Here is a 55784-nt window from a genome sequence, read left to right as displayed (position 1 = left end):
GGATTGCCGATGAAAGCGCCATGCAGGCCGCGATGCGCTGGGTCGGCATGGGCGGCGACACGGATGACGCTGAACCCTCGCACAGCGATGCCGGCATCGCCCGCTATCTGGACGCCCATGACATTGACGCGCTGCATGATGCCGCGCTGGTGACGACCCTGTCGGTCGAGCTGCGGCAGGCCTATGCCCTGGCGAGCGATGTGGATGCCGCGGCCCAGGCCCTGGTCGCCGTGCAGAGCGGAGCCTCTCGCAATGCGCTGAGCCGCAGCCTGGGACATGCCGAAACCGCCCTGACGCAGACCCGCGACACTCTGGCCCTGTTCGACACCGTGATTGCCGCCTTGCCGGCGGATACGGATGGCGACCAGCTGGCGGCGCTGAATGTGGATCGCGACCTTCTGGCGGGACGGGCCGATGCTTTGCGCCAGCGGGCCGATGAATTGGCGCAATTGCGCCGGGATTTCCAGGCGCCGGCCGGACTGTCCTGATGCTCCATCCCGATGAAGTGAAAGGCTTCCTCGATCCCGTGGAAGGCGAGGCGCTGGCGCGCTATGCCCGCGAGGCGGCCCGGCTGGGCCCGGTGCTGGAGATCGGCACCTATTGCGGCAAGTCGGCCCTCTATCTGGGACCGGCGGTCCGTGAGGCGGGCCGGGTCCTGTTCACGCTGGACCATCATCGCGGATCCGAGGAACACCAGCCCGGCGAGGGCTATCATGATCCCGAGCTCTACAATGCCGACCTGGGCGTGGTGGAGACGCTGCCGGCCCTGCGCGAGACCCTGTTCAAGGCCGGACTGGAAGATTGCGTCATCCCGGTGATCGGCACGTCCAAGACGGTCGCCGCGCACTGGACGACGCCGCTGGGCATGGTCTTCATCGATGGCGGACATTCCATGGATGCTGCCCTGGCCGACTATCGCGGCTGGGCGTCCAAGGTCATGCCGGGCGGCCTGCTGGCCATCCATGACGTCTTCCCCAATCCGGAAGATGGTGGCCGTCCGCCCTATGAAATCTGGAAACTGGCCGTGGCCTCCGGCCTGTTCGAACAGGTCAGCCGGACAGGAACGCTGGAAGTGCTTCGCCGCCTGCCTTAGCCGGCGCTTCGGAGACCCAGTTGCGGATCAGCAGATCCGAGCCCGGGCTGAGCCCGTCCAGGGCATCCGCGGCCATGATCAGGGCGCCGGACGTCCAGCTGGGACGTTCGAAGGGCCAGACAATGCTTTCCTCGAATTGCCAGCCCATCCAGTAACCGCCCTGTTTCGCGCGCAGCGGGGACAGGTTGGCGATCAGCTCGCGCGCCTGGTCCGGCTTGCCCGCCGCGAGGCAGGCGAGGGCGAGTTCGGCGGTTTCTGCAGCGGTGACCCAGGGCTGGTCGGAGACGCAGCGGCAACCCAGACCCGGCTCCACGAAGTCGTTCCAGCGGGCATAGAGGCGGGCGCGGGCGGCCTCGCCGCGGATCACGCCGGCCAGGACGGGATAATACCAGTCCATGGCATAGCGGCGCCGGTCCGTGCCGGTCCGGTCGAACCGGGCATCATTTTCGCGCAGGACATCGCCGATGCGGCGGCGCGCCTCGATCCAGACGCTGACATCCTCGCCCATCAGGCGTCCCATCAGGATGGCGCATTCGAGCGCCTTGTAGAGGCTGGCATTTCCGGCGCGCAGACTGTCGGTGCCATTGAGGTCCGTGCCGGGCTCGACCCCGCTCCAGACAATGTCGCCATGGCGGGTCTGGTGGGCGAGGATGAAACCCATCGCGGCTTGCACCATCGGCCAGTAGCGCGGCAGTTCCGACAGGGCTTCCAGGGCCAGAAGGCTGCGCAGGACCGTGACCGCGGCATAGCCGGTGAAGTTGGTGTCGCGAGCCTGTTCGGGGTGATCGGGCGCCAGGCGCTTATTGGCCGCGTCCAGCGGGACGGAGGCGCCGAGATCACCCAGCCAGCTGCCATCGGCGGCCTGGCGTTCAACCAGACAACCCAGCGCCTTGAGTGTCGCACTCCGCCGGCCGGCAATGGCCAGGCCCATGACCGCCTCGCCATGGTTCCAGGCATCCCAGATCCCCGCCTCGATCCAGGGAATGGACCCGTCCGCCTGTTGCAGGCTTTCGATGTGGCGGGCGCAGGCCTGGATATCGACGAGCTTGGCCATCAGGCCGTCTTCCGGAAATACATGACGACGGATTTGCCCATGATCGGGTTGAGCACGGCTTCCAGCGTGCGGGTCAGCCAGGGCTGCTTCATCAGATCCCATTCCAGGAATTTGCGGTATTGGCGGACCAGGAAACTGGTCTCCCGCGTGTCCCACAGGGCGCATTGCAGCCACCAATAGGGGCTGTGCAGGCCGTGCGCCCAATGGCGCAGATAGCGGCGGAAACCGTGTTTCTCGACGGCGGCCTTGAGCGCGTTGGGACGGAAGATGCGGACATGCCCGCCCGGTTCGCGCGGATAGGCGGGGGCCAGGTACCAGCAGATTTTTTCCGGCCAGTAGCGCGGCACGGAAGCGACGAAAATGCCGCCGGGCTTCAGGATGCGGCTGATCTCGGCCAGGACGAGGTCCGGGTCGGGGACATGCTCGAGGACCTCGGAGCAGATGATCCGGTCGAACGTGTTGTCTTCAAAGGGCAAAGTCTCGGCATTGCCGGCCGACAGGACGGCCCCGCGCAGGTCGGATTCGGGTTCCGGCGGCGGCAGTTCGAAGAATTTGTCCAGCGCGATGACGCAGTTTTCATGGCCCAGATCGACCCCGACCGCGAGGACGGGCGTGCGGTCCCAGTAGACCGCATGCAGATGCCGGCCATGACCGCAGCCCAGATCCAGCACGCGCTGGCCCGGCTCGAGTTGCATCGGGTCGAGGCGGATCGTCATCATGAGGCGGTATTCCGTTCGGCAAGGGCTTCGGCATAGAGGCGGGAGGCGGCCAGGGCGTGGGCGGACCAGTTGAATTCGGCGCGGGCCCGGGCGGCGGCCTGCTCGCCCAGGCGGGCGGCTTCAGCGGGCGTGTCGAGCAGGCGTCCCAAATGGTCGGCCATCGCGCCGGCATCGCCGACAGGCGCGACAAGGCCAGCCTTTCCAACGACTTCCGGCAGAGCCCCACCATCGCTGGAGACAACAGCTGCACCGCAGGCCATGGCTTCGGCGGCCGGGAAGCCAAAGCCTTCGAAGCGGGCCGGGCAGGCCACGATATGGGCGCGTCGATAGAGATCGGCGACGTCTTCGCGGGACAAATTGTGCGAGGTGGTGATGCGACCGGCCAGGCCATGGGCCTCGATCTGGCGCTTGGCGGGCCCGTCGCGCAGCTGGCCGACAATGTGCAGGCGCGCCTTCGGACGAGCGGCGGCGACGCGGGCGAGGGCGTCGATCAGGACGTCGAGGCCCTTGATCGGGACGTCGGCGCTGGCGGTCGTGACGATCAGTCCGGTTTCGCGTTCGACGGCACTGTCCGGGTAGAAAACATCGTGATCAATGCCGTTCCAAGCGACCCTGACGCGTGCGGGATCGACTCCATAATGGTCCGAATGGGTATCACGGGCGGCCTGCGACACGGCCAGAAGGCGATCAAGACGGGTCGCTGTACGCGCCTGCATGCCGACAAAATGGTACCAGCGCCGTGTCATCAGCGGTTCCCACCATTTGCGGCCCGCTGCGACGGCATATTCCCGGTCGATCGAGATCGGGTGGTGGATCGTGGTCACGACCGGCAGGCGTTTCTGGATCCGAAGGAAGGGCGTCGAGAGGGTTTGGTTGTCGTGGACCACATCAAACCGGTGGCCTTCGCGCGCCAAGAAATTGTCGAGGCGGCGGCCAAAGGCGTAGAGTTCGCCGAAAGCGCCGGAATTGTGCGACAGCCATTCGGACAGATCAGCCCAGGATTTCAGATGGCGGGGTCGCAGGGCGAGGAAGGCGTTTTTCTCGGCGAACAGGTCGAGCGAGGGCAGCTTGATCAGCTCCACGGCCGGGTCGAGTTCGGGATAGGGCGGACCGGAGGCGACGGAGACCTGGTGGCCGAGGGCCAGAAGCCCGTTGGTGAGCTCGCGGATATAGACGCCCTGACCGCCGACATGGGGGTGGGAACGATAGCCGGTGACCAGAACCCGCAAGGGCCGGACCGGCGCGGCATCGGCTTTCTCTTCCGGCCTTGTGGAAACAAGGGTATCTGGGCCCATGACGCGTGATTCCGGCTGTGTCATTCAATGCCGGGCGAACCTATACAAGTGAACAGTGTTCGCCAAGCAGTACGACCCGCGCAGCCGCAGACCCGCTTTTCGAGGTACAGGTTCGACATGATCCGCACACCCGCCTTCCGTTTCGCCGGCTATTACGGGGCCTTTTACCTGCTGCTGGGCTGTTTCCTGCCCTATTTCCCTCAATGGCTGGACGGGCAGGGCCTGTCACCGGAATGGATCGGCTGGATCGTTGCGGCGGGCATGGCCGGTCGGACCCTGGTCTCGCCCATTGGCGCGCGCTGGTCGGATACGGCCATCCGGCGCCGGGACCCGATCCTGGCCTTTGCCATTGGCTGTGTTGTCGTGTTCGGCCTGCACGGGGCGTCCTCTCTGCCCTGGGTGCTGCTGGTCCTGTCCTTCCTGTCCGGTGCCCTCGTTTTCGGCCAGATCCCGGTCATCGACGCCTTCGCCATCCGCTCGGCGCGGGGCGGCGCCTTCTCGTTCGGACCGGTCCGCGCCTTCGGCTCGGCCATGTTCATCGTCGCCAATTTCACGGCCGGTTTCCTGATCGACCGTCTGGGCACACAGAGCATCCTCGCCTGGCTGATCCTGGCGGCCGGCCTGCTGGCGCTGGCGGCGGCCTGGCTGCCGGAAGGCCGGCGCGAGGAAGCCCAGGCGCCGGGCAAGGGGGATATCGGCCGTCTTCTGGTCATGCTGGCCGGCCCGCTGGGTCTGGCCCTGCTGGCCTCGGCCATGGTCCAGGCCGGGCACGGTTTCTACTACGCCTTTTCGGCCAAGGCCTGGAGCGAGCAAGGATTCTCCGGCACGGCGATCGGGGCGCTCTGGGCGTCCGGCGTGGTCGTGGAAATCGCTTTCCTCTGGCTGTCCGGCAAGGGATTGCTGGGACGGGCGAGCCCGGCCGTCCTGCTGGGCGTGGGAGCCATTGGGTCGGTGGTGCGCTGGGGGCTGACCGCCCTGTCGCCGCCGCTCTGGGCGCTGTTCATCCTGCAGAGCCTGCACGCCCTGACCTTTGCCGCGACCTATGTCGGCTTCCTGCGATTTGCGGCGGATCATGTCCCCGATGAGCACGCAGCCCTGGCCCAGGCGCTCAACTCGGCCCTGTCGGGCGGTCTGGTGATGGCCGCGGCTTCGGCTGCGTCCGGCTATTTCTATGCCCAGCTGGGCGCGGGCGGGTTCGCGATCATGATCATTCCGGCCCTGTGTGGCCTTGTTGCCGCAGTGTTTCTTTACCGACAACAGGCTCTCCCCGGGCCTGAAAAAATCGACTAGGCTCAACATCATGAGGGGTCACTCCATCCAGACAGCCGAGCCTGCCGGACTGGTCGTGCGCGAAGAGGGGCGCAAGACGGTGCTGGAAGCGCATGGCGACTGGCTGGTGGAGACGATCGGGCCCCAGGATGCACCGCTGAAGCGCATCGCTCGGTCCGCCGACGCCGAAAACGTGATCCTGGACCTGTCCCATCTCGGCCGGATCGACACGGCGGGCGCCTATATTCTCGGCCGGATCCTGCGGCCCTGCCATGATCCCGATGCCGATTTCCATTTCGCCGGCGACCACCCGGTCGCCCGGCGGCTGATCCATGAAGTCCGGGTCCGCTCGACCATCAGCGAACAGCCCAAGGCGCCTGTTTCCGGCTTCATGAGTGCCATGGCCCGGATCGGGGCCGGTCTGGAAGCCGCCTATCTGGAAGCGGTCGCCACCTTTGCCTTTTTCGGGCGGACCGTGACCACAGCCATTTCGACGGCGGCCCAGCCCTGGCGGTTCCGCCTGACACCGACCGTTTGGGCGATGGAAGAGGTGGGCGTGAACGCCCTGCCCATCGTGGCCGTCCTGTCCTTCTTCATCGGGGCCGTGGTGGCCTTCATGGGCGCCAACCTGCTGGGTCAGCTGGGCTTCAACGTGTTCACGGTGGAACTGGTCGGGATCGCGGTCCTGCGCGAGTTTGGCGTGCTGATCACGGCGATCATGCTGGCCGGGCGCTCCGACAGTGCCTTCACCGCCTCCATCGGCGCGATGAAGATGCAGCAGGAAGTCGACGCCATGCGGGTGCTGGGGCTGGACCCCTATGAGGCTCTGGTCCTGCCGCGCGTCGTGGCCTGTGTATTGATGGCGCCGCTCCTGACCTTCGGGGCGATGATCTCGGGCATTTTCGGCGGCATGCTGGTCGCCTGGTCGGCGCAGGACATCTCGCCGGCGCTGTTCATCACGCGCTTCCACTCCGAACTGCCCTGGAGCCATTTCTGGGTCGGGATGTCCAAGGCCCCGGTCTTCGGACTGGTCGTGGCCGTGATCGGCTGCCGTCAGGGCATGGAAGTGAAGGGCGATGTGAACTCGCTGGGCCGCCGTGTGACGGCCTCCGTGGTGCAGTCCATCTTCGCCGTGATCGTGCTCGAGGCCCTGTTCGCCATGATGTATCTGGAGCTGGGCATATGAGTGAGGACATTCTCATCTCCGTGCGCGGTCTCCGCTCGGCCTTCGGCCCGCATGTCGTGCACGAGAATCTCGATCTGGATGTGCGGCGCGGGGAAATCCTCGGCATTGTCGGCGGATCGGGTACCGGCAAGACGGTGCTGCTCAATTCCATTCTGGGCCTGAAACAGCCCGATGGCGGGGAAATCCTGCTCGACGGGATGCGCCTGTCGGAAATGAATTCGGCCCAGCGCCGCAAGGTCGACAGCCGCTGGGGTGTGCTGTTCCAGAACGGCGCGCTGTTCACGTCGCTGAACGTGCTGGAAAACGTGATGGCGCCGCTTCGCGAGCATGTCGACATGCCGATTTCGCTGATGGAAGAGATCGCGGCGATGAAGATCGGCCTGTCCGGACTGGAACCGGGCGCGTGTTCGCGCTTTCCCTCCGAACTGTCAGGCGGGATGCGCAAGCGGGCGGCCCTTGCCCGGGCGCTGGCCCTGGATCCGGACATCCTGTTCCTGGACGAACCGACGGCCGGCCTTGACCCGATCGGGGCGGCGGCCTTTGACAGTCTGATCCTGGAATTGTCGCGCGCGCTCGGCTTGACCGTGGTGATGATCACCCACGATCTGGACAGCCTCTACGAGATTTGTGATCGCGTCGCGGTGCTGGCCGACAAGAAGGTCGAGGCTGTCGCCCCGATCCGGGAGTTGTTAAATCACCCGCATCCCTGGATACATGAATACTTCCAGGGGCCGCGGGGCCGCGCCGCACTGGCAGGCAAGGAGAATTAGGCATGGAAACCAAAGCGCACCACGCCCTGGTCGGTCTGTTCACCGTCCTGCTGGCCGCCGCGATGGGCTTTTTCGCCCTCTGGCTGGGCAAGGTCTCCTTTGACGCGGACTATGCGTTCTACGACATCGTCTTCGACGGTCCCGTCCGGGGCCTGCGCGAAAGCGGTGAAGTGCGGTTCAACGGTATCCAGGTGGGTGAGGTCACGCAGCTGGAACTGGACGAGCAGAGCCGGGTGATTGCCCGCATCCGCGTGCTGGCCCAGACGCCGGTCCGGGTCGACAGTTCCGCCCAGTTGGAACCGCAGGGTCTGACCGGCCTGTCCTATGTCCTGATCACCGGTGGCACGCCGGAGGCGCAGCGCCTGCTGAGCCCGCCCGGACGCCAGCCCCCGAAAATCTATGCCCGCCGGGCCCAGCTGGAAGGCATTTTCGAAGGCTCCGAGGACGTGCTGGACGCCGCGCAGACGGCGCTGATCCGCCTGTCCAGCCTGCTCAGCGAACAGAATGTGGACGAGGTCTCGCAGACCCTGGCGAATGTCCGCGACCTGACGGAAAGGCTGAGCGCGGAAGAAGCCCTGATCGATGACATGCGGACGGCTGTGGGCCGGATGGACCAGGCCGCGCAAGACATCTCGCTGGCGGCCAATTCCATGCAGTCCTTTGCCGTGACCGCGGAGAGCTTCCTGAACGAGGAACTGACCACGGCGGTCAACCAGACCGGCCAGGCCGCCCTGTCCGTCGATCTGGCGGCGCGCAACACCAACCAGTTCATGATGACGATCACGCCGGCCGCCGAAGCCTTTGCCCAGGACGGTCTGGAAAATCTCAACCGGGCCTCCGCCGACATGCGCCAGCTGGCTGCCACGCTCGAGCGGATCGCCTCGGAGATCGAACACAATCCCGGCGGCTTCGTCGCCGGTTCACCGCGTGAAACCGTGGAGGTGCCGCAATGAGTGCAGCCCGTTTGCTGAAACCGGCGGCTCTCGCCCTGGCCCTGGCCGGGCTGGGCGGCTGCGTGTCGCTTCTGCCGGAACCGGAACCGGTCTCGGTCTATCGTCTGTCGGCACCCGAGCCGGGCGCGTGGGCCGGCGATGATTGGACCATCGTGCTGATCGAGCTGCCGGTCGCGCCGCGCGGCCTGTCCGGCGACACGATTGCGGTCCTGCGTCCGGGCCAGAGCCTGGCCTATATCAATGGCGCACGCTGGATTTCACCGGCCCCGGAAGTGGTTCAGGACCTGCTGATCGACACGTTCAATACCGGTCAGTCGGCCATGGTTCCCGCGCGCCCCGAAGACGGGGTGCGGGCGGACTATGAATTGCGCCTGGATCTTCGGGAATTCGAGGCCGTCTATGACCAGGGCGAGGACAGTGCGCCGCTGGTCAAGGTGCGCATCGCGGCCCGTCTCGTCTCCGAGCGGGGCCGACGTTTTGTCGGGGCCCAGGTCTTCACCGCCGAAGTGCGCGCGTCGGAAAACCGGACGCGCAGCATAGTCGCGGCCTTCGATGAAGCCGCGCTGGGGGTGAGCCGCTCGATCTCCGATTGGTCTGCCGGCCAGGTCGCCGACCGCTCTGCAGCGGACGAGTAGGCCGACGCTATTCGTCGTCTTTGTTGCGCCGGCGGCGTGACGGGGTCGGCGTGTCATCCTGTTCGTCCGGCATGGAGGAGAGGAGGTCCTTCCAACGCCAGCCCGGATCCCCGGCGCGACGGGCGCCCGGCTGCGGACCCTGTCGGGCCGCATCGGGCACAGCGTCGGACTTGTCCGACTTCCCGGCCTTCGGAGACTCCTCGACCGGCGCGGCTTTGGGATCTTCCGGCGTGTCCGGAGCCGGTTCGGCGCGGCGGCGGCGCGCCAGCGGGTCCGGCAGTTCGTTCAGGCCGAGATCGGGTGCACGGCGGCCCCCGGCCACCGAGCCCATGCGCAGCATGAAGTCACTCAGCAATTCATAATTCTGGCGAATGCGGGCCTGGAAGGCCGCATCGATTTCCTGGGCTTCTTCGGCGGCTGCCATGGCGGCGGCATTGAGCCCGTCCAGACCGCGGCGCAGGGCGTCCGCGGCTTCCTGGGCCCGGTCACGCGCCATGTTCGGCATTTCCGACAGGCGGTTGGTCATGGTCTCGATATGGCGTTCCACCGTCTCGCTTTCCTCGCGGGCGGCGGTGAGTACTTCGGCCAGACGCTTGCGCACGGCTTCGGCGGCATCATCGGCAGCGCGGGAGGCGCGCTGGGTGAGCTTGTCGGCTTCGGCGAGACGCTGTTCGAAGGCCTCGTCGGACCGGCGGGCGGCCTCATAGGCGCTCTCATTGGTCTTCTCGACCTTGGCAGCGACAACATCGGCCTGGGCCTCGATCGCTTCGATGGCGGCATCGGAAATGGTCTTGGCTTCCTGGGCGGCGGCCACAAGGCGCGCAAGGGCGGCTTCGTGCTCGGAGGCGGCATGATCGGTCTCGGACCGGACGCGGCTGGCCAGGTCATCCGCACGGCTGACGGCGGCCTCGACGGCTTCGCGGAAGGCGAGGGCACCGGCGGATGCCGCATCATTGAGAGCCGTGGCCCCGTCGCCGGCCGTCTTGGCCATGACTTCCAGTTCGGCCTTGTGGAAGTCGAGCGCGGCGCCGATCTTCTCCTGCTCGGCGCGCAGCGCTTCGCCGGCATCGGCCAGGCGCTGGCGGTGTTTGACATAGGCGGCGTCGAGATTTTCCGAGCGTTCCTTGAGCGTCTCGGACAGTTCGCGCAGATGGCCGGTACGTTCGGACAGGATCAGCGCGGCCTGGTCGCTGCGCTCCACGATGGAGGTGCCGGCCTCATTGAGATCATCGACACTGGCGCGGATGCGGCGCTCGCTGTCGCTGGCCTGGGAGGCGGCGAGTTCAGCTGCGGCGGCGACCATTTTCGACTGGTCGGAAATGGCGGCGGCGATAAGCGCAGCCTTGTCGTCCAGGCTTTCCGAGACCTCGGACAGGCGCTGGCGCTCGGCGCGCAGGCCGCTGAGCAGGGTCTCGGTGCGGTCACGGGCATCCGTGGCGGATTGTTCCAGCGTGTCCGCGTGGTGGGTGATGACTTCTTCCATCGCGGCGAGGCGGGCCAGAGCGCTTTCCAGCGCCGCATTGATCCGCTCGACCTCACCGGCGACAGCCGTCGACAGGGAGCGGATCTCGGTCTCGGCATGGCGGGACGGTTCGGACAGGCGGCGCAGGGCAATCTCGACCCGGCGGGTATTGTGGCCATTGCGGCGAACCTCGCGCGCCATCAGACCGCCCATGATGAAGAGCAGGGCCGGGGCGAGGGCGAAAACGGACAGGCCGGTGAGCTGGCCGAAGCCGTAGCGGGTCAGATCGTCCAGCGACTGGACTCCCAGAATGCCCCAGATGAAAGCGCCGGCCGCACCCATCCACAGCAGGGCGAACACGCTGCCCAGCCAGACCAGCCAGCCGCCACCGGGCGTGTCCGGGACCCCGTCCATGCCGCCTGCATCCGGCCGCGGCGCGGTGAGCGCATTCGGCTGGGCGGTCGTGACCTGGTTGTCCGCGGTCTCGTCCGTCATCTCCATCTCCGCCAGTTTGATGGTTTGGGTCTTGTCCGTCATATCGGGCCCGATTGTCTGCCAACCTGCCAGGCGCCGGATCCGTGATCGCGCGCCGCATGAATTGAATTATGACAGAGAATAGGCCTGAATGCGCGCTGCGCACACAGATAATCTATGCGCCAGAGAGATTTGCGGGGAAAACATCACGTGAAAACCGGCTTCGGGCCGGTTTGCCGGATCAGCTGTCGTAGCTGTGCGCGACCGGTTCGATATAGCGCGGCGTGTCATTCACCGGCAGGGCGCGCACGGCCGCCTCGGCACAATCCGTTGCCGCTTCAGGCGACCAGCCCAGCGTGTCCGATCCCGGCGTGTAGACCGCCGCCACCGTGCGGTATTCCGTCGGGCTGGCAGCGCCACAGCTCACCGGTTCCATGTCGAAGCCGATGGAAGACAGGGTCAGCAGAGCGAGCCATTCGATCAGGGATGACAGCAGCTGGATCATTTCAAGTGTGCGCCTTACGATCCTCAAAAGGTGTATTTTTCTATGCGCGACTGAGCGCGCGATGGCAATTCACGAACGGCTGAAGTTTCGTGAAATCTTTGTAAGAAGAAGGCGTAAATGGGGCAGAAACGATCAAGATCAAGGGCTGGCCTGGGGGGGCGGGCATGACGCCCTGGCCTGTCGCCCGCGCCCGGTCGGGGTATGAGGCCCTGTTGGGGCTGTGCCTGTGCGGTCTGGTGGTCGCCTCCATCCAGTCCTACGGGCAGATCTGGCCGGTCAGCGTCCTGCCCAGCCTGGGCAGCGATTTCGCCCAGCCGATCAACCAGATCGCCTGGTGGATCATCGAAACCCTGTTCACGCCGGTCTTTGCCATCCTGCTCGCCGTGCTGATGGGCGTCTGGCTGGCCGGTCTGGACGCCGTGGCGCCGCCGGCCGGCGGCCAGCAATGGGGACGGCTGAGCTGGCTGCTCCTGGCCGGCCTGGTCCATGCCTATGTGTTCTGGTTTGCCGACCTGCTGGCGGTCTATGCCATCGCCGGCCTGATCGCGGCGGCCGGGGCGCGGCTGCGCCTGGTGACGCAGATCGGGCTGGGCGGTGGCCTGGTGGTGATGACAGTGCTGGTCCTGGCCGGTGGTGCCGCGCTGGGCGGTCTGATGGGCGATACGGTGACGCCGGCGACGGCGTTGGGCTTTCCGCCGGAACGGGTGGCCGAACTGACCGCGACCTACCGCGCCGGCTTCTTGGCGCGCCTGCCGGCCAATATGGGCTTTGCCCTGATGCAGCAATTGATCCTGATCGTCTTCTTGGGCGGCGGGATCATCGGAGCCATGCTGCTGGGCATGGCGGCCTGGCGCAGCGGGTTCCTCGATCCGGAATGGCGTCCGCAGGCCTACGGGTTGAGCGGCATGGTGGCGCTGGGGATCGGTCTGCCGCTGAGCGGCTGGGCCAGCCTGACCGGCCTGTCGACCGGCTTCGCCCCGTCCGCCCTGTTCGCCACCAGCCTGGCCGGGATGACGGGGGCCCTCTGTCTGGTCTACGGATTTTCGGCCCTGGTCCTCCTGGCCTGCCAGACGGGGGTGGCGCGTCCGGTGACCGAGGCGCTGGCGCGGCTGGGCCGGGTCTGGCTGAGCGGCTACCTGTTTGCCTCCATCTTTCTGGTCTTCCTGTTCAGCGGGCTGCCGGAGCTGAACCTGTTCGGCCTGGTGCCGCGCTGGGGGCTGCTCCTGATGGCGCTGGGCGTGAATGCCGGATTGCTGGCGGCGGCCTGGTTCTGGGTGCCGCGCTACCGGCTCGGCCCGGCGGAATGGGTCTGGCTGGTCCTGGTCACGCGGCGGCGGCAGAGCCTGCGCCGGGATGCCGGCTGACCGCCCTCACGGCGAAGTGAGTGGTCTGACCAAATTGAAACCTCCCTTGGCCAAGCGGTGACACTAGGCTGCGCCGTAAACGAGGGGAGACCAACATGAAACCAGTCCACACCATCGCGGCCCTGATGGGGGCCATTCTGCTGGCGGCGCCGTCCTGGGCCCAGTCCGGCGACACCGAGACAGCCCTGGCCGGGCTCGCCGACCAGTTTGCGCGGGGCTTCTATGCCCGCGATGCCGAACAGGTCCTGTCCACCGTGCACCCGGAATTGTCCAAGCTGAGCCTGCGGCCCGACTTCCAGGGTTTCGGGCCAATGGCGGTGGAGAATCTGACGCCGGGCGATCTGCAGATCCTGGGCGAGTACTATAATGCCGATGGCCGGCTCGACCCGGTCCACTCGACCGTGGATGTCCGCTTTTTCGACACGACGCCGGATGTCGGCGTGTTCCAGCTGACCGCCGACCGGGACTGGTATGATTTCTTCCTGGGCACGCGCATTAATGGTGAATGGGTGCTGGTCAATTGCGCCTATGGGGCCTTCACCTGGATCGACAATCCGGACCGCGAGACCGATCTCGGCCTGATCCGCGACCGGGTCGAGGCCTATGCCTCAGCCTGGGATGCGGGCGATGAGGCCGGCGTGGTCAGCGCCGTCTATCCGGATTTCGACCGGCGCCATGTCGACCGCAGCGGCGCGCGGGAATTCCTGGCGCCGGAAACCCTCGAGACGATTGCCTTCAGCGTGCAGGATCGTGGGCCGGCCGAAACCGCCTCAGAAATCACTGTCTTCGAAGCGACGCGCGCGACGGGCGCCGCCCGCATCGATGCGGAAGACCGCACCGAATGGGTGTTCCTGCTGCGCGTGAATGGCGACTGGCAGATCGTCAACAGTTTCTGGGCACCGGTCTGACACGCAGGCCCGGCCGAGCCGGACTCAGCCTTCCGGCTCGGCGTCCGGCTGGACGGCCGGGTCGGCTTCGGCGAAGGCGGGCAGGGCGCGCGCGGCTTCATCGGCCGCCACCAGGGTCGGACAATTCGTGAGGTCTGCGCCCCAGCGCCGGGCATTGTAGAGCTGCGGCACGAGATAGACCTCGGCCATGCCGGCCCGGTCGGCATGGAGGAAGGGGGTTTCCCGGTCCTGGGCGGCGACCAGGGTTTCCAGGGATTCCAGCCCGGAGGTGATCCAGCGCTGGGCCCAGGCCTTCATGCCCTCGAACCCGGTTCCGCCCTCGGCGGCCACGGCCTTGAGGATGCGCAGATTCTGGACCGGATGGATGTCGCAGGCGATGACGGAGGTCCAGGCCCGCACCTTCGCCCGGCCGGCGGCATCGGCGGGGAGGAGAGCCGGCTCCGGCCAGGTCTCGTCGATCCACTCCAGGATGGCCGGCGATTGCAGGAATTGCTGGCCGTTATGCTCCAGCACGGGCACCAGGCCCTGGGGCTGGATGGCGCGCCAGGCTTCGCCATTCTGCTCGCCCTCTTTCAGATTGACCGAGACCTGGTCATAGCCGACGCCCTTGATGTTGAGCGCAATGCGCAGCCGGTAGGCGGCGCTGGAGCGCCAATAGCCGTAAAGCGTCGTCATGATGCGGTCTCCGCCTGGAATTCGAAGGACAGTGTGGGCAGGCCCTCGACGCGGGCCTCGACCCGGTCGCCGGGGTGCAACGGACCGACCCCGGCCGGGGTTCCGGTGAAAACGAGATCGCCCGGGCCGAGCACGAAATAGCGGGACAGTTCCGCCAGCATGGCCTGCGGGTCGAGGATCATCTGGCTGAGGTCGCCGGACTGGCGCGGCTCGCCATTGACGCTGAGCGTGATGGCGCCTGCCGTCGGCGGCGGGCCGAGGCGGAGCGGGCCGGTGGGGGCGGACTGGTGGAAGGCCTTGGCGATTTCCCAGGGGGCCGACTTGGCCTTGAGCTTGGCTTGCAGATCGCGGCGGGTCAGGTCGACGCCGACACCGCTGGCGACAATCGCGCCGCCTTCACCCAGGGCCAGAACCATCTCCACCTCGTGATGGAGGTCTTCGGTTTCCGGCGGGAAGGGAAGCCGGTTCAAGGGCGTCACCGCATCAGCATGCTTGCAGAAGAAGAGCGGTTCGGCGGCGGCGCCCATTTCCTTGGCATGATCGGCATAATTGCGTCCGATACAGAAGACGCGGGCGACCGGAAACGTGTCATCCTGACCGTCAATGGCCAGGCGCGGCGGGGCGGGGAGGGTGATGATATCGCTCATGGCGTTCAGATAGCGCGCGCCGAGCCGGTCCGTCGAGATGCCATCTGGCTTGCAGCTGCGCGCGGCTTCCGGCAAGTCTGGGACATGCAGGATTCAGCCGACCCGAAATCCGAGAACCCGCTGCGTCTGGGCGATTTCCTGCCCTACCGCCTCGCGGTGACGTCCAACCTGGTCAGCCGCCTGGTGGCGAAGGCCTATCAGTCCCGTTTCGGGCTGACGATCTGGGAATGGCGGGTTGTTGCCATTCTGGGGGAAGGCACACCGATGACGGCGCAGGCCATCGCTGACAGTGCCGCCATGGACAAGGTCTCGGTCAGCCGCGCCGTGCGCAGCCTGGTCGAGCGGGAATTGGTGCAGCGGGAAAACCATGGCTCGGACGGACGGGCCCGGCTGTTGCGCCTGACACCGGGCGGTGCCGACATCTATCGCGAGATCACGCCGGTCGCCCTGGCCGAGGAAGCGGCCTTGGTGGACGAGTTGAGCGCCGAGGAAGTGGCGCTGCTGGCCGGCCTGCTGGATCGTCTGCGGCGACGGGCCGAAGGGCTCATGGGAGAATAGCGGTGTGCGAACTCCCTCTCCCTGGGGAGAGGGTGGCGCGCATGCGCCGGGAGAGGGGGGAATCCCGGTGTTTGCAAGAGAATGTGACGACCTCGCCCTTCCCCCTCATCCGCCCCTTCGGGACCCCGTCTCCCCCGGGAGAAGGGGTTCGCTTGCCGCTTTCCGTTCTTCCATCGCCCGCAATTGCGCGCTGATCCGTCCCGAGCAGAGCATGGCGATCACGGTGGCAGCGGCGAAGACGGCGATGCCGATCTCCGGCTGGGCGCCCAGCCAGCCACTGCCCTGGAGCGTGAAGACCGTCAGCGCGACGATCAGGACGTCGGCCATGGACCATTTGCCAAGGCGTTCCAGCCAGCGAAGGGCGGTTGGACCCGGAGGCACGCCGCGCCGGAATTGCAGACGCCACATCCAGACCAGCTTGGTGAGCGGAAAGGCGATCGAGAACAGGCCGACTGTGAGGGCCAGCCAGATCTGGTCCCGGCTGGCCAGGCCCCAGACCAGGCCGGCGAGGCTGTGATCATCGCGCAGCCATCCCAGATGCCGCGTCTCGATGGCCGGGGCAAAAAGCCCGATCGGATAGAGGATGCTGGCCAGCAAAAGGCCTGCCGTGGTGACCTGTCCCTCGGGCCGGTCGGCCAGGGCTGTGGTGCGTGACGATGTTGGTTCGGCCCCCATGCCGGCTATAGGGCCTTTCAAAGCCGGCAAATTCATGACAAGAAATCTGATAGCAATAAACATTCGCAAATGACGTTTGGTTGCAAATAATATTGCTCGAACTCTAGCGAGAGTGGTTGAGTCATACGATATTACCAACAATTGTAATAAGCTATGACCCAACGGAAATTGCTGATTAATTTTACGCGCGTAAGTCCGCCCCCATGGGATGCCAGAACGCATCCGAAAACAGGGCAGGGCCTTTTATGCGTAAATTCATTCTGCCGGTGCTCGCCGGCGTAATCCTTTCGACCCCCGCCATGGCCGAGACCACCCAGCGTGACCTGGAAGTGATCGGACGGGCTTTGAGTTTTGTGGAAGGGGCCAGCGGCTCCGACCGGACGGTTGCCATCGTTTATGACGCTGCCAGTGAGGGCGAAGCCCAGGCGCTGGCCAGCACCATGTCGGGTGGTCTGTCGGCCGGTCGCGTGACGCTGAATGCGCGTCTCGTTCCGCTTGCCGATGCGGGCAGTCTTGGCGGTGCCGATGCAGCCGTCCTGCTGGGCGCCGCGTCCGGCGATGCCGGCGTGTTCTCCGCGGCCAGTTCCAACGGCGTGATGACGGTCTCCACCGATATGGGCTGTGTGGAAAGTGGCAATTGCGTGATGGGCGTCCAGTCGGCGCCGTCCGTGCGCATTGTCGTCAATCGCGGCGCGGCTGATGCGTCGTCGGTCTCCTTCGCGGCGGCTTTCGCCATGATGATTGAAGAAATCTAGGCGAAACAAGGATTTAAAAGAGCAATACCATGAAGAACATCTTCCTCACGACTTCCCTCTCCGCCCTGGCCGCGAGCATCGCCGCCACCGCGGGTGTTTCCGCCCAGTCGCTCGACTACACCATGATGTCCGAACTGTTCGGCGAGCCGGTCACGGCAGGTGCCACGGGCGCCCCGCAGCGCGCCTCCGACGTTCCGGCGACGATGATCATCATCACCCAGGACGACATCCAGCGTGCGCCGGAATTCGATATCCCGGGCATTCTGCGCCACTATGCCGGTGTCGACTTCACCCGCTACAGCTTCGGCGACAGCCAGGTTTCCATCCGCGGTGCCGCATCCGGCTACACGCCGCGCCTGCTGGTCCTGGTCAATGGCCGTGAAGTCTATCTCGACAGCTATGGCTATACCGCCTGGTCGACCCTGCCGGTCCAGCTGGACGAGATCCAGCAGATCGAAGTGGTCAAGGGTGCCCAATCCGCACTGTACGGCTTCAATGCCGTGTCCGGCGTGGTCAACATCATCACGCGCAATCCGCAGAACGAAGATTTTGCCAATGCCAGCGCCAATGTCGGTTCCGGCGGCTACACCGATGTCGCCCTGACCTTCGGTCGCAGCTTTGGTGAGCAGGCCGCTGTCCGTTTCAGCTATGGCAATAGCGAAGCGGATGAATTCGACGCCCTCAACACCGGTGCGGCGACGACCAGCACGGGTGAATTCTCCCGCGAGAACTTCTCCCTGGAAGGCCGTTTCCAGATTTCGGACAAGGTCAGCCTGACCGCCGAGGCCACGCACTCCGAAGTGAGCCAGCAGGAAATGACCTCCATCTACCTGCCGGCGAGCACGGTCTATGAACTGACCTCCTATCGCGGCGCTGTCGAAGCCGACACGGATTTCGGTTTCCTGACCTTCACGGCCTATCGCAACGAATCCGAGATTGAATACAGCTTCGGTCCGCTGTCTTCGGAGCTGACCGTTGTCCAGGTCCAGGACCTGTTCAAGATCGGCACCAATGACACGATCCGTCTTTCGGCCGAGTTCCGCGATGGCAATTCCATCTCCTTCCCGAACCCGGGCAATGGCGATTTCGGCTACACGACCTGGTCGGCCGCCGCGATGTGGAACCACAAGTTCTCCAGTGACCTCGACCTGACCCTGGCGGGCCGTTTCGACAATCTGGAATGGGAACGCGCTGGTGCGCCGGATCCGATTTTCTACCCGTTCAGCCAGGACGACTATTCGGTCTCCTATGAAGAGTTCAGCTATAATGCGGCTCTGACCTGGCGTCCGGAATTCGGTGGCACGGTCCGCTTCATGACCGGCCGTGGCATCCAGGCGCCGTCCATGTTCGACATCGGCTTCACGCTGAATGGCACGCTTGGCACCGTCCCGTTCGCAATTTCGGGCAATCCGGGCATGGAAACCTCCGTGGTCACCAATTACGAGATTGCCTATGATCGCAATTTCGCCTCGGGCATTGCCCTTCGTTCCGCGGTCTTCTTCGAGCAGAATGACGATGTGAAGGGTGCCTTCGGCCTGTCCCCGAACATGTTCAACCCGCTCAGCGGTGTCCCGGTCTTCCTGTACAGCAATGTCGGTGACACCGAGACGCTGGGGGCTGAAATCAGCCTGAACGGCGAGTTCGGTGAGGCCTGGGACTGGGGGGCGAACTACACCTTCCAGGCCGTGCATGACGACATCATCGGTTTCCCGACCGCGACGGTCCGGGACTTCGAAGCCACGACGCCGATGCACCTGGCCAACCTGCACCTGGGCTGGACCGGTGAGCGCCTGAGCATTGACGGGTATCTGAACTACGTCTCTGACGTGATGATGCCGTCGCAGCCGGTTTTCGGCACGTTCAGCGTCGAACCGGTGAATGCCTATGTGGCAGGCTCGCTGCGCGCCAATCTGGAAATCCGGGACAATGTCACCCTGTCGGCCACCGCTCAGAACATGTCGTTCGGTGCCGGCGAGACGACGTCCACGCACTTCCAGACGGAAGGCCGTTACTGGGTGTCTTTGCGCGCCTCGTTCTAGGGACAAGCGCCCCGGCCTGACAATCAGGCCGGGGCGTTAACCTTGATTTCAGCGATTCAGCTGGAAGCTTGGTACAACAATTTCGCCCTTCGGGGCTTTTCGGGAGAGGCCGATGGGCAAGCTGACCTCAATTTTCAATCTTTCGATCGCGCAGTCCTTTGCTGTCGCACCGATCGCGGCGATCATCGCCCTGATCGCAGTGGCCGGCCTGGGCGCCTGGTCTCTGGAGGCAGGATCGTCCAACCAGGAACGAACGCTGAGCGACCTGAATTCTGCGGTCGAGCTGACCCGTTACAAGGCCCGCCTCGAACAGATCAATGGCGACGTGCTGGGTCTGGTCACGGCCCAGGCTGCGGGCAATGAGATGGACGTCATGGCCGAGTTCGAGGCCGTGGGTGTCCGTGTGGATGAACTCTCTGCCGAACTCCAGGCCCTGATGAATGACGAGACCCAGACGCTGGCCGATCCGGAAATCATTTCCGGCCTGGTCGAGCAGCTGGGCCTGTACGGGGACGCGCTGGATTTTGTCGGCCAGATGCTGGAACTGGATTTCGCCAGCTCGGTCGCCTTTCTGCAGCCTTTCGACGTCGTCTTCTCCGATATCAACAGCGAGATCGAGGCCCTGGCCGATGAGGGCGTTGCCCTGGCCCGCCTCGACGCCGAAGCGACGCGGATTGCCGCGCGCAATTCGGTCCTGCTTTTCATCGGTCTGACGATTGCTGTCGGTATCGCCCTGATCGCGCTGGCTGTCTTCTTCGGCCGTCGCACCGCCAATGGTGTCCGCTCGATTGCCCAAGCGACCGAGACCCTGGCGAATGGTGATTACAATCTGGATATCGAGGCCCTGGAACGCTCCGACGAACTCGGCGCCGTGGTGCAGAGCCTGAAGCGCTTCCGCGATAATGGGCTCAAGGCCGAGCAACTGGAAGCGGATACCCGCCGCCAGGCCGAAGAGAATGAGCGCCGCGCCGCCAAGCTCAATGAGCTGGCCCAGACCTTTGATGCGGATGTCATGGCGATGCTGGGCGAGGTGAATGAAGCCTGTGCCTCCATGTCGGCCATTGCCCAGCAATTGTCGCAGACGGCCACCGAGGGCTCTCAGCAGAGTGACATGATGGCGTCCGCCGCCGGCGAAGCCTCGGCGAATGTCGAATCCGTCGCGGCCGCCGCGGAAGAGCTGACGGCCTCCATCGCTGAAGTCACCCAGCAGATCCAGGGCTCTTCGGACATGGCCAGCCAGGCCGATGAGCGGGCCAAGTCCGTCCAGGCCGTGGTCGACAATCTGGGCTCCGCTGCCCAGGAGATCGGGCATGTCGTCCAGCTGATCAACGACATTTCCGAACAGACCAATCTTCTGGCCCTGAACGCCACGATCGAGGCGGCCCGGGCCGGTGAGGCCGGCAAGGGCTTTGCCGTCGTGGCGTCGGAAGTGAAATCCCTGGCGGCCCAGACCGCCAAGGCCACGGATGATATCCGCGACCAGATTACCGCGATCCAGGAAGCCGCAGCGACCTCGTCCGCCTCGATCGAGGATGTGACGCGCGCGGTGGGTGAGATCAGCCGGGCCGCGTCCGCGATTGCCGCGGCCGCCGAGGAGCAGAGCGCCTCGACCCGCGAGATTTCCTCCTCCGTGTCTCACGCCGCGACCAGTGCCCGGTCCGTGTCCGACAATGTCGACTCCGTGTCGCGGTCGGCCCGTCAGACCGGCGAGGCGTCGCAGGATGTGTTGCAGGCGGTCCAGACCGTGTCCGAGCGCGCCGAGCGCCTCAACACGACGGTCACCACCTTCCTGTCCGAGGTACGCGAAGCCGGCTGATCTCTCCCCCCTTCAAGTCGCCGGCTTGCTTGCAAAGAAAGCCCGGATCCGTCCCCCTGGATCCGGGCTTTCGCTTGTCCGGGGTCAGCGTTCGCCGAGGGCGCGGGCGGGCAGGTAGATGATGCGGGCGGCCAGGTCGGACAGGGTGCCGATGCCGCTATCCTGCGGCATGGCCTCCACGCCCATCAGCGCCGTCGCCAACACGCCGGTATTGGCCATGCGCATCAGCGTGGGAGAGCTGGCAAAGGCGGTATGGCCGGAAAAGCCGCCATCGCGAATTTCGGTCAGATCGACCACGGTCGCGCCCAGCTCGGTCAGCAGGTCCCGCTGGGCGCCGATGCCGAGCCGGCGGTGATCGCCGCCGCGCAAGCGGTCCGACAGGAGCAGGGCCCGGTCACGCGCCGAGACGAAGACGAGCAGGTGTTCGGGCCGTGGCTCAATGGCCGACAATTGGGACAGGAAGACGTCGATATCGATGTCGGGCGAAGCGAGAATGACCGGATCGATCTTTTCCAGCACGTCCTGGCGGCCGGTCAGCGACAGCTCGCGCAGGGCCTCCATCGTCACCAGGGAACCCATGGAATGGGCGATCAGATTGATGCGGATCGCTTCACTGTCGGCCAGCAGGGTCAGGGTTTCCACCAGACCGTCCCGGGCAAACTGGGCACTGTCGCGATCGTAGAGATAGGCCGGGAATTGCCCCGCCGAGGGCCAGGCATAGTGGACGAAGGCGGTCTGCAGGCCGAAATCATTGATGATCTGGGCGTTCAGGTAGAGCCCGTCGGAAAAGGGCGTGTTGAAGCCGTGCACAAAAACGAAGACGTCGCGCTCGGCGAAGCGCATTTCGCTGAGATCATGATTGAGGTCGCGGGCGAAATCGGGGCGGCTGTCATAATCCTGCCAGCCGGTCAGCGCGAATTCGGTTGATGGATCGGGGCGGCGGCCGGGATAGTCGATTTCGCCGGGCAGACGGTTGTGCGGCACCCAGACATCGGCGCGGGCAAAGTTCAGCGCGAGGGATCGGCGGGTCCCGAAATGTGCGGCCGGATCGTCCGCGGGCTGCCGCGAGGTCGTGATGTAGACGGGATGGACCGTCCCGCGGGCCTCACCCGGATCCAGCACGGGCAGGCGTGCCGGCGAGGCGGCACAACCGGTCACCAGCACCAAAAGGGCCAGGACAAGAGACGGGTACAGGATGCGAGTCACGGATTTCCCCTTGTTCGCGCCGATCTTGGTCAGGCCGTGCGGTGTGTAAAGGGGAGAGTGTTGGTGCGCCCACAAGGATTCGAACCTTGGACCCGCTGATTAAGAGTCAGCTGCTCTACCAACTGAGCTATAGGCGCGCCGGAAAGAGCCGGGAAAATACGCACCAATGCGACAAAATCAAGACAAAGTTTGCCCCGCCCTGCACATGCCTGTCATGCGAATGTGCGGGGCGGGGTTCTTGTCTGGGGGGAGCGCCTACCAGCGGTCGCGGTGATGGCGGCGGCCGACATAGTAGACCAGGCGGCGTGAGCCCCGGTCGACATAGTAGCGGCCATAGCGGTCCCGGCAGATCCGCAGGGAGACCACGGCCGGGCGGCCCCGGAAGCGGTCATGCCGCTGTTCACGCCAGCAGCGCGGCGCGGCGCGATGGCCGCGATTCCAGGCGCCGCGATGGTGCCGGCGGTCGCGATAGCCATGGTCGTGATATCCGCGCCGGTCGCGATAGCCGCGATGATCGCGGTGATGGCGGCCGCGCCGGTCCCGGTAATCGCGGCGATCCCGGTAGTCGTGTCGGTCACGGCGCTGTTTCAGCTGGGCCTTTGCGGCGTCAGCTGCGGCTGTGGACGGCGTGCGTGTGGCCCGGGCCGGATCCGCGGCGGCGAGGGCGCCGGTGGACAGGCTGACGGCCAGGGCACAGGCCAGGGTACTGATCCATCGCTTCATTCGATCCTCCCTTTCTGGCAGGCTTCCAGCGTGCGGTTTCGCGTGTGACGCGAAGCTGAACACTTTATTCACCTAGTTGAACGAAAGCCGCCGGGCGGGCTTGATCTAAGCGTGATGTTAAGATTGCCACGCTACCCAGATTGCATGATGGCCCGAACCCAACCCAAGGCCACGCCCCCCCTGTTCGATCAGGCGCACCTGGAGCGCTATACGGGCGGGGATGAGGCGTTGACGTCGGAACTGCTCACGCTGATGTGCGAGCAGGCGGAGCGTTGTCTCGGCCTGATGGAGACGGCGCAGGATGCGACGGCCTGGACGGCCGCCACGCATACGCTCAAGGGCGCGGCCCGCGGGGTCGGCGCCTTTGCCCTGGCAGAAGTCTGCGAGCAGGCGGAAACCGTGTCGGAACCCGGCTGGGATGTCGCCCGGCTCGGCGTGGAGCGCTGTTTCCGGGAAACCCAGGCGGCCTTTGCCGGCCTGATCTAGTCGCGCGCTTTCTGGCGCGTGGCGTCCCAGACGCTGAACTCATAGGCAATCGAGCGTTCCACCAATTCCCGCCAGACCGGCTCGGCAATGTCGCAGCTGAGACCGTGGCGTTTGGCTTCCTCGGTGACCTTGAACACGACATCCTCGATCCGCCAATTGTCGCGGACCTTGTCCCGGCTCGTCTTGATGCGGGCCGCCGCTTCCATATAGCGCGAGCGGCGGGCGATCAGGGCGACCAGGGCACGGTCGAGCGCGTCGACGCCCTCGCGGACCTGGGCCATGGTCTGGCAGTCTTCCGGAGCGGTGACGGGATCGATGGAAATCTCGGACATGGGGGACCTGTATCAGTGATCAGCCCGTTATAGGCACAGCGGCGCGTTGGCCCCAAGCGGCGAGCTGTCACAGGCTCGCAGGAATGTCATGATTTCGCACTCGCACTGGCCGCCGGTCGCGTTATGGTACGGAAAAGCCGAAAGGATCAGCCCCATGACCACGCCCGTCCGGATCTATGGTGACGCCCGCAGCGGCAATTGCCTGAAAGTGAAATGGACCGCCGACCATCTGGCCATTCCCTATGACTGGCACAATGTGGACGTGGTGAAGGGCGAGACCCGGACCGAGGACTTCCTGGCCATCAACCCGGCCGGGCAGGTGCCGTGCCTGGAGCGGCCCGACGGCCGCATCCTGGCCCAGTCCAATGCGATCATCTTCCACCTGGCGCGCGGCTCGGCCCTCATCCCGGAGGATGATTTCGACCAGGCCAAAATGCTGGAATGGATGTTCTGGGAACAATACAGCCACGAACCCTTCATCGCGGTCCGGCGCTTCCGCAAATCCATGCAGAATCTGAGCGATGACGAGATTGATCCGGAGCTGATGGCCAAGGGCCGCCGGGCCTTGGGCGTGATGGAAATGCGGCTCCTGTCGCGGGACTTCATCGTGCGCGATCAGGTCTCGCTCGCCGATATCGCCCTGGTTGCCTATACGCGCGTCGCCGATGAGGGCGGGTTCGACCTGGACGAATTCCTCGGCGTGCGCGCCTGGGTGGCGCGGGTGGAGAACGAGCTGGGCATTGACCCGGACGAGGGCCGGGTCAGCCCGGTGCTCTAATCCTCCACAGGCCGGGCCTGTGGCGCCACTGCGGGCCGCGACATCCAGCTCCAGGGCCGCAGGCTGGCCAGCAGGAGCAGGGCCGTGACGGCCAGGCCTGTGCTGACACCCCAGGCGGCCTCCCCCCGGAAAGCGCCGGCATGGTTGGCATGGTGGACCGCGAGACCGGCCAGGGTCAGCCCCGCCGTGATGCCGCGCAGGCTGCGTGACCAGGCGCGGTCCGTCCCGAACGCCATGGCCAGGGCGATCAGCGCGGCCAGGCCGATCCACAGGACCGGCGTCAGCAGCGCTTCCCCGATCAGGCCTGAGAGGGAGCCCAGCATGGTGAAAGCCAGCAGGGCGGGCGTGCCCCAGACAATGGCGATCCAGGCACGTTCCAGGCGCGGGCTGGGGCGTCCCTTCTCCCGGCGCTTGATCAGCCAGAGCGAAACGCCGGACACGCAGACCACGGTCAGGGCCAGGCCCAGCGCCAGATAGACGAGCTTGACCGGCACACCGCCAAACCAGCCGAAATGCAGGGAATAGACGGCGCCGGCGACTTGCTGGCCGGTTTCGCCATCGCTGATGCCGGTGGAACCGAGCATTTGGCCCGAGGCATCAAACTGGACTTCGTCATAATAGGCGAGCTGGCCGGGTACCTGGGTCAGGATCTCGATATTCTGTTCCGCGGTGCCGGGGCCGTTCACATAGATCAGCCAGGGGGCAAGGTCGGGGCGCTCGTCTTGCAGGGTGGTGACGGCTCGGGCGATGTCCGCGACGCCGTTCGGCGCCGGGCCGGTCGCGGCTTCCTCACCGAAAATGGGCGGGAAGACCGCTTCCAGATCACCGTCATGGAAGACCAGCGCCAGGGCATAGGCGCCGATCGAGGCCAGGCCGAGAATGGCACCGGTCAGGGCGATCGTGATGTGGAAGGGAGCCGCCCAGACCGACAGGCGATTGTGCAGATCCGTCTCGCCCAGTCGGGCCGACTTCGTCCGGCGCAGGGCGAAAGCATCGCGAAAGATGCGCGGATGCGCCAGGAAGCCGGACAGGATGAGGCCCAGCATCATCACGCCCAGCAGTCCCACCACGGTCAGGCCGAGAATGTTCGGCAGGTGGAGATACATGTGCAGGGTGACGAGAAACTCGGAGAAGGCGTGGTGGACGGCCTCGCCCGTATTGCCGGTCTCATCGGCGAGCCAGTAGGTCTCGCCGGAGCCGGCCATCAGGCGCGGCACGGACGGGGTGGGCAGGACAAGCGTGATCCTGTCCGGCGTCTCATCGAACCGGGTCAGGGCCGAGGTGTAGAGCGTCTGCAGCGTTTCCGGCGACACGGTCTCGAATTCGGCGGCCCCAGGTTGTTCCCAGCGCGAGAACTCATTGTGGAACACGACCAGCGTGCCGGACAGGCAGACAATGTAGAGCAGGGCGGAAAGCGCCACGCCGAGGGCGGTGTGGCCGGACAGCATGCGCGCGACCAGGCGTGCCGGCATTTTGGGCCAGGGCAGGGAGGTCATGACAGGGCTCCTAGAACAGCAGGGCGATCAGGGCCGCCGACAGGGCGAGCGGAACGACCAGGCCCAGCGTGCGGACCCGAAGGCGCAGATCGATGGTGGCGAGGCTGGCCAGACCGGCCCAGGCCAGCGGGACGCAGAACAGGAAAAGGGCGAGCCGGTCCGCTTCGCTCCAGCCCAGGGCCCCGGCAAGCGCGAAGAGAAGGATTGAGAGGGTGACCGACAGGGCCATCGCCAGCGGACCGGCCAGCAGTGTGACCGCAAACCCGCGCAGTCCGTTACGCCAGGCCCGGGAGGGTCCTGGCGCGGCGTCACGCCGGGCCGCGGGAACCGGCGGGCGCGGTGCGAGGACCTGGCTGCGCAGGAGGATGAAGGCAATCGCGATCAGTTCGATGCTCAACAGGGACAGGGCGAGGCCATAGGCCGGCAGAAAGACCGGCAGCCAGCACAGGGTTCCGGTCAGCAGTGCGAGCCAGCCCAGCCAGACGGGCCGCGCATGGGTCGAGCGGCGCCCGTTCCAGCTCCGGTACAACAGCCCGATACCGCCCAGGCTGAGGGCGAGAGCGGGCAGGATCCAGATCAGGTCGGTCAGGCTTGTCATCAAAGGCCTCGTGGAAAACGTCGGAGCCGGAGCGCGCGAGGCGCCCCGGCTCCCGGATGCGTGGGTCTAGAAGCGGTGCGCCACGCGGGCGACCACGGTCCGGTCCTCGCCGACGAAACAGTCGCCGCGAGCCAGGCAGGTGGCGTAATAGGCCTCGTCAAACAGGTTGGAGGCGTGCAGTCCGAAATTCCACGCATCCATCTCATAGCCGATCATGGCATCGACCAGCGTGTAGGACGGGGTTTCCAGGCTGTCCGCGCCATTCTGGCTTTCGCCCACATAGCGCACGCCGGCCCCGGCGCGGAAACCGGACCAGGCTCCGGTCGGACGCCAGCCCAGCCAGGCCGAGGCCTGGAGTTCGGGAATGGAGGCCATCTGGAAGCCGTCGACGGTCTCGGTGTCGAGCTGGCTGGCATTCACTTCCAGGGACACCGTGTCCCAATACCAGGCGGATTCGAATTCCAGACCGGTGATGTCGACCTGCCCGGTCTGCACCTGGAAGCCGGGATGATCCGGGTCGGCGGTGAGCAGGTTGGACTGTTCGATGGAGAACCAGGCCAGAGTGACGAGGGAGCGTGTGCCCGGAGGCTGGTATTTCACGCCGACCTCGTACTGGCGCCCTTCCTGGGGTTCGTAGGCGGAGCCGTCAAACAGGGTGCCGATCACCGGCTCGAAGCTTTCGGAATAGCTGACATAGGGGTTCAGCCCGCTGTCGAAGCGATACATCAAGGCCAGGCTGGTGGAGAGCTTGTCATCCTCCTGGCGGGCAGACCCGGTATCCGTCTCGATCCAGTCCGAGCGCAGGCCGAGCGTGGCGATCCAGTTGCCGTATTCGATCTGGTCATGAACGTAGAGGCCGGTGCTCTGCGTGCGGCTTTCCGGGGCATCCGACATGAAGGCGTCGATCACCGCGTCGGACGGATAGGCGCCATAGACCGGCTCGAACGGGTTGAACCAGAAAGTGTCGCCATAGGTGCTGTCGGGCAGGCCGGTCGCAAAGTCGAGACCGACACCGAACAGATAGGCCGTGTCATTGTCGGTGGTGACGTCCTGGTATTGCAGGCCGCCGAGGATTTTGTGGCTGAACCCGCCGGTGTCCAGCTCCAGCCGGGCCCGGACGTCTGCGGCCGTCTGCTCCGAGCGGGCTTCGGAGGCATAGAAGGTGCGCGGCATGTAGCCGTCGCGATAGAGGCTGCCATCGGGATTGCGGATATAGCGATCACCGCCGATGAAGGAAATCCAGGCCTGACGGTAGTCGGCCTCGCCTTCGGTCCGGCGCAGCGTGGCTTCCAGTTGCAGGTGCTCGTTGACCCGGTGCTCGCCCAACAGGGTGAGCGAGAGGGAGTCCGTGTCATAGCGGTCGAAACCCGGTTCGCCCGTGAACAGGTTCGGGTCCATGTAGCGACCATCCGGCCCCGGCAGGAGCGTGCCGTAGATCGGCAGGAATTGCGACGCGGCAGCCGCATCGATGTCCTGATAGTTCAGCAGGGCGGTGATGCGGGTATCGGCGCTGGGGGCGAAGGTGATCGAAGGGGCCAGGGTAATGGCGCGCTCGTCGACATGGTCGATCTGGGAGCCGGTATCGCGCCACACGCCGACACCGCGATAGAGCCAGGTCCCGGCCGCGTCGAGCGGACCGGTCACGTCGGCGGCGAGCTGGTAGCGGTCATGATTGCCGATTTCACCGACAATCTCCCCGGCGAAGTCTTCACGCGGGGTCTTGGAGACGACATTGACGATGCCGCCCGGCGAACCCTGCCCGTACAGGATGGCCGACGGGCCGCGCAGGATTTCGACCTGTTCTATCGTGTAAATGTCGGACCGGGTATTGTTGTAGCTGCCGAACAGGGCCTGAAGACTGTCGCGATATTCCGGCGCGCGCAGGCCGCGGACCTGAACCGAGTCGACCCGGGTGGAGATGCCATAGGTGTCGCCGATGACGCCGGCAGAATAGAGAACCGCATCGGACAGGTCGACGGCGCCCCGCTCAAGGATCTGATCCAGGGTTTCAATCGACACGGACCGCGGCGTCTCGATGACGGGCGTGTCGGACTTGGTGGCCGAATAGCGGCCCAGCACACCGTGGACGGTGATCACATCCTCATCGGTCCCGGTGTCCTGCGCGAGGGCAGCCGGCACCAGAGTGGTCGAGAGGGCGGTGGTGAGCAGGCACAGGCCAGCGATCGGCGCAGAGCGCCGGACTTGATTGAAACGCAACATGAATTCCCCAACACATCGGAGTAGAAACTGTTGCAATCGATAATGAGAGTAGTTCTCAGAGTCAATTGATGACCTGCAGGCAGGCCTGACTGTCCGGCGGGCCGGACAGGAGACATTGCCGGGTCCGGCAGGCGGCCGGCCTAGCCCTGTTTCCAGGCGACCCAGCTGATTTCGTAGAGCGTGCTGGTCTTGAGGGTGTCCGGATCGGGCAGGACCCCGCCCGTATTCGCCAGTCCGGTATCGAACCAATAGACCGGGGCGGTCAGTTGGCCGGCCTCGCGCGCAAAGACATGCCCCTCGCGCCCGGGAACGTCCTGGGCCGTGAAACAGTCCTCCGGTTTGATCAGGGTCTCGTCCATCCGGCTGCCGATCATCCAGGCATTGGGAATGCGGCCCGGTTCGCGAACGCGGACACCGGTGATGGTCGGCACATCGGCATGGCCGAGAAAGATCAGGAGCGGGCGGCATTCCAGCAGGCCGGTGGCGACGATCTGCCGGAAGGGCAGGCCATCGGGCGAGGGCGTTTCCGCGAGGTCATAGCCGGGCAGGAAGGCGGCCAGGGCGGCGACATCGAAAGGCGTGTCCGCCGTCACCGGGCCGAGGGCATGGGGCGAGATTTCCCAAGGCTCGGGCAGGGGAATGTCCTGGCTCAGCGGGCCAACTCCTTCATCGCCGAATCCACGCCTTCCAGGGTCAGAGGGAACATGCGGTCCGGGCCGATCAGGTCCTGCACGAGGCGGGTGGAGTAGGAATGCTCCCACCATTTTTCCGGCGTCGGATTGATCCAGATCAGGTTCGGCCAGGTGTCGACGATGCGCTTGATCCAGACCGCGCCGGCTTCCTCGTTCCAGTGCTCCACGGAGCCGCCATCATGGGTGATCTCATAGGGTGCCATGGCGGCATCCCCGACGATGATCACTTTCCAGTCATGCGGGTATTTGTGCATGATATCCATGGTCGGCACGGTCTCGGCCCGCCGCCGCAGATTGGAGCGCCACAAGCCCTCATAGGGGCAGTTGTGGAAGTAGAAATATTCCAGGTTCTTGAAGGTCGAGCGCGCGGCGGAGAAAAGCTCCTCGCACAGCTTCACGTGCGGATCCATTGAGCCGCCGACATCGAACAGGGCGAGCACCTTGATGGCATTGCGCCGTTCCGGGCGCATGACGACGTCCAGCCAGCCCTGTTTGGCGGTGGCGCTGATCGTGTTGTCTAGGTCCAGCTCTTCATGGGCGCCGTCGCGGGCAAACTTGCGCAGGCGGCGCAGGGCGACCTTGAGATTGCGCGTGCCCAGCTCGCGATCGCCGTCCAGATCCTTGTAGCGGCGTTGTTCCCAGACCTTCACCGCCTTCTTGTTCCGGCTCTGCCCGCCAATGCGAACGCCGGCGGGATTGTGGCCGGAATGACCGAAGGGCGAGGTGCCGCCCGTGCCGATCCATTTATTGCCGCCCTCATGCCGCTCGGTCTGCTCCTCCAGGCGCTTTTTCAGCGTCTCCATGAGCTCGTCGAAGGGCATTCCCTTCAGCGCCGCCATCTCTTCCTCGGAGAGCTGGCGCTGCATCATCGCTTCCAGCCAGTCGGCCGGGATTTCCTTGTCACCGAACAGCTGGGTCAGGGTTTCCACGCCCTTGAAGACGTGGGCGAAGACCATGTCGAACTTGTCGAAGTCCTTCTCGTCCTTCACCAGGGCCGCGCGGCTGATTGAGTAGAAATGCCCGATCTCCGGTTCGACCACGCCCTTGTCGAGCGCTTCGAGCAGGGTGAGGTATTCCCGTGTGGTGACGGGAATGCGGGCGGCGCGAAGTTCGGTGAAGAAGTGATGCAACATGATGCCGCCAAGATAGCGTGCGTCGGGCTTGTGTCGATGGGGGGAATGACACGCACGGTTCCTTTTTCAAGGGACGGGACTAGGCTCGGCGGACCGATCCTGCTGTTCGTGAAGTGAGTGTCCATGTCCGCTGCCCTGCTTGCTGCCCTTCTGGGCCTGTCGCTCGCCCAGTCCGAGCCGGCCGCCGAGGCCGCACCGTCCAATGCCAGCCGGCTGCAGGATTTGCTCAATGCGATGCGGGATGACACGCCCGAGGATCAGGCAGAGCGCCAGGCCAGCCTGCAGGAGGCGGCCGTGTCCTATATCGCGGAAGTGGAGGCGGCGATCCTCGAGGCACAAGCCTATGCCCCGGCGACGCGAACGGGTGAGGAGGCCGATATTCTGGCGGTGCTCGACCAGTTCGATGCCTGGGCCGAACTGTATGCCATCGGCGATTCCCATGCGCTGGCCCCGGAGCAGCAGGCGCGCCGCGAGGCCTTCCGCAGCCAGGTGTCCGCCATCCAGGCGCGGCTTCTGCCCCGACTGCGCAGCGGCCTGTCGCGGATCGAGCAACTCCGCGGGAATGCCTATTGCCAGGCCGACACGGGGGCCTCCCGCGTGATCCTGTGCACCAATCCGGCTTTCCAGCGGGAGAGCGAAGTCCTGGATTTCCGCTACGCGACGCGCGACCTGTTCCGCCGTCTGCGGGCGCAGCGGGTCGTGTACAAACCCTTCGCCTCGCAGACGACGAATTACCGGTCCGACGACTATGAACCGCCGCGCGATCGCCAGGTCGGCATCTGGGACCGCAATGGCAATTTCCGTGACGTCGCCGGCTAGGCGGGCGCCAGGCGCTCCAGCGCCTTGATGTCCGCCTTCATGAGCGCATCGGACGCGGCCTGGATCGCCTCGACCGGCCAGTCCCACCAGGCCAGGTCCAGCAGGCGCTGGATGTCCGTCTCCGGCAGGCGTTTGCGGATCGGGCGGGCCGGATTGCCACCGACCATCGTGTAGGGCTCGACATCGGCCGTGACCACGGATTGGGCTGCGATGATGGCGCCATGTCCGACCGTGACGCCGGGCATGATCACCGCATCCCAGCCGATCCAGACATCATGGCCGATCGTGATGCCGCCCTTGTTGGGCCAGGGACCCGGATCGGGCTCGCCCCAGGCACCAAAAATGGGGAAGGGATAGCTCGACAGCCGGTCGGCGAAATGATTGCCGCCATTGAGCACAAAGCGGGCCCCGTGCGCGATCGAGCAGAATTTCCCGATCACGAGCCTGTCCTCGATAAAGTCGAAGGCGTACATCACCTGGTCGGCAAAGCGCTCCGGATCATCAAAGGAATGGATATAGGTGTAGTCGCCGGCCTCGATCTTGGGATGATCGGCGACAAGCGGTTTGAGATAGGCCATGGAGGGCGCAGCCGGCATCGGCGTGCGCGTCATCGGATCCAGGGCGGGATGTGAAACGGGAGCAGTCATGAACACACCTCGGGTGTGGGGTGGTTTCGGTGAAGTCGAAACGCGCCTCCGGTGTCCCGGGCGGGCGCGGGTCTAGCCGCGATTGTTCATCTGAACGCTCTCCTGTGGTTCTGGACCGGTCATAACCGGGCGCGGCGGCAAAGACCAGACCGTCAGGGCTGGCTTTCCTCAATGGTGCCGGAGATTGTCATGCTCACAGTCCCGTCCTCTGCGCGATTGACCGACGACAGGACGCCGATCTCGCGACCGAAAAGGCGGTCCATGTCCGCCATGAAGGTCTCGCTGGAGGGCAGACTGTCATAGACGCCGAAAAACTCGGCCGTGCCCGGGGAGATGACCGTGAGATGTGCCCCTGGTGCGATCGGGCTGTCCGACGGGGCGACCTGGACCAGCAAATCCCGGTTTCCGGACGGGTGACCGGTCAGGGCGACCAGGTTTCCGTCGGTATCCAGCTCTCCATAGGCGACCCCGCCATCAGGCTGGAAGGGCAGTTCGCCGATCAGGCAGTCCAGATGGGAGTCGGTGCGATCCAGCACGGTGTCCTCCGCATTCATGAAGTGCAGGGCCAGAGCGGCGGCGGCTTCGGTCTGGATGGCGGCATCGGCGGGCTGGGTCAGCGTGCCGGTGCCGCGCAGGGCCGTGTCGCAATTCTCGGCGTGGGCGGCCATGTCCGCCGTGCCGCCAAAGGTCAATTCGGCAGCGGCGTCCCAGTCGGCATCGGACAGGACGGAGCGGTAATCGGTCAGGCGCAGCTTCACCGTCCAGTCATCGATCTGGGTGGTGTAGACGCCCGTCGTCATCGTCTGTTCGCGATAGAGGGCATATTCCACCGGCACGCCGCCGAAGTCGCGGCGGCCGCGATCCAGCTGATCGGCAGCCTGGCGATTGGTGCGAACCGCCTGGTCGGCGCCGGCGAAGGCCTGGGCCTGGCTGATCCCGGGCTGGTGGGAGACATGGACCGTCATGGCAATTTCCTCATTGCCCTGGACGGAATAGACGCAGGCGACGTCGCGGCCCGACGCCATGTAAACGGTGAAATTCGTGCGTTCGATCTCGCCCTGGCCGGGATCGCAGGCGAAGGCGCTCATCCGGTGGCGGGCAAGGTCATCCTCCTCGAAGCGGAACAGGATGGAGAGGTTGGCGCGGATCAGGGTCTGGGCGCGTTCGCCCCATTCGATCCACTCCTCGCGGCGGCCAAGCTGGAAGGCCTCATAGCCGATCTTGTGCATGACCTCCGCCTGCATGGCGTGTTGGTCGGGCGCATGGGTTTCCAGCACGCCCAGGGCCTGCGTGAAATGGGTGTAGGCGGTGGCGTGATCGCCGGTCTGCGAAGACATGTCGGCCAGCAGATAGTGTCCGTTGAATTGTTCCGACGGCGTGATCGCGAGCTCGAGACCCCGGCGGGCGGTCTCGATCGCACCGGCCTGGTCACCGTCCAGGAATTGCTGTGAGGCGTCGCGAAGCGCGGTGTCGGTATCGGGCTGGGCGGCCGCAGAGACGGACAGGCCCAGCGACAGGGATGCCGCCAGCGCCAGGCTGATCCAGGGTGTGATTGAGTGCCGCATGCCGTCCCCCTTTGGCTTTCATCGGTCCTGCGACCTTCGAATGCTTTCCGGGCGACGGCAAGGCTGCGTTGCGGCGATTGTGTGGCCGTCCGCTTCTAGGCTGCGCCCGGACCGCGCGGGCCTCCGCCCGGCGTTCCCGGTCCGCCCTGGCGGCGTGCCATGAAGGCGAGCTTTTCGAACAGCATGACGTCCTGCTCATTCTTCAGGAGCGCGCCGTGGAGTGGCGGGATCAGCTTGCGCGGATCGCGTTCGGACAGCACGGACGGATCGATATCCTCGACCAGGAGGAGTTTGAGCCAGTCCAGGAGTTCCGACGTGGAGGGCTTTTTCTTCACGCCCGGCACATCGCGGATCTCGTAGAAGAGTTTCAGCGCTTCCGACAGGAGGCGGCCCTTGAGGCCCGGATAGTGGACCTCGACGATCTTCTTCATCGTTTCCTCGTCCGGGAAGGCGATGAAGTGGAAGAAACAGCGGCGCAGGAAGGCGTCCGGCAATTCCTTCTCATTGTTCGAGGTGATGATGACGACCGGGCGGTTTTCCGCCTTCACGGTCTCGCCGGTCTCGTAGACATGGAATTCCATCTTGTCGATTTCCTGCAGGAGATCGTTGGGGAATTCGATGTCGGCCTTGTCGATCTCGTCGATCAGGAGCACCGAGCGTTCCGGCGCGACGAACGCTTCCCAGAGCTTGCCGCGGCGGATGTAGTTGTCGATGTCGTGGACCTTGTCATCGCCCAGCTGGCTGTCGCGCAGACGCGCCACGGCGTCATACTCGTACAGGCCCTGGCGAGCCTTGGTGGTCGACTTGATGTGCCATTCGATCAGCGGCATGCCCATGCCGCGTGCGACCTGTTTGGCCAGTTCGGTCTTGCCCGTGCCCGGCTCGCCTTTGACGAGCAACGGGCGCTCCAGAGCCACCGCGGCGTTGACCGCGGCGCTCAGTTCGCCGTCTGCGACGTATTGATCTGTACCTTCGAAACGCATGCCATCCGACTTAGCGCGATTGGTCGCATGTCTCCAGAGGCCAATGCCCGTTAATTATCTATGCGTGCAATGCGCCCCTGAATTAAGGGACTGTAAACACGAATCCTCTCGAGTGGGCAGGCATATTGGTAGAGGTGCACAGAAAAATGGCTGATGGGATGATCCGGACCCAGAACTTTTTCGCCTTCGATTGGCTGACCGGCAAGGTCGCCGATTGCGATCCGAACTTTCCGACCACGCTCTATGCGTGGGACGGCGAGACGCTGGAGCTGAATTCTGTCGACACGGCCTATTTCGGCTTTGTCCAGGAAGGCGAGGCCGTGCTGACGACGTCGTCGGGCATGTTCACGCTCGGCGCGGGCATGTATTTCTCTGCCAACAATGTTCTCTCCGTCAAAGGCGGCAAGGGCATCGTGATGGCCCGCGAGAACCACCAGGCCTTCTTCATGGTCGGGGGCCCCGTGGAAGCGAAAGGCCGGCTGAAATACATTGATGGCTGCACGGACAGCCTGCTGATCTCGCCGGTCAAGGAAGGCGATCCCTGCCTGAACCTGCTCTTCTTCCCGCCGGGCATCGACCAGACCGCGCACACGCACCCCTCCGACCGGATCGGCGTGGTGTTCTCGGGCCGCGGCGAATGCGAAACCCCGGAAGGCATCACCAAGCTCGAGCCGGGCGTGATGTTCCGCATCCCCTATGAGGGCAATCACAAATTCCGGACCTTCGATAGCGAAATGCGCGTCATCGCCTACCACCCGGACAGCGATTTCGGACCGCAGGACGAAGACCACCCGATGATCAACCGGACGATGGTGGATGGCGTGTCGGCTTCGAAGATCGACGCGATCCGGACGAAGTAGTTTTTGCTTCCACGCGTTTGCGAAAAGGGCGCCTCTGGGCGCCCTTTTTTGTTTTCTTCCCCATTTCATGGGGAAGTGGGCTGATGCACAGCATCAGGTCGAAGGGGCGGCGCGAAGCGACGGACAACCGGCTGCGCCGGCCCCTCCGTCTTGCCCTGTGGGCAATCCACCTCCCCATGAAATGGGGAGGAAAGGGCGGTGGTTACTTCCCGACCCGTTCGTCCGCTTCCCATTGGGGGCGAAGCCAAGTGTCGCCGTCGGCGCTGGGGTGGCCGGTGGTGGCGTCGTAGCGGCCGCGGCGCAGATTGCGGCGGCGGTTGATCTCGCTGGCTGCCGGTTTCTTCTCGCCATCACCGAGCGCCTGCTCCAGCAGGCGGAGGTCGGCGATCAGGGCGGCCATCTCGTCCATTTCCATGGCGAAGGGATGGTCGGGACCTTCCAGGGAGCGGCTGAAGGTGACGTGTTTCTCGATCGCCACCGCCCCCAATGCCGCCGCCGCGATCGGCGCGGTATGGCCGGGGGAGTGGTCGGACAGGCCGACCTTGCGGCCGGTCGCCGTTTTCAGCGTGGTGATGGCGGACAGGTTGAGATCGTCCCAGCTGGGCGGATAGCTGGCGGCGCAATGCAGGACGGTGATGTCGGAACAGCCGGCATGCTTGAGCGTGGCGATCGCCTCTTCGACTTCGTCGAGATAGGACGCACCCGTGGACAGCAGGACCGGTTTTCCGGTCGCGCCGAGGCGTTGCAGCAGCGGCGTGAAGGTCATGTCACCGGACGCCACCTTGTAGCGGCTGACCCCGGCATCCTCCATCAGGTCGACCGCGGCGAGGGAGAAGGGTGTGGACATGAATTCCACGCCATTGTCGGCGGCGCAGGCCTTCAGCGGGGCATGCCAGTCATCGGGGAGGCCGGCATTGCCGAAGGCCGCGTATTTCGGGTTCTCCACCACCTGACCGTCAGCATCGCGAATGAAGCGGGCGATCAACCCGTCCCGGGTCAGGGTCTGGAATTTGACGGCATCGGCGCCGGCGCGGGCGGAAGCCTCGATATAGCGTTTCGCCTCATCCAGGTCGCCGCCATGATTGGAGCCGATCTCGGCGATGAAATCGATATGGGTCATTTTCAGGAAGCCAGGTCGGTGATGATCGAGCGCAGGACGGCGTATTCTTCCATCAGGCGGCAGATATGCAGTGTATCGACGGGCCAGCCGCGTGCCATGAGTTCGGCATGGACGGAGCGGACGACATCGAGATCTTCCGGCGTGTCGACGGACAGATCGATCTCCGGATGACGCAGCGCCTCCGGGAAGTCGACGATATGGGTGCGATAGCGATCGAGATGTTCGCGGATGTGGATGGTGACATGCTCGCGGTCACGGGCCGTGGTGGCAGGGTCGTCATGGATCTGGCGCAGCGCGGCCGTCTCGACGACTTCCGCGCGCAATCCCTTGGGCAGATGGCCGTCGGCCGGGCGCGTGTATTCGGCGCCGTGTTCACGGTGTTCCGCAACGCATTTTGCGATCACGTCGGGATCGCGGAAGGGACTGTCCGAGGTGATGCGGATCAGGGTGGAAGCAAGGGTGGCGTCGGCGACCAGGAGGAAGCGGCTGAGCACATCTTCTTCGGAGCCGCGGAACACCCGGACGCCCTGGGCTTCGGCGAGCTTGACGACGGCGTCATCATCCGGTGCCTCGGTAGTGGCGATCACCAGCTCGTCCACGCCCTCGATCGAACGCAGGCGCTGGCACTGATAGGCGAGCAGGGAGACATCGTCATAAAGCGGTTCCAGGATCTTGCCGGGAAGCCGGTTGGAACCGGTGCGGGCCTGGATGACGGCAACAGTACGGGTCAAGTTTCACCCTCCGGAGGGCTCGGGATCTCAATGTCCTGCCAGGTGCGGACCATACGCTTTGCAGAATAGGGCGGAAAGGTTGACGGGATATGGCCGTCCAGATGCTCCGCTCCGGCCAGCATGCGCACGAGGAGTTCGGGCACATTCAGACCGGCCAGGGTCATCAGATAGCCAAAACCCCACATGCGTGGATTGATTTCCAGCAGATAGGCCGGTTCACCGGGTGCCGGGCGCTTTACCTCGACCGCCGCCAGCCCATGCCAGGGACCGGAGGCTTCCAGCACGGCCAGGCCGGCCTTCATCAGCTCCGGGTCATCGACAGTCTCGCCCGCCACGGCGACCCCGCCCGTGGGCGGATTGGTTTGCAGCTTGCGGTGCAGGGTGGAGACGACGAGCTCGCCCCGGTTCCACAGGGAGCCGATCGTGTAGACGGTCTCGGCGCCGCCGGGAATGAAGGTCTGGACGATGCAGGGCCCGTGGGCCGCCTGGGTTTCGCGCCAGGTTTCTTTCAGCGCCGTCAGGCTTTCCGGATAGCTGACACCGCGGGCACCGCGTGAGGTGCGCGGTTTGATCACGCAGGGAAAGCCGCCGGACCAGGCATCCAGGTCGGCTTCGTGCTCGGGCTGGAGCGTGACCGGGCAGGGCAGACCGCGTTCGGCACAGCGCGACAGCAGCTGGCCCTTGTCGATGCCGAAGGCGACCACGTCCGGATCGGCGACCGGCACGCGCAGGCCGTCGGCCGTCCAGTCGCGGGCGACGGGGGCCAAGGCGGCGATTTCGGCTTCGGAACCGGGAATGATGATGTCCAGCTGGCGCTCGGCGCACACGGCCCGTACGGCGGCGCGGTAGGCCTTCGCGTCAGCGGCGGAAGGAAGGACGGCCGATTGCGTGCCGGGCTCGAACAGGCCACCGGCGAGCGCATTGATGTCGGCCGCCACGAGTTTGAGCTCGGAATCGGCCTGTTTCAGCGAGCGCAACGTGCCCAGTCCGGGCGGAGCCCCGACCCCGGTCACCAGAACGCCGCGGGAAAGCTCGGACAATCGCATCAGCGCCAGACCTTCAGCGAACGGTCCAGAATGTCTTCCAGACGGTCGATCTCCGGCGCGAAGCGGGCCGTCAGGGCATCGCGGATATCGCGCTCCATCGGGGGCACAGTGGTTTCGCCCTCCACCAGGGGCGGGTAGACGCCATCGGCGGTGGGGGCGTCGGAATTCGTGGCATCGCGCGGTGCAATGAATTCGGCGTAGATATCCTCGAAGGGCTCTTTCGCGCGGGCGTCCAGCACGCCTTCCAGAATGGGCAGGCGGGACAGGGGAATGCCGCCGGTATTGTAGCGCTGGCGGGTTTCCGGCGCGATCCGGTCGAGCCCCAGATAATCCTGGACCTTCGCAACGATGCCCGGCGTGTCGGCATCCAGCTCGTCCTGCAGCAGAATCATCATGTCCGGGAAATGCTGTTTCCAGATGGCGATGCGTTCGGCGTAGCAGCTCGTGTCGGCGTAGAGCCACTGGAAGCCCCAATGGGCAGACTTGCGGCGCGGCTCATCCGCCAGGGCGCTGCGGAAGGTGGCGAATTCGGCGTCGCGGCGGACATTCTGGAGATAGTGCGAATAGGTGCGCTCGACCGGATGGCGCAGGAGGGCAATGATTTTCGTGTCGGGGCCGCAATGCTTGAGCGCACGCGGCGCGGAAATCGGCGCGTAGGCGTAATAGTCCGGCGACACGTCACCGATGCGGGGTTGGCCGGACCAGGTCTCGAACAGGGTTTGGTAATCGGCCACGGTCGGGGCGGTGTCATAGTGATAATAGGCGGGCCAGTAGACTTGGCCTTCGCCAATCCCGGAAAAGAAACGGCCTTCCTTGCGCACGGGCGAAAGGAAGATGTCGGGATGCTGGGCGAGATAGTGATAGAGCGAGGTCGTGCCGGATTTCGGCGCGCCGATCACGAGAAAATTCGGCCAGATTTCCTGGGACGGGGTGGAGCTCACATCCGGATCCTTCGCGGCGGGCCTGTCCGGCAGCCGGGCCGGCTGCGAATCAGGCCGTGAATTCGCCCCCCAATCGGCCCGTCAGACGTTAAGGTTTTACTGAGAACGCGCCTGTTGTGACAGGGAAAATTCGATCAGGTGACGGGCCAGCCGGTCGGCGCCGCGCCCATCAACCAGAGCCTGGCCCCGGCGCGCCATGCGGCCACGGCGGACCGGATCGGCGGCGAGGGCGTCGAGCGTCTCCGTGATCCGGCGCTCAAAACAGGGCTTTTCCGGATCGATCATCAGGCCGAGTCCAAGGCGCTGATACTGGCCGGCGCGATCATACTGGTGCGGAACAATCGGGACGCTGATCGCCGGAAGGCCGGTGGCGGCGGCTTCGTGCAGCGTGGTGCCGCCGGCCAGGATGGCCAGGTCGGCCTCAAGGAGCGCATCGCGCAGGGGTTGGAGCAACCGGCCGTCCCGAGTGCCGCCCGGGCGGCGAACCTGGATCTCGGCGCCGGCCAAGGCACCGGTCTGGCGCGCGGCGGCCTCGATCCGGTCGATCAGGGCGGTATCGGTGCCGCCGAGCGAGATCAGCAGGCGGGTGATGCGAGTCCCGGTCTGGCGGGGCGGCAGTCCCGCATAGGCGTCATCCAGCAGCAGCCAGGACGCGCCCGACAGGCTGGACCGCTGGGGGGCGTCGGAGGTCTCGGCGAAACCCTGACGGATATGAAGGTCGGCGACGGCATCGCCCGTGAAACCGCCGATGAGGACGACAGGACAGACCGTTTGGCGAATCTGGGCGACCAGATCGGCCGGTGTCGATTTCCAGTCCCCGACCAGCAGATCGCTTCCGGCGGCGACCAGCATGGGCGCCAGGAGATCGGTCTCGATCTCGTCATCGAGCACGTGAATATGGGCCAAATCATCCAGCCAGACCGGCAATACGGTCGGGGTGGTGGTGAACCAGTCGATCTCGGCACCGGTGCGGACGAGCGCGCGGGCCAGGGCGGCGCAACGCATCACATGACCCAGGCCGATATCACCGCCGCCATCGGCGCGCAGGGCAATGCGGCGCTGGCTCACGACCGGGCCTTCACCTCTTGGGCCAGGGCTTCTCGCACCCGGCGCATCGTGTTGTCCCAGTCCTGGAAGCCTTCGCCGAAGAAGGAGCGGGTCTGGGGATACCAATGCTGGTGGTCCGAGCCGAGCAGGGTCCAGGTGGAGGAACGGGCGTGGATGAACCAGACCTTGCCACCGCTCGCTGCCGCCAGGTTGGAGGTCGCATTCATCGGGCCGATCACCAGGTCACAGGCGGCGGACAGGGCGGCGACCTTGTCGAGATCCATCTTCAGATCGATGTCGCGCGGCTGGTGAATGGTGACACCGAAACGCTCTTTCGCCACCGCCAGCTCTGCTTCGGCCTGGCCGTATTGGAGATTGACGAAGTCGACGCCGGGCGTCTTCAGGACGCTTTCCCAGGTATCAAAAGCCGAGAAGAATTTGGAGCGGCGGGCATCCATTCTAAGGGACTTCCAGAGAATGCCGACCTTGAGACCCGAGCCGAAACCGGCGATTTGCTCGCGAAAGGCGGCCAATTGGCCGGCATCCGGCGTCAGGAAACCCTCGCGGCCCGGGAAATCGTCCAGGCTGGAGCGGAAGGCGCGCAGCGGGCTGGCCATCGGTGTCCAGAGGTCGCAAGCTTCGGCGCCCTTGACGGTCCGGATCTCGCGGCCTTCGACCGTGGCGGACAGGTGATTGGTCACCTCGACCTGCGGGAAGGAGCGCTCGACCAGCGGAATGAGTCGGTATTCGCACGCAATGCGCAGCTTGCCATCCGGTCCGATCGCGTCGATCAGATCCTTCACAATGCTCATGAAAAGGACTTCATCGCCCAGACCCTGTTCGCCGATCAGGAGCAGGGACTTGCCGCGGATCTCGCTGGCATCGGCCCCATCCCACATGGGAATGGGCAGGGAGAAGAGCGTGGCCTGGGCCCGGTTCGGATCCAGACGCGCGGCATTGGCCTCCCAGCCCTCCGCGATCTTCCCGGCGGCCAGCAGCACCATGGACCGGCCATGGCGCATCGTGGCTTCCTCGGTTTCGTCCGCCGGGTCCTTGAGGGCTTCCTCATAGTGGGGCAGGGCCTTTTCCGGCTCGCCAAGCAATTCGTAGACATTGGCCATATTGTTGTGGGCGCGGCCATAGTCTGGCTTCAGGCGCAGGGCTTCCAGATAGAAGGTCGAGGCCTCTTCCGGCTTGCCGCTGTCATTGATGACGGTGCCCATCGAGTTCCAGAGCTCGTAATTCTCCTGGTGGCCGTAAATCGCCGTGCGGAGGATTTCGATGGCTTCCTCGAATTTGGACTGGTCGCGCAGCACACCGGCCAGATTGATCGTCGCATGGATGGAGTTGGGCGCCAGCTGGCATTCGATCCGGTAGAATTTCTCCGCCACGTCGAGCATGTCCAGCTTCCAGGCGACCAGGCCCAGCTTCTGGTAGATTTCCGCGTCCTGCGGGTCGAGCTCCCAGGCTTTCTGGAAGAAGTCCAGCGCCCGGGAAAGGCGGCCCAGCCGGTACAGCATCAGGCCCATGACGTGATTGGTCAGGGCGAGGTCGGGCGCGAGATTGACCGCTTTCCAGGCGATGCGGGCGGCCTCGGAGTGCTGGTTTTCCGCGGAGAGTTTGAGGGCGCGTTTGGCTTGCGCCACGACCTTTGTGTATTGCTTGCGCTTGGCGGAGGACAGGCGGTTGACCTGGTCATCCAGCTTCAGGGCCGAGCGACCGAGCGGTACGGCATCACGGGCTTCGTTCCGCACGGTTTCGGCTTCCGCGGAGAGTTCCGCGTCCAGATCCAGTGCCGGGGCGTTTTGCGTCATGATCAAACCTGTATCGATTGCGACCCCACACGCATGGGATTCGCTTTAAGAACTCGCTAACGTAAAACTTGGCGCGGGCTTTTCAGGTGGAAACGATTTCTTCATTCAGCATTGCCAACCTGCGCCAGACTCAAGTCGTGACCGCCGCATTGTGCGCAACGGAGCTTGCATATGCCGCTTAAAATCTCGCTCAAACCCGGCGAGCGGTTCGTTCTCAATGGTGCCGTGATCGAAAACGGCGAGCGCCGCGCGAACCTTGTCCTGAAGAACAAGGCGGCCGTGCTGCGCGAGAAGGATATTCTCCACGAAGAGGATGTCACGACGCCGGTGCGCCGGATCTATTTCCCGATCATGATGATGTATCTGTCGGACAAGGCGGACGACAAGCTCTACGACGAATTCGTGCTTCGCATGAATGAGTTCATGGGCGTTGTCACCAATCCCGAAGTGCTCACTGTCTGCGTGGCGATCAGCCGCGATGTCATGGCGGGCGAGCACTACAAGGCCCTGATGGGCTGTCGCAAACTCATGACCTATGAAGCGGAGAGACTGGGCTAATGTCGCTTCAAGCCTATCAGGCTGCGTCCCAACGCAGCGAAGACCCCCGGGCAACGGAATACCGCCTGTTTGCACAGGTGACGCGGGCCTTGATGGCGTCGAAGACCCTGCCGACCTCGGATGTGCGCGGCCGGGCCGATGCGATCGACTGGAACCGGCGGATCTGGAGCAATCTGGCAATCGATTGTGCCAGCAATGACAACAAGTTGCCGGAAGCGCTCCGCGCAGCGATCATCTCCCTGTCCATCTTCGTCTCCAAGCATGGCAGCGTCGCCATGCGCGATCCGCAGGCGATCGACGATCTGGTGGATATCAATCGTACGGTGATGCAGGGGCTGATGCCCCAGGCGAGTGCCGGTGCCGGCGGGCAGGCGGCCGTCTAGGGCAGGAATTGCCGCCTCGGCAAAAACGGACAGGCAGGATCAGGCGCTTCCCCCGGGAGGCGCCTTTTTCATATCCTAATACCTTGAATTTGTTCGGTGAAAAAGAGCGCCAGAGCGGCATGCGGCTTGCGATGCCGTACGCGGACAAAACGTCCACGGCCGCAGAAGTCGGCTTCGACTACTTCCAGAATGGAGGACTTAATAATGACGCTCTCTGTCAACACCAACGCTGGCGCCATGATGGCGCTGCAGAACTTGAACAAGACGAATATGGACCTGACCCAGGTACAAAACCGCATCAATACCGGTCTGGAAGTGGCCAGTGCGAAGGACAATGGCGGCATTTACGCCATCGCCCAGCGCATGCGCTCCCAGGTCGCCGGCTATGGTGTGGTCCAGAACTCTCTGGACCTGGCCACGTCCGTCACCGATGTGGCACTTGCCGCCGGTGAAGCGATTTCCGACCTGCTGGTCGAAATGAAGGAAAAGGCCCTGGCCGCGTCCGACGCGTCGCTCGATGCATCTTCGCGTACCGCCCTGAACGAAGACTTCAAGGCGCTGCGTGACCAGATCACGACGATCACGTCGAATGCCGAATTCAACGGCACCAACCTGATCAACGGGACGGTGACCTCGGTGACGGCCCTGGCCAATGCTGACGGCTCCAACACCATCACCATCTCCGACGCCAACATGACGCTCGGCGGTGGTACGGTGACGGTCGCCGCGACGGCATCCTTCGCTTCGGCCGGAGATGCGTCCACGCTGGTTTCGACCATCGAGACGTCTCTGGACAATCTGAACGCGTCCTTGGCGAAAGTCGGTACGGCTGCCAAGTCTCTGGAGGTCCACAAGTCCTTCGTGACCAAGCTGTCCGATGCGCTGGAGACGGGTATCGGCAATCTCGTCGACGCCGACCTGGCCAAGGAAAGCGCCCGCCTTCAGTCGCTGCAGGTCAAGCAGCAGCTGGGGGTCCAGGCTCTCTCCATCGCCAACCAGGCGCCGCAGACGATCCTGTCCTTCTTCGGCTAATCGCCCGTTCGTTTTGGTCGGGACCGCGGTTTCGCGGTCCCGACAATTTTTTTCTGCATTCTCGGCGCTGGCGCGTCAGCATGCCTGAATTCCGGAATTAACTCATTTTTAAGCATAAATTTTTGCCGACCGGCAAATTTTTCCTAGCGATTTTGGGGGTGCCCCGGCAATTTCTGCCGGGCGGTTCGTTACCGGTTAACCAGAGTGATTCGCCGAGGGCCGTTTCGAATCAGGTGCGGGCCCGTTAACCCCGCCTGTCAATCGTAAACTGGCATTGCCCTTGCTGTTTATGGGTTGGGTCAGAAGACCTGGCGAGCAAAAGGCTCGTGACAACACTAGAACAGGAAAGGGCCAAGAAATGGCTACTATCAACACCAATCCGGGCGCCATGATGGCGCTGCAAAACCTCAACCAGACCAATCGCGACCTGCAGACCGTCCAGAACCGCATCAACACCGGTCTGGCTGTCTCGTCCGCCAAGGACAATGGTGGTATCTACGCGATCGCCCAGAAAATGCGTTCGGACGTGAACGGCTATGCTGCTGTCGGCAACTCGCTCGACCTGGCTCAGTCCACCACCGACGTTGCTCTGGCTGCCGGTGAGGCCATCTCCGATCTCCTGATCGAGATGAAGGAAAAAGCCCTGGCCGCTTCCGACACCTCGCTGGACGCTGCGTCCCGCACCGCCCTGAACGAAGACTTCAAGGCCCTGCGTGACCAGGTCACCACGATCGCGTCCAACGCCGAATTCAATGGTACGAACCTGATCAACGGTACCGTGACCTCGATCTCGGCCCTGGCCAATGCTGACGGTTCCAACACGATCACCATCTCCGACGCCAACATGACGCTCGGCGGTGGCACCGTGACCGTGACGGCTACGTCCTCCTTCGCCTCCGCTGGCGACGCGTCGACGATGGTTGCCACGATTGAAACCTCCCTGGACAACCTGAACGCTTCGCTGGCCAAGCTCGGCACGGCTTCGAAGTCGCTGGAAGTCCACAAGAGCTTCGTGGGCAAGCTGTCCGACGCTCTGGAAACGGGGATCGGCAACCTGGTCGACGCTGACCTGGCCAAGGAAAGCGCCCGCCTTCAGTCGCTGCAGGTCAAGCAGCAGCTGGGTGTGCAGGCTCTGTCCATCGCCAACTCGGCGCCCAGCACGATCCTGGGTTACTTCCGCTAATTCGGAATGGGTGGCGGAGCCTCGCTCCGCCACCCGATTTCCGCGTTCGCGGTGAGGGGATATGAGGCATGAGCGGGCCAAGAAGCCGCTCTTGATAGCAACATGGCAGAGACGGGGTTCAATACCAGCAGACCTGTGACGGTGGCGAACTACACCGAAAGCAGAGATCTCCAAGCCGACCGCGCGCAGAACAATGTGCGACGGGTCGAGCCGCTTCAGCAGGCCGACAAGCCGGCTGACACCAGTGATCAGCGCGAACAGCGCGCCGCCGACATTGAACGGCTGGCCGAAGACTCACTCAAGAATTCACGCCTGAAGATCATGCAGGACGACACGTCCGGCGATTACATCTATCTCATGATCGACCAGGATACCGGCGAAACCATCCGCCGTTGGCCGCCGGAAAAGCATGGCGACCTGATGGAATATCTGAGAACCAAGACAGCCGGACTTCTCAACCGGACCGCCTGATCCACCCTCCGGATCAGTCCAACCCCCAAAAGCCCGCGGCCCGTCCGCGGGCTTTTTGTGTTTGGGGAATGTCTTCTCCCCGCCGGGGAGACGGTGCGCGAAGGGCGGTTGATGGGGGCGGCAGCTCGATCAAACGCGCCACTTCCACCCGGCAAAAAACGCCTACGGCCCGGCAGAAAGCGATCTTTTTACCGGTCGGGCTCGGTGCGGGTGGAATCTTCTCATCTTCTATATATCTGAATTAAAACGCTAATTCCGATTAACCAAAACTGGCACGCTCGTTGCGGATAGGTCAGCGAACCCGCCGCTGAAGGAGCGGCAATGACTACGCGGGAGAATGTCGCATGACGATGAGCGTTCACACCAATACCGGCGCGATGATCGCGCTGCAGAATTTGAACAAGACCAATGACGAGATGCAGGGCGTTCAGAACCGCATCAATACCGGTCTCAAGATCGCGGGTGCCAAGGACAATGCGGCGATCTACGCCGTGGCCCAGGGCATGCGCTCGGACATTGGCGCTCTGGAAGCTGTCCAGACCGGCCTCAATCGCGCCACCACGATCGGTGACGTTGCGCTGGCCGCCGGCGAAAGCATCTCGGACCTTCTGATCCAGATGCGCGAGAAAGCGACCGCCGCCATGGACCCGTCGCTCGATACCTTCTCCCGTCAGGCTTATGACGCCGACTTCAAGGCCCTGCTGGACCAGGTCGCCGGCATTCTGCAGAACGCCGAGTTCGATGGTGCCAATATCCTGGACGGCTCGATCACGGGCGGCATCCAGTTCCTGGCCGACGCGGACGCAGCCCGTACGGTCACGCTGAAGACGCAGGACATGAGCATCGGCGGCGCGATCATCACCCTGGCCGCCACGGCGAGCCTCGGCACGGTCACGCTGGCCACGGCCGCGGTCGGCGCCATCAAGACGAGCCTGGAAAACGTCAACCAGGCGCTGGCCAATCTGGGCTCCGACGTCAAGAAACTCGAAGCGCACGGCAATTTTGTCGGCAAGCTCATGGACAGCCTGAACAAGGGTGTCGGTGACCTGGTCGATGCCGACCTCGCGGTCGAAAGCGCCATGCTGCAATCCTTGCAGGTGAAACAGCAGCTGGGTGTCCAGGCGCTGTCCATCGCCAACTCGCAGCCGCAGACCATCCTGTCCCTGTTCCAGGGCTAAGGGTTTCGTTCCGGGTTTCTCCCGGACCCGGAACACACAAACTCCACCACCACGGCGCGGCCCTCCGGACTTTCCGGAGGGCCGTTTCCGTTGGTACGACTCAATTCATGATCTCGGCGCTAGGATGGGGTCACGATGACACAGAGATTTCTCCCTTACGGGCGGCAGGCCCTCGATGAGCAGGATGTCGAGGCTGTGGCCGAAGTCCTGCGGGGCGACTGGCTGACCACCGGTCCTGCGGTGGATGCTTTCGAGACGGCGTTTGCGGCGGCCTGCGGGGCCGAGCATGCAATTGCCTGTTCCAACGGGACGACGGCGCTCCACCTGGCGCTTGCGGCTCTGAACGTGGGGCCGGGCGATGTCTGTATCGTGCCGGCCGTGACCTTTGTGGCGACGGCCAATGCCGCGCGCTATTGCGGCGCCGATGTCGTCTTTGCCGATGTCGACCCGGAGACCGGGCTGATGACGCCGGACACGCTGGAAGTCGCGCTGGAGATTGCGCGCCTGCGCGGCCCGGTGAGAGCGGTCCTGCCGGTTCATCTGGCTGGCCAGTGCGAGGATGTCGCCCGGCTCGCCCAGCTGGCGGCGACGGCGGATGCGGTCCTGGTCGAGGATGCCTGTCATGCGGTGGGTACGCGGCATGCGGGCGACCCGGTCGGGTCCTGTCGGCATTCCGTTTCGGCCTGTTTTTCCTTCCACCCGGTCAAGACGATTGCCGCCGGTGAGGGTGGGGCGGTGACCACCAATGATGCGGTCATGGCCGAGCGGCTGCGGCGTCTGCGCAGTCACGGGATCGAACGCGATCCGGCCCGCATGCAGCGCCAGGCGGGCGAGCCCTGGTGGCACGAAATGGTGGAGCTGGGCTGGAATTACCGGCTCAGCGATATCCAGGCGGCTCTGGCGCTTTCGCAATTGAAACGCCTGGAGTATTTCACGGCGCGCCGCCGCGAGCTGGCGGCCCGCTATGATGCGGTATTCGAGGCCCTGGCCCCGAAAATCCAGCCCCTGGCCCGCACACCCGATTGTGAGCCCTGCCTGCACCTCTATCCGGTGCGGATCGATTTTGCGGGGGCAGGGGTAAGCCGGACCGAGGTGATGGAAGGTCTGCGCGAGGTCGGCATTGGCAGCCAGGTCCATTACATCCCCGTGCCAGACCAGCCCTATTATCTGGACCTCTACGGCCGCCAGGAATTGCCCGGCGCGCAGCATTATTACGAACGCACCCTCTCCCTGCCGTTGTTTGTGGGGATGGCGGATGAGGATCCGTTGCGGGTGGCGGATGCGCTGGTGGCAGTGCTGGACGGGCAGGGGGCAGGTCCTCGCCCTTGATGGGCGCGGGGACCGCGCGCATGCGCGGTGGAGTGGGTGATTTTCAGAGAATCCGAAAGCGCTGTGCGCTTTCACCCCTTCCGCCTCGCCGCTTTGCGGCGATCCACCTTCCCCATCAAGGGGAAGGAGGGAGGTGACCTCAGGCCGCGGCCGCCTCGCCGATCAGGGCGCGCAGCGCTTCGCCGTCGAGTTGTTCCGGATTGGTGTTGGAGGCGTACTGGAAACCGTCGGGGACGAGCTTGCCGCCGGTGGCCAGATAGCGGGCCATGATCTTGGCCGAATGGGCCGGCAGGATGGCGTAGCGGTCGGCCAGCTCCACCGTGGTCCGGCTGTCATCCTCGGGCACCATGATCTCGTGGAGCTTCTCGCCCGGACGGATGCCGACAATCTTGTGTGGCAGGTTCGGCGCCATGGTGCGGGCCAGTTCGGCCGTCGACATGGAGGGAATCTTGGGCACGAAAATCTCGCCGCCGCGCGCCATGGCGAGGCTGGAGAGGACGAAATTCACGCCCTGCTCGAGCGTGATCCAGAAACGGGTCATGCGCGGATCGGTGATGGGCAATTCCTTGGCCCCGTCATCGACGAGTTTGCGGAAATAGGGGATCACGGAGCCACGCGAGCCGACGACATTTCCGTAGCGGACAACCGAGAAGACCGGGCCGCCTTCACCGCCCATATGCTGGGCGGCGGTGAATATTTTATCCGCCGCCAGTTTGGAGGCGCCGTAGAGATTGATCGGGTTGGCGGCCTTGTCGGTGGACAGGGCGCAGACATGGCTGACCCCGCGCTTGATCGCCGCGCGAACGACATTCTCCGCCCCCATGACATTCGTCTTGATGCATTCGAACGGATTGTATTCGGCAATCGGGACATGCTTCAGCGCGGCGGCGTGGATCACCACATCGACATCGCGCATGGCCTGGTCGAGACGGGCCTCGTCGCGGACATCGCCGATGAAATAGCGCAGGAAGGGATAATCGCTGGGCGAAAAATCCTGAGCCATTTCATACTGTTTGAGCTCGTCGCGCGAAAAAATGATCAGCTTCTTCGGCTTGAATTCCCGGCAGATCGTCTCGGTGAATTTGCGGCCGAAGGATCCGGTCCCGCCCGTGACGAGGATGGTCTTGCCGTCCAGCGGCATGCGCGGCTCGAGAAAGCTGCGGCTCGGGATCATGTCCTCGAAGGGGTTGTCGGGCGATGTCTTGTCGGACATGCGGGGCCTCGCGAATCGTCATCTTTGTCCGACGCTGCGCTGCCGGGGTTAACGGCGCGTTAGGGGCAGGCCGGCCCGCCAGTCTAGCAGAGTGCGCTTCAGGGCGCACATCCGGCCCGGATCGGGCCCCGAAAATGCGTTGTATGGGCGGCTTTTAACCGAGTTTCGAAACACTTTGTTTGCAGATCGGGTCCAGATTGGGCAGCGAGTACGAAAAGGTGTTTGATCGTGACGATCATCGGTATCAATCAGGGACTGCTGACCAGCTGGTATGGGGCGCGTGTGACCAACGCGACCATCGGCACGTCCAACTATGCGCAGGCGGCGTCCGCCTCGCGCAAGACCGATGATGTGGCGGCCCCCTGGGAAATCGGATCGAGCCAGCTCCAGACCCTGGAAGAGATGCGCCGGCGGGTGCTGGGGACGGGCCAGTTCTTCCTGAATCCGGATCGCGAATTCTCCGACATCGACGCGCCGGCCGACCACAAGAAACTCTTTTCCCTGCATCAGGGCCTGAAACGCCTGGCCGCACTGGCGGAAGAAGCGCGCGAAAAATCGACCAACCAGGTCCGCCGCGATTTTCTGGAGAAGGCTTTCGTGAAGGGCCTCAGCCAGATGGGCGATTTCTTCGACGGGCTGGACCTGGAAGAGCTGACCCTGCTGAAGGGCGAGGAGCTGCGGAAGCTGGAGAGTGAAGTCGCGATTTCGCGCGGTCTCTCCCAGTTCAAGACCGGCACGATCCACAAGGGCGCTTTCGACGCCGAGGTGGCCAGCCTGACCGGCGATGTCCAGTTCACGATCTCGGTGAAGAAGAGTGGTGTGACCACTGACGTCCAGATCAATCTGGCTGATATGGGCGCCCAGACCCGCAATCTCGACAACATCACCGCCCACATCAATGCCGAGCTGGAAGCGGCCGGCATGGTGACGCGGTTCGAGCGCACTAAGATCGGCGAGGAAAATGATGTCGGCGTCATTCCCGGCGACAATTTCGGCTTCCTGATCAAGGGCGTTTCCACTGAACAGATCAGCTTCTCCGCGCCAGCGGCCGAGCCGGCCCTGTATTTCGCCGGCACGTCCGGCATCAATGAAACGGCTGGCGGCCAGATCGTGAAACTGACCGATCTGGCGAGCGGCGATCCCACAACCGGCTATTCCACGCGTTTCTCAGCGGATGCGACAGAATCGGAAGTGGCGGTCGTCGGCGGCGAGGAGGGCGAGACCCGGACCAAGCTGGAAGACAATCCGCTGGAGATCATGGACACGGTCTCGACCGGCGATGGCGGGATCTATGTGGTCGGCAAGACGACGGCGTCCACGGACGGGCAGGTTCTCAAGGGCGAGCAGGACCTGGTCCTGGCCAAGTATGACAGCACGGGCAAGCGCGTCTGGAGCCGGGTGCTCGGCGCGGCGGACAGTGCTGAAGGCGCCAGCGTCGCGGTCGATGCCAATGGCAATGTCGTGGTTGCCGGCAAGGTGTCCGGCGGTCTGGGCGACAGCACGGATATCGGCGGATCGGACAGTATCGCCGTCAAATACAATGCGGCCGGTGTGGAGCAGTGGACGCAGCGCTTCGGCGGTACGGGCGATGACAATGCGACCGCGGTCGCGGTGGCAGACGACGGCACGGTCTATGTGGCCGGCAAGGCGGCGTCGGGCTTTGGCGGCGAAGCGCATGCCGGCGGGCTGAGCGATGGCTATATCCGCGCCATCGGTGCGGACGGTACATCCTTGTGGACCCGGCGCATCGGCGATGTCGGCGATGAAACCATTTCGGCGATCGCGATCGCCGATGACGGCAATCTTCTGGTCGCCTCCAATGAGGGCGGCAGCGCCGTCCTGCGCAAATTCGACGCGGCGGACAGCACGTCAGCGGCCATCTGGGAACAGAATCTGGGCGATCTGGATACGGGCAGTATCGGCGGGATCGCCGTGGAAGGCTCGGATATCTATCTGACCGGGGCGGCCGGTGGCGCGTTTGCTCCGAGTGCGCCGGTGGGCGCCCATAATGGCGGCGTGCGTGATGCCTTCCTGGTGAAGTTCACCGATGGGGCGTCCGCGACGATCGATTACACGACCTTTGTCGGGTCCGCCGAGGATGACGGGGCGTCCGCCATCCAGGTGCTGAACGGCAAGGTCTATATCGCCGGCAAGACGCTGGGCGGGATCAATGGCGATACGCTGAACGGGGAGCGCGATGCCTTCGCGGCCCAGATCGACGGTGCCACGGGCGCGCTGGACTGGAGCCACCAGATCTCCGGCCGCAATGGCCTGGCCGCCGCCGCGGGTATCGCCGTGTCCGCCTCCGACGATTCCGTTCTGGACGCGCTGGGCCTGCCCAGCGGCACGGTGACCTATTCCGACAGCCGCGTGATCGCCGACCGCAGTTCGGCCCGTGAGGACGACTATTTCTACGTCTCGGTGAATGGCGGCCGCCGCAAGAAGATCTCGCTGGACGGTGATGACACGATCCGCTCCCTGACTTTCAAGATCAATGCAGCCCTGGTGCTGGACGGGACGGCGGATGTGCGCCGGTCGTCCGAGGGCGACATGCTGCGCATCAAGGCCGCCGAAGGCTCCACCATCGAGCTGTTTGCCGGCGCCGATGGCCGCGACCTGCTGAAGTCCATGGGGCTGCAGGCCGGTGCCATCGTGAATACGGGCTCCCTGCTCGACAAGGATGAAAAGACCTCCGACGCGCCGCCGCTGCATGCGCTCGACCTGCCGCCGACCATGACGATCGGCTCGCTGGAAGATGCCGAAAAAGCGTATGAATTCATCGAGACGGCGATGTCGAAACTGCAGCGCGCCTATCGCGACATCACGATGGATCCGGCGCTCAAGGCGCTGCTGGAAGGCCCGCAGGCCGGCAAGCAGGGCGGCCCGGTTCCGGCCCATGTCTCCGCACAGCTGGCCAATTACCAGGCCGGCCTGGCCCGTCTGAGCGGCGGTTCCGGCGTCAACGCGACGGCCTATTTCTAGGCGTCAGGCTTCGTGAAGGTGAGGGCGAGCAGGCGCGGTGGCGTGGTCTCGGAGACCTCGACCCCGGCTTCGATGGCCTCATTGATCCCTGACAGCGCCAGACCGGCGGCTTCCCCGGCCCGTACATAATCCGACAGGGTGTGGTGATAGGCCTCGACCCGGCGGGACTGGCCGTCCTGTTGGAGCTGCGCCTGGCTGCCCAAAGCCTGCCGGTCCGGGTGAAGCTCGCAGATGAAGAGGGTGCCGCCCGGCACCAGCACGCGCGCGGCTTCGGTAAAGACCGGCTCCATCGCCTCGATATGCTCCAGCACGAGATTGCCGATGACGAGATCGGCCGAGGCGTCGTTGGCCGGCCAGGGCGTGGTGACATCATGCTCGGCAAAGCGGACATGATCAGCCTGAAGACGCGCGCGGGCCCGGTCGAGCATGGCGCTGGACAGGTCGAGGGCGAGCAGGGTTCCGGCGCGTTCGGCGAGATAGGCGGTATTCTTGCCGGTCCCGGCCCCGAACTCGATCACCCGGGCGCCATCCAGCGGCAGGTCGATACTCTGCACGATCAACGCATCGAGATCGCGCGTGCGGTTCTCCTGGCTGTCATAGCTCGCCGCCCAGTCCTGATAGGCCTTGCGGGCGGGTATCGGCTCATCGCTCATCACGCACTCCTCGGACCCTACGGTGTGCGGGTTCGGGAGGCGGTGTAAAGGGTGGGCGTGGATCAGGCCGTCCGGTTCACCGCGAGGGCGAAGCCCTTGGGCGGGGTGGACGGATGGGCGGCGCCGGGGCCGTAGCCGGCGGGCGCGGAGCGCTGGCGGGCGGCTTCGTCGGCAATGGCTTTCACCACGCCTTCGGTGACCGTTTTCAGCGCATTCACGACATGGCCGTTTTCCGACAGGGCCGCGTGGAAGGCCTGGGTGGCCTCGCGCAGCAGGGTCTTGAGCTGGGCCGGGGCCGTGGCGAACCGGGTCGGGTCCTGCTTGGTGCGGGCGACTTCGGCGCGATAGACGTTGGCCAGCTGAGTCTTCTCGTCCTGCAGGCCGAGCGCGTCCTGGGGACGCTTGGCCTTGAACAGGCGGGTCTCTTCTTCCAGCAGTTCGGTCAGACGCTGGGTGAGGCGGAGCAGGGCCTGGAGGCGTTCGGTCGGATTGGCAGCGTGCAGTTCACTCATGATCAAAGCTCTCCGTCTTCCTGGTAGCGCAGGACTTCACTGGTCAGTCGATCCGCCAGGCCCAGACCGCCATTGCGGGCCATCACCTTGGCGTATTCCTCGTGCAGCAGGCCGCGAAAGGCGCGTTCGCCGGCGCCGCCGCTGAAGGGATTGTCCTCGCCCACGCCGGTGAACATCTGTTCCAGCATCTGGGAGAGGAAGAAGCTTTCAAACTCTTCGGCGACCTGGCGGGCTTCCGCCTCGGAGCGCACACCCTCGATGTTCGGGGCACCCTGGGTGCGCCCGGTCGCGGTGGCATTCGCCATCTGGAGTTCCAGCAGGCCGTCCATGATTACAGGACCTCGATTTCGGCTTGCAGGGCGCCGGCGGCCTTGATGGCCTGCAGGATGGTGATCATGTCGCGCGGCGTGACGCCCATCGCGTTGAGGCCGTCCACCAGCTCGCGCAGGGAGACACCACCCTGGTCGAGCACGCCCAGCTGCATCGTGTCCTCTTCCGCGGTCACCTGGGTGCGCGGCAGGACTTCGGTCTGGCCGGCATCGGCGAACGGGTTGGGCTGGCTGGCGATCGGCGTCTCGGTGACGGTGATGGTCAGATTGCCCTGGGCGATGGCGACGGTGGAAACGCGGACATTCTCGCCCATGACGATCGTGCCGGTATTCTCGTCGATGATGATGCGGGCGGGCTGGTCAGCCTCGACACGCAGCTGTTCGATTTCGGAGATCAGGTCGATCATGTCACCGCGGAAACTGGCCGGACGGCTCAGGCGGACGGTGGACGGGTTTTCCGCGCGGGCCGTGCCGGCGCCGACATAGGCATTGATGGCGCTGGCCATGCGGCGCGCCGTGGTGAAGTCCGGATTGCGCAGGGAGAGGGCCAGGCTGTCGCGATTGGCGATTTCGGCCCACGGATCGATGCCGGTGCCCGCGAAGGGGTTTTCCACGATGGCGCCATTGGCGATCCGGCCCGAGGTCGGCACGCCGCGGGTGATCGAGGCCGCATCGCCCTGGGCCTGGAAACCGCCCACCGTCATGGAGCCCTGGGCGACGGCCCAGGTGCGGCCGGAACTGTCGAGCAGCGGGGTGGCGATCAGCGTGCCGCCCTGCAGGGAGCCGGCATCGCCGATGGCGGAGATCGTCACATCGATCCGGGTGCCCTGGCTGGAGAAGGCGGGCAGGGAGGCCGTGACCATCACGGCGGCCACATTGCGCGTGTTCAGGTTCGCATCCCGGGTATTGACGTTGAAGCGTTCCAGCATCGCGTTGAGCGACTGGTTGGTGAAGGCGGAGTTGCGCAGGCTGTCGCCGGTACCATCCAGACCCACCACCAGGCCGTAGCCGACGATCTGGTTGTCGCGGACGTCCTCGATGTCGACCATGTCCTTGATCCGCGACGAAGCGTGGGCCGGTACGGCCAGGATCAGGGCGGTCAGCAGGGCGGTGATGATACGCATTTTGCGGTCTCCGGGGTCGTTTCGCTCACGTCCTTGCGAAGACCGTGCCAGAATGCCGCTCGTGGTTAATAAAATAAGACACTTAAAAACAATGGGTTAAGGCGAAAGCAGGGTACGGGCAGGGCGGAAAACATGACCGGGTGGGGCTTGCGGGCGGCAGAAATTGCCGGTCAATTGGGCTCAGTTAAGCCTCTATTAAGCGGCCCGGCTCATGCATTAACGCACGCACCGAGGCATGGACACGCGACATGAAAATCCAGGGACCCAGCTCGACCTCTTCGGCATCCGCCGCCAAGCGCAAGACCAGTTCCGGCGCCAGCGGGAGCGGATTCCAGGTTGAATCCGGGAGCCAGTCCAAGGCGGCAGCCCCGACCGGCGGCGCCTCTGCGGCCAGCTCGGTTCAGTCCGTGGACGCCATCCTCGCCCTGCAGGGCGTGGAGGATGCGACCCAGGCCAAGAAGAAGGCGACCGAACGGGCGATGAGCCTGCTGGACGTGCTCGACGAGCTCAAGATCGGCCTGCTGGAAGGCGGTCTGCCGCGCGCAAAACTGGTCGCCCTGATGGATCTTCTGCAGACCCGCCGTGACCAGACGCATGACGCCAAGCTGGAAGCGGCACTCGACGAGGTCGAGACTCGGGCGGCCGTGGAATTGGCGAAATTCAGCTAAATTGCCAGTTCACGCAGTTTTTTCACGGTTTTGATCGCTGTGGAATGACACAATTTCTTCAACACATTCCGCTATTTGCC

The 55784-nt window shown here is 64.7% G+C and carries 56 protein-coding genes and 1 tRNA gene (1 of these 57 running past the window's edge); 26 read left to right on the top strand and 31 right to left on the bottom strand.

Annotated elements, in window-relative coordinates:
• Both FCS99_RS13665 and FCS99_RS13660 read left to right on the top strand, forming a co-directional pair.
• On the top strand, positions 1-488 hold the 3' portion of the coding sequence (locus tag FCS99_RS13665) for a hypothetical protein (RefSeq protein WP_138513506.1). Its footprint begins 181 nt before the window's first position; 488 of the gene's 669 nt are visible here — the last part of the coding sequence; the start codon falls outside the window, past its left edge; it ends in the stop codon at positions 486-488.
• Positions 488-1093 (top strand): class I SAM-dependent methyltransferase, encoded by a 606-nt coding sequence (locus tag FCS99_RS13660; protein WP_138513504.1) that lies wholly within the window; start codon positions 488-490, stop codon positions 1091-1093. The genes FCS99_RS13665 and FCS99_RS13660 overlap by 1 nt, the downstream gene beginning before the upstream one ends.
• Here the strand turns inward: FCS99_RS13660 and FCS99_RS13655 are convergent.
• The 3 genes from FCS99_RS13655 to FCS99_RS13645 are packed head-to-tail and all read right to left on the bottom strand — an operon-like array spanning position 1050 to position 4161.
• Positions 1050-2147 carry a prenyltransferase/squalene oxidase repeat-containing protein gene (locus FCS99_RS13655; RefSeq protein WP_138513502.1) on the bottom strand — a complete coding sequence of 366 codons (1098 nt, stop codon included), beginning with the start codon at positions 2145-2147 and terminating at the stop codon, positions 1050-1052. The two genes, FCS99_RS13660 and FCS99_RS13655, sit on opposite strands and share 44 nt — an antisense overlap.
• Entirely contained in the window at positions 2147-2866 is a 720-nt protein-coding gene (locus tag FCS99_RS13650; RefSeq protein ID WP_138513500.1) for a class I SAM-dependent methyltransferase, read from the bottom strand. Before FCS99_RS13650 ends, FCS99_RS13655 begins: the two co-directional genes overlap by 1 nt.
• Positions 2863-4161, bottom strand: a complete 1299-nt coding sequence (locus FCS99_RS13645; RefSeq protein ID WP_138513498.1) for a glycosyltransferase family 4 protein — start codon at positions 4159-4161, stop codon at positions 2863-2865. Before FCS99_RS13645 ends, FCS99_RS13650 begins: the two co-directional genes overlap by 4 nt.
• A 117-nt stretch (positions 4162-4278) precedes the next feature.
• On the opposite strand from FCS99_RS13645, the gene FCS99_RS13640 reads away from it, so the two are divergent.
• From FCS99_RS13640 to FCS99_RS13620, 5 genes are read left to right on the top strand one after another with little or no spacing between them, the layout of a single operon-like run.
• Positions 4279-5451 (top strand): MFS transporter, encoded by a 1173-nt coding sequence (locus FCS99_RS13640; protein ID WP_171036388.1) that lies wholly within the window; start codon positions 4279-4281, stop codon positions 5449-5451.
• Between the two features lie 10 nt (positions 5452-5461).
• Positions 5462-6616 (top strand): ABC transporter permease, encoded by a 1155-nt coding sequence (locus FCS99_RS13635; protein ID WP_138513495.1) that lies wholly within the window; start codon positions 5462-5464, stop codon positions 6614-6616.
• Positions 6613-7386, top strand: coding sequence for an ABC transporter ATP-binding protein (locus FCS99_RS13630; protein WP_138513493.1), 774 nt, complete (start codon positions 6613-6615; stop codon positions 7384-7386). The genes FCS99_RS13635 and FCS99_RS13630 overlap by 4 nt, the downstream gene beginning before the upstream one ends.
• A 2-nt stretch (positions 7387-7388) precedes the next feature.
• Complete coding sequence (locus tag FCS99_RS13625; RefSeq protein WP_138513491.1) at positions 7389-8339, top strand: MlaD family protein; 951 nt, start codon at positions 7389-7391, stop codon at positions 8337-8339.
• Positions 8336-8974, top strand: coding sequence for an ABC-type transport auxiliary lipoprotein family protein (locus tag FCS99_RS13620; RefSeq protein WP_138513489.1), 639 nt, complete (start codon positions 8336-8338; stop codon positions 8972-8974). The genes FCS99_RS13625 and FCS99_RS13620 overlap by 4 nt, the downstream gene beginning before the upstream one ends.
• A 7-nt stretch (positions 8975-8981) precedes the next feature.
• Here the strand turns inward: FCS99_RS13620 and FCS99_RS13615 are convergent, their stop codons facing one another.
• Both FCS99_RS13615 and FCS99_RS13610 read right to left on the bottom strand, forming a co-directional pair.
• Positions 8982-10973 carry a coiled-coil domain-containing protein gene (locus FCS99_RS13615; protein ID WP_138513487.1) on the bottom strand — a complete coding sequence of 664 codons (1992 nt, stop codon included), beginning with the start codon at positions 10971-10973 and terminating at the stop codon, positions 8982-8984.
• A 178-nt stretch (positions 10974-11151) separates the two neighbouring features.
• Entirely contained in the window at positions 11152-11415 is a 264-nt protein-coding gene (locus tag FCS99_RS13610; RefSeq protein ID WP_138513485.1) for a type 2 periplasmic-binding domain-containing protein, read from the bottom strand.
• Between the two features lie 164 nt (positions 11416-11579).
• Between FCS99_RS13610 and FCS99_RS13605 the strand changes: the two genes are divergently transcribed.
• Both FCS99_RS13605 and FCS99_RS13600 read left to right on the top strand, forming a co-directional pair.
• Entirely contained in the window at positions 11580-12779 is a 1200-nt protein-coding gene (locus FCS99_RS13605; RefSeq protein WP_138513483.1) for a DUF418 domain-containing protein, read from the top strand.
• Positions 12780-12874: 95 nt separating this feature from the next.
• Positions 12875-13687 carry a nuclear transport factor 2 family protein gene (locus FCS99_RS13600; protein WP_138513481.1) on the top strand — a complete coding sequence of 271 codons (813 nt, stop codon included), beginning with the start codon at positions 12875-12877 and terminating at the stop codon, positions 13685-13687.
• Positions 13688-13711: 24 nt separating this feature from the next.
• Here FCS99_RS13600 and maiA read toward each other — a convergent pair whose 3' ends face one another.
• Both maiA and FCS99_RS13590 read right to left on the bottom strand, forming a co-directional pair.
• Positions 13712-14362 (bottom strand): maleylacetoacetate isomerase, encoded by a 651-nt coding sequence (maiA, locus tag FCS99_RS13595; protein ID WP_171036387.1) that lies wholly within the window; start codon positions 14360-14362, stop codon positions 13712-13714.
• Positions 14359-15009 (bottom strand): fumarylacetoacetate hydrolase family protein, encoded by a 651-nt coding sequence (locus FCS99_RS13590; protein ID WP_138513478.1) that lies wholly within the window; start codon positions 15007-15009, stop codon positions 14359-14361. The genes maiA and FCS99_RS13590 overlap by 4 nt, the downstream gene beginning before the upstream one ends.
• Before the next feature lie 84 nt (positions 15010-15093).
• Between FCS99_RS13590 and FCS99_RS13585 the strand changes: the two genes are divergently transcribed.
• Positions 15094-15567 (top strand): MarR family winged helix-turn-helix transcriptional regulator, encoded by a 474-nt coding sequence (locus tag FCS99_RS13585; protein ID WP_138513476.1) that lies wholly within the window; start codon positions 15094-15096, stop codon positions 15565-15567.
• A 105-nt stretch (positions 15568-15672) separates the two neighbouring features.
• Here the strand turns inward: FCS99_RS13585 and FCS99_RS13580 are convergent, their stop codons facing one another.
• Positions 15673-16242, bottom strand: coding sequence for a paraquat-inducible protein A (locus FCS99_RS13580; RefSeq protein WP_171036386.1), 570 nt, complete (start codon positions 16240-16242; stop codon positions 15673-15675).
• A gap of 245 nt (positions 16243-16487) precedes the next feature.
• Between FCS99_RS13580 and FCS99_RS13575 the strand changes: the two genes are divergently transcribed.
• The 3 genes from FCS99_RS13575 to FCS99_RS13565 all read left to right on the top strand — a co-directional run bounded on the left by FCS99_RS13575 (position 16488) and on the right by FCS99_RS13565 (position 20852).
• Positions 16488-16997, top strand: coding sequence for a hypothetical protein (locus tag FCS99_RS13575; protein ID WP_138513472.1), 510 nt, complete (start codon positions 16488-16490; stop codon positions 16995-16997).
• Positions 16998-17026: 29 nt separating this feature from the next.
• Positions 17027-19036, top strand: a complete 2010-nt coding sequence (locus tag FCS99_RS13570; RefSeq protein WP_138513470.1) for a TonB-dependent receptor plug domain-containing protein — start codon at positions 17027-17029, stop codon at positions 19034-19036.
• A gap of 112 nt (positions 19037-19148) precedes the next feature.
• Complete coding sequence (locus FCS99_RS13565) at positions 19149-20852, top strand: methyl-accepting chemotaxis protein (RefSeq protein ID WP_138513468.1); 1704 nt, start codon at positions 19149-19151, stop codon at positions 20850-20852.
• An 84-nt stretch (positions 20853-20936) separates the two neighbouring features.
• Here the strand turns inward: FCS99_RS13565 and FCS99_RS13560 are convergent, their stop codons facing one another.
• The 3 genes from FCS99_RS13560 to FCS99_RS13550 form a co-directional block, all read right to left on the bottom strand.
• Positions 20937-22058, bottom strand: a complete 1122-nt coding sequence (locus tag FCS99_RS13560; protein ID WP_138513466.1) for an alpha/beta hydrolase — start codon at positions 22056-22058, stop codon at positions 20937-20939.
• Between the two features lie 61 nt (positions 22059-22119).
• Positions 22120-22195: transfer RNA gene (locus FCS99_RS13555), tRNA-Lys, on the bottom strand.
• A gap of 118 nt (positions 22196-22313) precedes the next feature.
• Positions 22314-22781 (bottom strand): hypothetical protein, encoded by a 468-nt coding sequence (locus FCS99_RS13550; protein WP_138513464.1) that lies wholly within the window; start codon positions 22779-22781, stop codon positions 22314-22316.
• A gap of 147 nt (positions 22782-22928) precedes the next feature.
• On the opposite strand from FCS99_RS13550, the gene FCS99_RS13545 reads away from it, so the two are divergent.
• Positions 22929-23267, top strand: coding sequence for an Hpt domain-containing protein (locus FCS99_RS13545; RefSeq protein WP_171036385.1), 339 nt, complete (start codon positions 22929-22931; stop codon positions 23265-23267).
• On the opposite strand, the gene FCS99_RS13540 is transcribed toward FCS99_RS13545, so the two are convergent.
• Entirely contained in the window at positions 23264-23599 is a 336-nt protein-coding gene (locus tag FCS99_RS13540; RefSeq protein ID WP_138513460.1) for a chorismate mutase, read from the bottom strand. The two genes, FCS99_RS13545 and FCS99_RS13540, sit on opposite strands and share 4 nt — an antisense overlap.
• 154 nt (positions 23600-23753) lie before the next feature.
• Between FCS99_RS13540 and FCS99_RS13535 the strand changes: the two genes are divergently transcribed.
• Positions 23754-24377 (top strand): glutathione S-transferase family protein, encoded by a 624-nt coding sequence (locus FCS99_RS13535; protein ID WP_138513458.1) that lies wholly within the window; start codon positions 23754-23756, stop codon positions 24375-24377.
• Here FCS99_RS13535 and FCS99_RS13530 read toward each other — a convergent pair.
• The 5 genes from FCS99_RS13530 to FCS99_RS13515 form a co-directional block, all read right to left on the bottom strand.
• Positions 24374-25873: a PepSY-associated TM helix domain-containing protein gene (locus FCS99_RS13530; protein ID WP_138513456.1), complete on the bottom strand. Its 1500-nt coding sequence runs from the start codon at positions 25871-25873 to the stop codon at positions 24374-24376. The genes FCS99_RS13535 and FCS99_RS13530 overlap by 4 nt on opposite strands.
• Positions 25874-25883: 10 nt before the next feature.
• Positions 25884-26471, bottom strand: a complete 588-nt coding sequence (locus FCS99_RS13525; RefSeq protein WP_138513454.1) for a hypothetical protein — start codon at positions 26469-26471, stop codon at positions 25884-25886.
• Positions 26472-26537: 66 nt separating this feature from the next.
• Complete coding sequence (locus FCS99_RS13520; protein WP_171036384.1) at positions 26538-28691, bottom strand: TonB-dependent siderophore receptor; 2154 nt, start codon at positions 28689-28691, stop codon at positions 26538-26540.
• A gap of 140 nt (positions 28692-28831) precedes the next feature.
• The gene (locus FCS99_RS16155; protein WP_171036383.1) at positions 28832-29284 is read right to left on the bottom strand and encodes a hypothetical protein; all 453 of its coding nucleotides are present in this window, start codon (positions 29282-29284) and stop codon (positions 28832-28834) included.
• Between the two features lie 56 nt (positions 29285-29340).
• Complete coding sequence (locus FCS99_RS13515; protein WP_138513450.1) at positions 29341-30516, bottom strand: vWA domain-containing protein; 1176 nt, start codon at positions 30514-30516, stop codon at positions 29341-29343.
• Between the two features lie 123 nt (positions 30517-30639).
• On the opposite strand from FCS99_RS13515, the gene FCS99_RS13510 reads away from it, so the two are divergent.
• Positions 30640-31335, top strand: a complete 696-nt coding sequence (locus tag FCS99_RS13510; RefSeq protein WP_138513448.1) for a hypothetical protein — start codon at positions 30640-30642, stop codon at positions 31333-31335.
• On the opposite strand, the gene FCS99_RS13505 is transcribed toward FCS99_RS13510, so the two are convergent.
• From FCS99_RS13505 to FCS99_RS13495, 3 genes are all read right to left on the bottom strand, one after another.
• Positions 31332-31931 (bottom strand): CatB-related O-acetyltransferase, encoded by a 600-nt coding sequence (locus tag FCS99_RS13505; RefSeq protein WP_407658293.1) that lies wholly within the window; start codon positions 31929-31931, stop codon positions 31332-31334. The two genes, FCS99_RS13510 and FCS99_RS13505, sit on opposite strands and share 4 nt — an antisense overlap.
• 203 nt (positions 31932-32134) lie before the next feature.
• Positions 32135-33547: a tetratricopeptide repeat protein gene (locus FCS99_RS13500; RefSeq protein ID WP_138513443.1), complete on the bottom strand. Its 1413-nt coding sequence runs from the start codon at positions 33545-33547 to the stop codon at positions 32135-32137.
• Between the two features lie 95 nt (positions 33548-33642).
• Positions 33643-34530, bottom strand: a complete 888-nt coding sequence (locus FCS99_RS13495) for an AAA family ATPase (protein WP_138513441.1) — start codon at positions 34528-34530, stop codon at positions 33643-33645.
• A 146-nt stretch (positions 34531-34676) separates the two neighbouring features.
• Between FCS99_RS13495 and FCS99_RS13490 the strand changes: the two genes are divergently transcribed.
• Complete coding sequence (locus tag FCS99_RS13490) at positions 34677-35390, top strand: cupin domain-containing protein (protein ID WP_138513439.1); 714 nt, start codon at positions 34677-34679, stop codon at positions 35388-35390.
• A gap of 202 nt (positions 35391-35592) precedes the next feature.
• Here FCS99_RS13490 and FCS99_RS13485 read toward each other — a convergent pair whose 3' ends face one another.
• The 6 genes from FCS99_RS13485 to FCS99_RS13460 all read right to left on the bottom strand — a co-directional run bounded on the left by FCS99_RS13485 (position 35593) and on the right by FCS99_RS13460 (position 42089).
• Entirely contained in the window at positions 35593-36510 is a 918-nt protein-coding gene (locus tag FCS99_RS13485) for an N-acetylneuraminate synthase family protein (protein WP_138513436.1), read from the bottom strand.
• 2 nt (positions 36511-36512) lie between these two features.
• Positions 36513-37241: a cytidylyltransferase domain-containing protein gene (locus FCS99_RS13480; RefSeq protein ID WP_138513435.1), complete on the bottom strand. Its 729-nt coding sequence runs from the start codon at positions 37239-37241 to the stop codon at positions 36513-36515.
• Complete coding sequence (locus FCS99_RS13475; protein WP_171036382.1) at positions 37238-38281, bottom strand: carboxylate--amine ligase; 1044 nt, start codon at positions 38279-38281, stop codon at positions 37238-37240. The genes FCS99_RS13480 and FCS99_RS13475 overlap by 4 nt, the downstream gene beginning before the upstream one ends.
• A gap of 5 nt (positions 38282-38286) precedes the next feature.
• Complete coding sequence (locus tag FCS99_RS13470) at positions 38287-39228, bottom strand: sulfotransferase family protein (RefSeq protein WP_171036381.1); 942 nt, start codon at positions 39226-39228, stop codon at positions 38287-38289.
• A gap of 96 nt (positions 39229-39324) precedes the next feature.
• Complete coding sequence (locus FCS99_RS13465; protein ID WP_138513429.1) at positions 39325-40296, bottom strand: glycosyltransferase; 972 nt, start codon at positions 40294-40296, stop codon at positions 39325-39327.
• Positions 40293-42089, bottom strand: a complete 1797-nt coding sequence (locus tag FCS99_RS13460; protein ID WP_138513427.1) for a tetratricopeptide repeat protein — start codon at positions 42087-42089, stop codon at positions 40293-40295. The genes FCS99_RS13465 and FCS99_RS13460 overlap by 4 nt, the downstream gene beginning before the upstream one ends.
• A gap of 171 nt (positions 42090-42260) precedes the next feature.
• Between FCS99_RS13460 and flbT the strand changes: the two genes are divergently transcribed.
• The 7 genes from flbT (at position 42261) to pseC (ending at position 48223) form a co-directional block, all read left to right on the top strand.
• On the top strand, positions 42261-42647 hold the full coding sequence (gene flbT / locus FCS99_RS13455) for a flagellar biosynthesis repressor FlbT (RefSeq protein ID WP_138513425.1): 387 nt from the start codon (positions 42261-42263) through the stop codon (positions 42645-42647).
• The gene (gene flaF, locus FCS99_RS13450) at positions 42647-43030 is read left to right on the top strand and encodes a flagellar biosynthesis regulator FlaF (RefSeq protein WP_138513423.1); all 384 of its coding nucleotides are present in this window, start codon (positions 42647-42649) and stop codon (positions 43028-43030) included. Before flbT ends, flaF begins: the two co-directional genes overlap by 1 nt.
• A 204-nt stretch (positions 43031-43234) precedes the next feature.
• Entirely contained in the window at positions 43235-44062 is an 828-nt protein-coding gene (locus FCS99_RS13445) for a flagellin (RefSeq protein ID WP_138513421.1), read from the top strand.
• Positions 44063-44420: 358 nt separating this feature from the next.
• Positions 44421-45245, top strand: coding sequence for a flagellin (locus tag FCS99_RS13440; protein ID WP_138513419.1), 825 nt, complete (start codon positions 44421-44423; stop codon positions 45243-45245).
• A gap of 102 nt (positions 45246-45347) precedes the next feature.
• Positions 45348-45716 carry a flagellar protein FlaG gene (locus FCS99_RS13435; protein WP_138513417.1) on the top strand — a complete coding sequence of 123 codons (369 nt, stop codon included), beginning with the start codon at positions 45348-45350 and terminating at the stop codon, positions 45714-45716.
• Between the two features lie 344 nt (positions 45717-46060).
• Positions 46061-46894, top strand: a complete 834-nt coding sequence (locus FCS99_RS13430; RefSeq protein WP_138513415.1) for a flagellin — start codon at positions 46061-46063, stop codon at positions 46892-46894.
• Between the two features lie 135 nt (positions 46895-47029).
• Positions 47030-48223: a UDP-4-amino-4,6-dideoxy-N-acetyl-beta-L-altrosamine transaminase gene (gene pseC / locus FCS99_RS13425; RefSeq protein ID WP_138513413.1), complete on the top strand. Its 1194-nt coding sequence runs from the start codon at positions 47030-47032 to the stop codon at positions 48221-48223.
• Between the two features lie 139 nt (positions 48224-48362).
• Here pseC and pseB read toward each other — a convergent pair whose 3' ends face one another.
• The gene (gene pseB / locus FCS99_RS13420) at positions 48363-49436 is read right to left on the bottom strand and encodes a UDP-N-acetylglucosamine 4,6-dehydratase (inverting) (protein ID WP_138513411.1); all 1074 of its coding nucleotides are present in this window, start codon (positions 49434-49436) and stop codon (positions 48363-48365) included.
• A gap of 228 nt (positions 49437-49664) precedes the next feature.
• Here pseB and FCS99_RS13415 point away from each other — a divergent pair, with 228 nt between their 5' ends.
• The gene (locus FCS99_RS13415) at positions 49665-52418 is read left to right on the top strand and encodes an NHL repeat-containing protein (protein ID WP_138513409.1); all 2754 of its coding nucleotides are present in this window, start codon (positions 49665-49667) and stop codon (positions 52416-52418) included.
• On the opposite strand, the gene FCS99_RS13410 is transcribed toward FCS99_RS13415, so the two are convergent.
• The 4 genes from FCS99_RS13410 to FCS99_RS13390 all read right to left on the bottom strand — a co-directional run bounded on the left by FCS99_RS13410 (position 52415) and on the right by FCS99_RS13390 (position 55036).
• Positions 52415-53071: a class I SAM-dependent methyltransferase gene (locus tag FCS99_RS13410; protein WP_138513407.1), complete on the bottom strand. Its 657-nt coding sequence runs from the start codon at positions 53069-53071 to the stop codon at positions 52415-52417. The two genes, FCS99_RS13415 and FCS99_RS13410, sit on opposite strands and share 4 nt — an antisense overlap.
• 62 nt (positions 53072-53133) lie before the next feature.
• Positions 53134-53583, bottom strand: coding sequence for a flagellar basal-body protein FlbY (locus FCS99_RS13400; protein ID WP_138513405.1), 450 nt, complete (start codon positions 53581-53583; stop codon positions 53134-53136).
• 2 nt (positions 53584-53585) lie between these two features.
• The gene (locus tag FCS99_RS13395) at positions 53586-53912 is read right to left on the bottom strand and encodes a rod-binding protein (RefSeq protein ID WP_138513403.1); all 327 of its coding nucleotides are present in this window, start codon (positions 53910-53912) and stop codon (positions 53586-53588) included.
• A gap of 2 nt (positions 53913-53914) precedes the next feature.
• The gene (locus FCS99_RS13390) at positions 53915-55036 is read right to left on the bottom strand and encodes a flagellar basal body P-ring protein FlgI (protein WP_138513401.1); all 1122 of its coding nucleotides are present in this window, start codon (positions 55034-55036) and stop codon (positions 53915-53917) included.
• Positions 55037-55284: 248 nt separating this feature from the next.
• Here FCS99_RS13390 and FCS99_RS13385 point away from each other — a divergent pair, with 248 nt between their 5' ends.
• Positions 55285-55704 carry a flagellar assembly protein FliX gene (locus FCS99_RS13385; RefSeq protein WP_138513399.1) on the top strand — a complete coding sequence of 140 codons (420 nt, stop codon included), beginning with the start codon at positions 55285-55287 and terminating at the stop codon, positions 55702-55704.
• Positions 55705-55784: the final 80 nt, after the last annotated feature.

The sequence above is a fragment of the Maricaulis alexandrii genome, assembly GCF_005871165.1.
Lineage (GTDB): Bacteria > Pseudomonadota > Alphaproteobacteria > Caulobacterales > Maricaulaceae > Maricaulis > Maricaulis alexandrii.
This window is presented reverse-complemented; position numbering and strand designations above follow the sequence as displayed.

Coding starts and splice junctions, on each gene's coding strand:
- FCS99_RS13660 (WP_138513504.1), top strand. CDS start 488: ATGCTCCATCCCGATGAAGTGAAAGGCTTCCTCGATCCCGTGGAAGGC.
- FCS99_RS13655 (WP_138513502.1), bottom strand. CDS start 2,147: ATGGCCAAGCTCGTCGATATCCAGGCCTGCGCCCGCCACATCGAAAGC.
- FCS99_RS13650 (WP_138513500.1), bottom strand. CDS start 2,866: ATGATGACGATCCGCCTCGACCCGATGCAACTCGAGCCGGGCCAGCGC.
- FCS99_RS13645 (WP_138513498.1), bottom strand. CDS start 4,161: ATGGGCCCAGATACCCTTGTTTCCACAAGGCCGGAAGAGAAAGCCGAT.
- FCS99_RS13640 (WP_171036388.1), top strand. CDS start 4,279: ATGATCCGCACACCCGCCTTCCGTTTCGCCGGCTATTACGGGGCCTTT.
- FCS99_RS13635 (WP_138513495.1), top strand. CDS start 5,462: ATGAGGGGTCACTCCATCCAGACAGCCGAGCCTGCCGGACTGGTCGTG.
- FCS99_RS13630 (WP_138513493.1), top strand. CDS start 6,613: ATGAGTGAGGACATTCTCATCTCCGTGCGCGGTCTCCGCTCGGCCTTC.
- FCS99_RS13625 (WP_138513491.1), top strand. CDS start 7,389: ATGGAAACCAAAGCGCACCACGCCCTGGTCGGTCTGTTCACCGTCCTG.
- FCS99_RS13620 (WP_138513489.1), top strand. CDS start 8,336: ATGAGTGCAGCCCGTTTGCTGAAACCGGCGGCTCTCGCCCTGGCCCTG.
- FCS99_RS13615 (WP_138513487.1), bottom strand. CDS start 10,973: ATGACGGACAAGACCCAAACCATCAAACTGGCGGAGATGGAGATGACG.
- FCS99_RS13610 (WP_138513485.1), bottom strand. CDS start 11,415: ATGATCCAGCTGCTGTCATCCCTGATCGAATGGCTCGCTCTGCTGACC.
- FCS99_RS13605 (WP_138513483.1), top strand. CDS start 11,580: ATGACGCCCTGGCCTGTCGCCCGCGCCCGGTCGGGGTATGAGGCCCTG.
- FCS99_RS13600 (WP_138513481.1), top strand. CDS start 12,875: ATGAAACCAGTCCACACCATCGCGGCCCTGATGGGGGCCATTCTGCTG.
- maiA (WP_171036387.1), bottom strand. CDS start 14,362: ATGACGACGCTTTACGGCTATTGGCGCTCCAGCGCCGCCTACCGGCTG.
- FCS99_RS13590 (WP_138513478.1), bottom strand. CDS start 15,009: ATGAGCGATATCATCACCCTCCCCGCCCCGCCGCGCCTGGCCATTGAC.
- FCS99_RS13585 (WP_138513476.1), top strand. CDS start 15,094: ATGCAGGATTCAGCCGACCCGAAATCCGAGAACCCGCTGCGTCTGGGC.
- FCS99_RS13580 (WP_171036386.1), bottom strand. CDS start 16,242: ATGGGGGCCGAACCAACATCGTCACGCACCACAGCCCTGGCCGACCGG.
- FCS99_RS13575 (WP_138513472.1), top strand. CDS start 16,488: ATGCGTAAATTCATTCTGCCGGTGCTCGCCGGCGTAATCCTTTCGACC.
- FCS99_RS13570 (WP_138513470.1), top strand. CDS start 17,027: ATGAAGAACATCTTCCTCACGACTTCCCTCTCCGCCCTGGCCGCGAGC.
- FCS99_RS13565 (WP_138513468.1), top strand. CDS start 19,149: ATGGGCAAGCTGACCTCAATTTTCAATCTTTCGATCGCGCAGTCCTTT.
- FCS99_RS13550 (WP_138513464.1), bottom strand. CDS start 22,781: ATGAAGCGATGGATCAGTACCCTGGCCTGTGCCCTGGCCGTCAGCCTG.
- FCS99_RS13545 (WP_171036385.1), top strand. CDS start 22,929: ATGGCCCGAACCCAACCCAAGGCCACGCCCCCCCTGTTCGATCAGGCG.
- FCS99_RS13540 (WP_138513460.1), bottom strand. CDS start 23,599: ATGTCCGAGATTTCCATCGATCCCGTCACCGCTCCGGAAGACTGCCAG.
- FCS99_RS13535 (WP_138513458.1), top strand. CDS start 23,754: ATGACCACGCCCGTCCGGATCTATGGTGACGCCCGCAGCGGCAATTGC.
- FCS99_RS13530 (WP_138513456.1), bottom strand. CDS start 25,873: ATGACCTCCCTGCCCTGGCCCAAAATGCCGGCACGCCTGGTCGCGCGC.
- FCS99_RS13525 (WP_138513454.1), bottom strand. CDS start 26,471: ATGACAAGCCTGACCGACCTGATCTGGATCCTGCCCGCTCTCGCCCTC.
- FCS99_RS13520 (WP_171036384.1), bottom strand. CDS start 28,691: ATGTTGCGTTTCAATCAAGTCCGGCGCTCTGCGCCGATCGCTGGCCTG.
- FCS99_RS13515 (WP_138513450.1), bottom strand. CDS start 30,516: ATGTTGCATCACTTCTTCACCGAACTTCGCGCCGCCCGCATTCCCGTC.
- FCS99_RS13510 (WP_138513448.1), top strand. CDS start 30,640: ATGTCCGCTGCCCTGCTTGCTGCCCTTCTGGGCCTGTCGCTCGCCCAG.
- FCS99_RS13505 (WP_407658293.1), bottom strand. CDS start 31,931: ATGCCGGCTGCGCCCTCCATGGCCTATCTCAAACCGCTTGTCGCCGAT.
- FCS99_RS13500 (WP_138513443.1), bottom strand. CDS start 33,547: ATGCGGCACTCAATCACACCCTGGATCAGCCTGGCGCTGGCGGCATCC.
- FCS99_RS13495 (WP_138513441.1), bottom strand. CDS start 34,530: ATGCGTTTCGAAGGTACAGATCAATACGTCGCAGACGGCGAACTGAGC.
- FCS99_RS13490 (WP_138513439.1), top strand. CDS start 34,677: ATGGCTGATGGGATGATCCGGACCCAGAACTTTTTCGCCTTCGATTGG.
- FCS99_RS13485 (WP_138513436.1), bottom strand. CDS start 36,510: ATGACCCATATCGATTTCATCGCCGAGATCGGCTCCAATCATGGCGGC.
- FCS99_RS13460 (WP_138513427.1), bottom strand. CDS start 42,089: ATGACGCAAAACGCCCCGGCACTGGATCTGGACGCGGAACTCTCCGCG.
- flbT (WP_138513425.1), top strand. CDS start 42,261: ATGCCGCTTAAAATCTCGCTCAAACCCGGCGAGCGGTTCGTTCTCAAT.
- flaF (WP_138513423.1), top strand. CDS start 42,647: ATGTCGCTTCAAGCCTATCAGGCTGCGTCCCAACGCAGCGAAGACCCC.
- FCS99_RS13445 (WP_138513421.1), top strand. CDS start 43,235: ATGACGCTCTCTGTCAACACCAACGCTGGCGCCATGATGGCGCTGCAG.
- FCS99_RS13440 (WP_138513419.1), top strand. CDS start 44,421: ATGGCTACTATCAACACCAATCCGGGCGCCATGATGGCGCTGCAAAAC.
- FCS99_RS13435 (WP_138513417.1), top strand. CDS start 45,348: ATGGCAGAGACGGGGTTCAATACCAGCAGACCTGTGACGGTGGCGAAC.
- FCS99_RS13430 (WP_138513415.1), top strand. CDS start 46,061: ATGACGATGAGCGTTCACACCAATACCGGCGCGATGATCGCGCTGCAG.
- pseC (WP_138513413.1), top strand. CDS start 47,030: ATGACACAGAGATTTCTCCCTTACGGGCGGCAGGCCCTCGATGAGCAG.
- pseB (WP_138513411.1), bottom strand. CDS start 49,436: ATGTCCGACAAGACATCGCCCGACAACCCCTTCGAGGACATGATCCCG.
- FCS99_RS13410 (WP_138513407.1), bottom strand. CDS start 53,071: ATGAGCGATGAGCCGATACCCGCCCGCAAGGCCTATCAGGACTGGGCG.
- FCS99_RS13400 (WP_138513405.1), bottom strand. CDS start 53,583: ATGAGTGAACTGCACGCTGCCAATCCGACCGAACGCCTCCAGGCCCTG.
- FCS99_RS13395 (WP_138513403.1), bottom strand. CDS start 53,912: ATGGACGGCCTGCTGGAACTCCAGATGGCGAATGCCACCGCGACCGGG.
- FCS99_RS13390 (WP_138513401.1), bottom strand. CDS start 55,036: ATGCGTATCATCACCGCCCTGCTGACCGCCCTGATCCTGGCCGTACCG.
- FCS99_RS13385 (WP_138513399.1), top strand. CDS start 55,285: ATGAAAATCCAGGGACCCAGCTCGACCTCTTCGGCATCCGCCGCCAAG.